This is a genomic window from Neolewinella persica DSM 23188 (assembly GCF_000373105.1).
Lineage (GTDB): Bacteria > Bacteroidota > Bacteroidia > Chitinophagales > Saprospiraceae > Neolewinella > Neolewinella persica.
In genome coordinates this window covers 1-57,671 of sequence record NZ_KB890421.1, presented here as the reverse complement: position 1 = coordinate 57,671, position 57,671 = coordinate 1, and the positions used below count along the sequence as shown (strand labels likewise).

Below are 57,671 nucleotides of genomic sequence, written 5' to 3'. Positions count from 1 at the left end.
CTTAACCCCTTCCTTAGACTCTTTCACGTAGCGATCATTTTGATAATAGTCTGGCGGGAAGGCGTTAAGTTGACGCCAAACCTCGTACCAAACGGAGACTTCGCCCAGTAGCGCGACGCCCTCTGCACCGGAACCCGGACGCAGTGCCTCGGGCCAGGGGCGACCATCTTTGGATGGACGAACAAGGACGCGGTAGCGGCCTTTGCTGTCGATAATGTTGTCAATGGCGACTACATCCCCACTAAAAGTGCCATAGGAAAGCCCTGGCCAACCGCTGAAAAAAACTGCTGGCCAGCCATCGAATAAGAACCTGATCTCCTGCCCTTGCTGCACCAGTGGCAGGTTGAACGGATCAACGAATAACTCGACGGCGGCCCGGAATCCCTTAGGCAGGATGGTTACGATGGCCTCTCCCTCCTTTACCGTTTCCCCGATACCCGGAGTTAGTATTTTACCGATGATACCGTCTTGTGGAGCGATGATGTGCGCGAAATCTCTACGAATCCGATAGTTAGTCTCCTCGCTGGCGAGCTTCGTTGCGTCCCCCACGCTACCGTAGTAGGAAGTAAGCGCACTTTGACGATCGCTCTCCGCTTTGGCAATCTTTCCCCGGTAAGTAGGTCCCACAGACTCAAGGGCAATTCGGGTTTGCTGTATCTCCGTTTTCGCCTGTTCCAGCTTGTTATCAATGGCTATTTTCTTAGCGAGAGCTTCCTGAGTTTTCAATCGTTTAGTTTCCAGGTCTGACAGTGATTTGAGGCCCCGGGCATTCAGCGTATCCGTCCGGCGCTCCTGATAGGCAGCAATATCGACTTGCACGATTTGCTGCACAAGGTCCGCTTCCAGTGTGGTTACGTATAGCAGGCTTTGCTCATATTTATTCTGGTACTCCCTAAGTTTCAGTTCCCGTTCCTGTTCCAACGATACTATCTGCCGGCTCAATGCTGCGGCCTTCGCCCGGTAGCCTTCGGCACTACTTGTTTTAGCATCGCGGATAGCCCCGGTACGTTCCACCAAGTCAGGGTCAAAGTAATCAGATTTGATCTCGCTGACCCGTGCAATAGTGTCTCCACGTCTTACGGTATCACCTTCAAAAACGTACCAGGCCTCTACCCGGCCAGGCAGCGTAGCGTGGATACTTTGAGGTCGGTCGGCCGCATCAAGTGCCGTCACCGTTCCTTTTGCCCGGAAGTTCTGCCGCCAGGGCATGAATATTATGATCAGAGACATGACAATGAAGACCAACATCCAGCGACGGTACATTCGCTGGCCATTAGGCAGGTCTACCTGTTCGAGGGCGGAAAGGCCCATCCCTTGTACATCGGACAGAACAGATTGAGGAGATAAATTCAGCATTGAAACAGTTATTTCGGGGAACGGGATTGAAAATTTACCGTAAAAGTCATTTGACAGGTTGGAGGGAGAGCCGACTATATATCAGGGCGGGATGCGACCCAGATGTCATTTGTAGCAGGATCGTTCAGAACAACGGAGGGCTTGTCGTCAAGCAAAATCTCTCCCTTCCTGAGCAACAGCACCCGGTCACATGCGTTTGCGACAAATGGATCGTTGCTGAGGATGGCTAGCGTCCACGGCTGTCGCCGGTCCGTAAGTTCCTGCATGATTCTTTTTCTGATGATTGGCTCCAGCTGATCCAGCAGGTTTCCAAGAACCAGCAAACGAGGCTTGCGTACAATAGCCCGGGCAAGCAGTAACCTTACCCGTACTGAGCGAGGCACGTTTAACCCTTCAGCGACTAATTCAAAATCGTATCCCTTGTCTTGTTCAGACACCCAGCCAGCAAGCTGCGCCACTCCTAAGGCCCACTGTATCCGGGCAAAATCTACATCAGGATGGCCCAGACAGATGTTGTCAATCAGGTTACCAGGAATAATACTTTCCTCCGGACTGTAATCCCCAATCACTCTGCGCAGCTCACTAAGTTTAAGATTACCCATTGGGGTTTCATTAAATGTCAGCAGCCCTTCATAGTCCGTATGCATGCCCGCCAAACACTGCACCAGCGTTGAGCGCCCAGATCTGTTGTACCCAGCAATACAGATTCGTTCGTTGGCCTCAAACCGGAAGTTCACGCCTCGAAGGGCTTTCATTCCTGTTTCAGGATAGGTGAATTGCAGGTCAGTGGCAGTAACCGTCATTCCTTTACCAGTATCGACGGCATCGAAAGAAAGGTCTCCACCCTCCTCCAACCTGAGATCGGTCACGTTACTGATTTTTTCCACCCCGGTAAGGGTGTCGTACACTACATCAAGAGAGAAAATGAGTTTTTCCGCGGAACTGAGGATGAGAAGAATAACGATTTCCGCAGCCACAAACTGACCGATGTTGATTTGATTGTCGATCACCAATTTACCGCCAAGCAAAAGGAAAAAGGCCGTAACCAGGGCCTGAAAAATAATCAACCCACCGTAGTGAAACAGCAAAATTCGAAAATGCGCTTTCCGTGCACCCAGATAGCCGGTTAGCAGGTCGTTCGTACGCCGCATGGTGAGTCGCTCACCGCCAGCGAGTTTAAAGGTGTTACTTGCCCGGCCAATATCTTCCAACCAACCAGCTACACGGTATTTGTACTTACTCTCTTTCAGGCTGGTATCCAGTCCAGCAGGAGCAATCAGATACATGATCAAAAAAAGCAAAATAGCTAACACTGCACCAAAAATGGCGAAAAAAGGATGATATAGGGAAACCAGCACCAGGCCAAAAATGATCTGCATAACTGCTCCGCTGAAATCCAATAAAATTTTTGGCAACCCCTTCTGGACCGTCACTATATCAAAGAACCTGTTCACCAATTCCGGGGGATAGTGCGCCTGAAATGCGGAGAGCTTTATTCTTGGCAGGCGATAAGCAAACTCAAAAGCAGTCCGGGTAAACAATCGCCGCTGTAGAGTTTCCGCGATCACGTATTGCATCACCTTTAGCGCACCGACCAAAACGGAGGCACCGGTGACTATTGCCACGAGGACCACCAAAGAAGCGTTAAACGTCCCTCCTGCAATCAAATTGATGATGGCCTGTACACCAAGCGGGCCAACCAAGGCAAGAACACCAATCAGTACGGCATACAAATACACATAGCCGATGTCTTTTCGATCCGGTTTCAGGAGAGCGAAAAACTTTCGTAGTGGTGGGGTATTAAAATTACTCATACATTTGAGAGATAAAGGTACTATTCTTGATAGTAATACTTTTAAACAAAAATAGTTTTACTTTCGTTCATACTTTATGGCCATTCAAGTCAGAATTCTTCCCGCACCACAATTATCCCTCAGAGATCCTCAGGATACTGAGTTGGGTCGCCGCATCCTCCAAACGTCCATCAAGCTACTTGATCAGTTGGGTCTGGAGGCATTCACCTTTAAAAAGCTCGCGGCCGAGTTAGGTTCAGCAGAAGCAAGCATTTATCGTTATTTCAGTAATAAGCACCAGCTATTACTGTATTTGGTAAGCTGGTACTGGGACTGGGTACATCACCTGGTCAATCGTGCAGTTGCTGGCAAGTCTACCGCAGCTGAGCGATTACGTGCCGCCATCAAGTCTTTGACCAAGCCTTTTGTAGCCAATCCTGAAGTCCCCTACATCGATGAACGGTTACTACATCAGGTCGTGATCAACGAAGGCTCAAAGGCCTATCACACGAAAGCCGTTGATCAGGAAAACAATAAGGGGCTTTTTCTTGGCTATAAGAGCCTGAGTAGCGAAATAAGTGTGCTCATCTTAGAAATCAAACCGGACTTCCCCTATCCACATGCTTTAGCGACTAATCTTTTCGAGATGGCGCACAACCACCCCTACTTTGCTGAGCACTTACCAAAATTAACGGATATCCACCACGGTGAAGACATCAGCAACAGCCTGGAGGAGATGTTATGGTTTTGGGTCGACAACCTGCTCCAGGCGAAATAACCATTCAGGATTTAAAAGATTTTTGAACCGAATGCCGAACAATCGGCCATGGTTGTTGTCTATTAAACTGATAGTTTTACTATCATTATGGCAAGTATAACGCCGCCAACAACTTGAAAAACATGTCAAAAAAATCTGATTCTCCATCATTGCTCGGCAATTGGAAGAATGACTTACCCGCTAGTATTGTAGTTTTCTTCGTCGCACTGCCTTTATGTCTTGGCATTGCCTTGGCAAGTGGGGCTCCTCTTTTTTCCGGCCTCATCGCTGGAATCATCGGCGGCATCTTAGTCGGTGCCCTAAGTGGATCCCATATTGGGGTTAGCGGCCCTGCTGCTGGTTTGGCAGCAATCGTTCTAACTGCCATTGGAAGCCTGGGGGGGTACGAAAACTTTCTGTTAGCCGTAGTTCTCGGGGGGGTCATCCAAATAGTTTTTGGTGTCCTCAAGGCTGGTGTCATTGGTTATTACTTCCCTTCATCAGTGATCAAAGGGATGCTTACAGGTATTGGCATTATCATCATCCTGAAGCAAATTCCCCATTTCTTTGGCTGGGATAAAGATCCCGAAGGTGACCTTGCCTTCTTTCAGTTTGACGGTGAGAACACCTTTTCTGAGATCATGAATGTCTTTGGAAACGTCAGCCCTGGTGCCACCATAATTGCTTTTCTGAGCCTGGGTATTCTGATTCTTTGGAGTGAGGTCCTGAGTAAAAAAGGAAAAATATTCACCCTTATTCAGGGTCCACTCGTTGCGGTTGCTCTGGGTATACTCTTCTACGTAACAACAAAAGGCCACGAAACGCTGGCCATCTCTAGCGAACATTTGGTACAGGTGCCTGTGCCAACAGATTTCTCCTCCTTTCTCGGCCAGTTTAGTCTACCCAATTTTGGTGCCATTACCAATCCAGCCATCTGGGTAACTGCCTTCACCATTGCTCTGGTTGCGAGCCTCGAAACCTTGCTTTGTGTTGAAGCCACAGACAAACTTGATCCGGATAAGAGAGTGACCCCAACTAACCGGGAGCTTCTCGCTCAGGGAGCGGGCAACGTGCTTTCCGGCATGATCGGTGGCTTACCAATTACCCAGGTAATCGTCCGCAGTTCTGCGAACATTCAGTCGGGCGGAAAAACCAAGGTCTCCGCTATTTTCCATGGTTTCCTGCTGTTGATTTCAGTTGTCCTCATTCCTGGGCTGCTGAACATGATCCCACTTTCTGTACTGGCTGCAGTACTCCTCATCGTAGGGTTCAAACTGGCAAAACCAAGCACTTTCAAAGCCATCTACCAAACAGGACCAAAGCAATTTATTCCCTTCATTGTCACCGTAGTTGGCATCATCTTCACGGATTTGCTCGTTGGCATCAGTCTTGGCATGATGGTAGGCATTGTGATTATCTTATACAAAAGCTACCAAAACTCCCACTTCCTGCACATGGAAGACAAGAGTAATGGTCGGCATCAGATCAAAATGACCCTGGCGGAAGAAGTAACCTTCTTCAATAAGGGGGCAATCCTCAAGCAGCTTGATAACCTGCCAGAAGACAGTATGCTCGAGCTGGATATTTCCAAAACCAGGTATCTGGATTACGACGTGATTGAAATTCTTGAAGATTTCGTTCAAAAGGCGCGGGACCGAAACATCGACATCAAATTGATTTCTGAAAAAGAGACAGTGATGAATCCTGACAGTTATCTCAGGTTCTTCAACTTACGTCCGGCAGTGCCAGCGCATTAGTAAACTATCAAGTATTAAGTAGGTGGCCCCGGAGTTCTTTTGAGCTTTTAGGGGCCGCTTCTTTTTTTAGCCATTTGGCGCGATCGCAGGATGCTGAGAAGGGTTTGGGGAGCCAAGCAGAGGGTGAAGGGTTTCTCCTCACAGGCAGGCCTTGCGGTAACCCCTACTCACTGTGTTGCCGTCCCTTTGGGCCACCGTATACACACATTTTTAAAATGTGGACCTTCGCCCCGCACTTTTACACATCCGGGAGCACGAAGTCCTGCGAAGCAAGTCTTTACCTTTTTATAACTTTCCCTCTTCCCGTCAGGATATTCCCATCGAAAAGTCGAATCAGGTAGCTACCGCGAGCGACATCGTGCATACTGATCTTACCGGAGCGGTCAAGCCGTCCCTTACGAATTAGTTTACCGGAAATATTCATTAGTTCGTAGGCATTGGCTGTTTCCATTACCTCACCCGTCAGGAAAATATAATCTTCGCCTACAGGATTGGGAAATACCAGGACTTCCTGCAAAACAGGGCCTACAGAAATGACGGAAGTAACCTGCTCGATCTGATTTTCCAAGACGTAAACATCGCCGTTGCTGGTAACTAAATCCAGGTCATTGTCTCTATTCATATCGGCGGCAAACAGGGTAAATACGGGGCGTATTGAACCCACTTCAGTAGCCTGAAAAGAGGGCGAAACCATGGCATCATTCAGGTATAAATTGATGCCAATGGAAGCGTTTCCCCCAATCACAAAATCATCGCTGCCGTCACGGTTGAAGTCGCCGACAACCACGCTACGAAGCAGATCAGTAGCAGCCAGCTGTTCCGTTCGGGTGAAGGTTAGGTTGTCCCCCTGCAGGTATGAGAAGCAACTGTTGGAAGCCACGATGACGAAGTCCTTTTTGCCGTCGCCGTTCAGGTCGCCGGAGGAGATGGCATTCACCAGACGGACGGTGCTGGAAGCGTCTTCAATAATCTGCGAGGTGAAGCTGCCGGTACCGTCATTAATTAGTAGCACAAGAGATTCTTCCGTATCGTCCTCCGTGCCGAACAGGACGTCGTTGTCGCCGTCGCCGTCAATGTCTACTACGTCGAAGCCTCTTGGCTCCACCCCTGAATTATAGAGCGTATCCCGGATGAATCCGGTGCCGGTATTGAAGTAAGCAACAAACAGGTCTTCGGAAGCACTGATGCCAACTATATCGGGAAACTCATCTCCGTTTAAATCGGCGGTGGCCATCCTGCTGGGCATAAGCAGGGTGCTTGCCGTTTCGGTAAGTTCTCCGTTCGCTGATCCTTGAAACAACAGTAAAGTTTGAGCACCTCCAGCGAAGATGATGTCTACGAATCCATCCTGATTAAAGTCAGCAACGACGGGTTTCCCCCTGAGTTCGTTAGAGGCAATGATGACACTTTCCGTAAATCCTGGTGTTTCCTCTCCGTTGTTGATTAGCCTGACGAGCTGGTCGGTTATCAGAGTGGGGCTCCTTCTCAGGAAAACGACGTCGGGAAAGCTATCTCCGTTAAGATCGGCCGTTGTTATCAGGTTATCCGCCACTGAGAGCGGGCCAACGGTGGTAAAATCCTGGCCATGAGCAACGAAGCTTATCCATAAGCAGAGTTGAAGAAGAACGATGAATCTCATGGGCAGTGGATTTATGTTTAAACGGTATTGTCTAACCCTGCTGAATCAATGAACGGAGGTTCGGGGTGAAGTCCTCCATCTCGATGATTTCGTTATTATAAACGGTAAATCAACTATTTTTTTCGCCACAGAAAAGCCGGTCCCTTTAACGGATCAAACTAAACTGCCCTTCCTGTTCCACCTCGGAACCGTTGATTCGGAACTTGGCGATGTAGAGGTAAGTATCGGTGTTTTGGGCCGTACCATTTTTCATCCCATCCCATCCTTCGTCAACGTCTGTGGAAGTAAATATCTTCTGCCCCCAACGGTTGAAAACCGTCATGGTAAAATCGGTGATCTGACCACCGTAGAAGACCCGGAAGATATCATTGGTTCCATCTCCATTCGGAGTGATCAATTCCGGAATACGGAACGTAGACTCTTCGATGGCAATTCGGATTTCGTCCGTAAAGACACAACTTCCATTCTCAGTAGTCACCGATAAAGTATAACGAAGCTCACTTGGCGCACTTTGCCCCGGAGGCGGAACGCTCACAACAATGCTTTCTCCTGTAGCTGTAGCAGGACTCAGGTTGCCCGACCAGGAATAAGAGATATTCAACCCAGCAGGAATATTTGTTGCCGTAAGGGTAACGTTATTGCCGCTGAAAACAGCACCGGTGATGGGGGTGCCGTCAATCGTGGCTACAATGACCGGATCCAGGTCTGCCTCAATGACCCGAACGGTTACCGCTGCCATCGCGGAACCACAACCGAAGTCATCAGTAAACGTAACCACATAAGTTGTCATATCTTCCGTAGGGTTCTGAGTGATCTGAACACCCTGGCCTACTTCTTCACCATCTACCGTCCAGACGAATCTACCTGAGCGGTCATTACTAAGTTGAGCAGTAAGCAGGGCCTCCTCGCCAGAACAAACGAACTCCGGTCCGGTCGCGGTCAGGGTGTAGTCGTCGGCAAATCGGAAGGTAATCTGGTCAGTAAGTTCGCCACACTCTCCAGTAGTTACTACTGTGTAGGTCGTGTTATTAGCCATTGGAGTTACTTCCACCTGGGGGTCCGCAGAGTCTATGCCACCACCGGTAATTCGGTAGGAGTAATCCGAACGAATACCTCCGGTGATCACCCGGGCGGCGTCACCCGAGCAGATCAGCGTTTCTGGATTGAGTTCGGGGCGTTGGTCCTCAATGATACCAATGGTATACTCACTGGGTTCCGTACAATTGGAGCCTTCCGCCGTAACGGTAATCATATAAGTAGTAGGCTCGGTAACGGTAGCGATGGGATCGAGACAATCCGTACAGCTAAGCGTACTGTTCGGGTCTTCCCATTCAAGTTCACCGCGCGGTCCACCGTCTCCGAAAGTAACGTTGATTTGTAATTCTTCGCCCGGGCAGACCATGGCCGGATCAGGGTCAAAAATGAGAATTGGTGGCTTTATCACGTTGATTTGTACCGTATCGGTCTGAGAACAACCACCGTTTTCCGTTACCCGGGTGACCAAAGCTGAATCGCTGGCAAAAAACACCGCATTGTACAATTCATTTGGGCTTGCGATACCCGGAGCCACGGTCCAGTCGTGGGTAATCAGTTGATAATCTCCAGCGTCATAAGTGGGGGATCTGATAAAAAAGGTATCTCCCTGGCAGTAAGGATCCTTCATTGGGTCCACGGTAAGCGTCATGTCGGGAAGAGAATCGATACGCACGTATACGGAGTCGATCTGGTAGCATCCGTTCAGGACATCTTCAACGTAGTAAGTGGTGTTTTCCATTGGATTGACCCGAAAGGTGAACCCGTCTGAATTCCCTACAGCGCCCGTAGTAGGGAACCAGGTTGGGCTGGCCCCCGCAGAGGGATCAGCCGAGACTTCAAGAACCTGTACTTCATCACCGAGACATCGGAAAATGGAGTCTTCGCCAAAGATGCTCAAATCGCTCCGGATAATCTCTACCCGGACCATTTGGGTATCTGCACAAGCACCGTTCGCCGCAGTGGAGACAAGCGTAAAAACGGTATCAATAGCTGATTGTGAAATGTAGACGGCGTTAACGTCCGTGGAATCATCGAGGAAACGGCCGGGGCTCCAGTCATAAAGGGTATTCCCCCTGTTATTTACAGAGTCGGTAATCAACAATAATGGATAGCCCTGGCAGACCAGGGTATCGTTAATCAGCTGAGGAACAACAAATACATCAACGTCGACATAGATAGAATCCAGGGTATTTCCGGCAGCTACGACGTAGTAGCGGGAGAAATCAGGGATTGCGCGAGGGTTAGGTGTTGTTGCCGCGTCCAAAAATCCATTGGTGGTCTGCCAGGTGATAACAGCACCGCTTCCATTATCCGTGGTAAGCAATTGCAGGGTATCTCCACGGCAAATGTTAACGGTATCAGGGTTCAGGATAGCAACGTCTGGGACTTGTGCAAACAAGGCAGAAGCACAACAGAAAAGGGAGGTAAGTAGTACGAATAAACGGTTCTTCATAGGTAAGCCGCCGCTGGTTTAGGTTACGGCGTAGGAAAGCTGCGCCGTTTGGTCCCGCCAAAGTACGAATTTTACCAACTCCCAAGGCTGCCTATCGGTACAGATTAACACCCAGTCGGGAAGCCGCTAAATAGAAAGAACCATTTTGATGTACCTACGTTAATTTATCATCGCCCTGCTTTCCGTTGAGGACAAGGGAATTATGCAATTCAAAGTACTCCGATTATGTCTGATCCTATCCTGGCTATTTCTCCCTTAGGCCCTACCTGGCAAACCCTCGATCCCTTTTTATTTAGTGTACACCACCACGATCTTTATCCGGAGGGCAATGAACAGCTCGGACCGTTGCCGGGAACAGCGGGTCGCCGCATGGGTCAGGATTTTGGAGGTAAGGATGGTTGGAGTATGTATCATGGGCAAACCGTCCCGGGATTTCCTCACCACCCGCATCGGGGTTTCGAAACCATCACCGTGGTGGAGCAAGGTTATGCAGACCATACGGATTCCCTCGGCGCTACCGGAAGATTTGGCAAAGGAGACGTTCAGTGGATGACCGCCGGAAAAGGCGTACTACACGCAGAAATGTTCCCGCTTATCAATGAGAAGGAGGGCAATACCCTGGAACTGTTCCAGATATGGCTCAACCTCCCACGGAAGAACAAAATGGTTTCTCCCAACTACAAGATGCTCTGGTCAGAAGACATTCCAGTCGTTAAGCTTCCGGATGCTGCGGGAAAAGTAACGACCGTAAAAATTATTGCCGGAGACTTAGGTGATACTCCTTCACTTGCCCCACCTCCGCACTCCTGGGCTGCTGATGCCAATAATCATCTTGCGGTATGGATCATCAACATGGAGCCAGGAGGGTCGTGGACCTTACCAGCAACCGCTGCGGGCATCAACCGTGCCCTCTACATGTATAACGGAGATCGATTGCAGGCCGCCGATCAATCAGTGGCTAATTACCACGCTATTCAGGTCGACAGCGGCGCTGAAATCCCGCTGGTCGCCGGAAAAGAGCCAGTGTCCATGCTATTATTACAGGCCCGGCCAATTAACGAGCCAGTTGTTCAGCATGGTCCATTTGTAATGAACACCCAAGAAGAAATTGCCCTGGCTTTTGCGGAATACCGGAAAACACAATTTGGTGGCTGGCCGTGGCCATCAGAAGAGCATGTCCACGATCGCGATCGTGGGCGGTTTGCTCGCTACCCTGATGGTACCACCGAAGAACGAAGTTGATCTTCAATGGGAGCCATCTGATTTATTCTGCTAACCATCGACGGGTGTCCTCTACCGATATTCTGCCGTAATCATTCCCCCAGGCCTGGTTGATATAATTTACAATATTTACGATCTGGAACTCTGAAAGTTCCTTGTTACCTGGCATAACCTCGTTATAAGTAATGCCGTTAACCTGGATGGGCCCAGCCAGGCCGTAACGAATTGATCGCACCACTTCTTTTTGTTGGTCGCGCAGGTAATCGGAGCCTGCGAGTGGCGGCATCAGCTGGCGTAAACCAGTTCCTTCTTCGAAATGACAGCTGGCGCAATGCTGGTCATACAAGCTGTGGCCCTGAACGTTTTCAGTTTTCCCGCAGGCAATTGCGAGCAATAAAATGGCCGCACAAATCAGGAAACCGAAAAATGAACGCATAGTGGAAAAGATTTTCAATGAAACTTATGGGTTCATAACGGTTGGGACGAAAGAGGGTTTAGGAATTTTGGCCGCGGCCGCAGGTGCAAGGCATATTGTTGAAAGCAAACGAAGTAAAAACCATCCCCCCGATTAAAGATCAAACCAAGAGCCCCTCCGTCACGTTACAGCACCGTACTTTTGCGGCCCATCCCGGTTGAGCCTCCTTAACATTTGTCTGCCGGGCAAAATCAAGTCGCTACCTCATTTACCATACAGCCCCTTTATGCGTTACGAAGTTAAAATCGGAATCCTCGCCATTGTGGCCATTGCCCTTGCGTTCTGGGGTTATAAGTTCATTCAGGGCAGCAATCTTTTGTCTAGTTCAACTTACTACTACTCTATTTATGACAGCGTTGATGGGCTAACGGTGGGCACGCCAGTGACCATTAGTGGAGTTTCCGTCGGCTCCGTCAATGGCATAGAGTTGAACCAACAGGATAGTAAAGCCAAGGTCACATTCGACATTAAGAAAGGTATCAACATTCCAAAAAACACCAAAGCCCTGATTGCCACTGTTAGTGTGATGGGGCAGAAAGCGGTAATTCTTTCTTATGACCAACCTTGTTTCGGTGATGGCGACTGCGCAGAAGAAGGAACTGAATTGGAGGGACGGGTGCTAAGCCTCTTAGCCTCCTTTACTGGTGGTACTGGCGACAATGATGAGGTCAGCCCCGTTGACGCCGCAAAAGAAACACTCAAGAGTACCATGGATAGCCTTATGCATGAACTCTTCAGTCCCGAAAGCGACAATCCCATTGCACGGTCTACTAACGACCTGGCAATAACAATGGAAAATCTGAAGGCCAGTACCGCACGCCTCCAGCGTATTCTTGATGCTAATGCCGGAGAGATCAATACCACCATGGAAAACCTCGCTGCATTGACCAATACTCTGGCCGCTAAGCAGGAATCTATTGCCGGGATGATCGACAATGCAGAAGGATTCTCCGAGGGCCTGAGTAAAATTGATCTGGAGGAGACCATGACTGAAGTTAATACTACCATTAAAAGCCTTCAGGGAACCTTAAGTCGGGCCGATAAAGCTGTAGGTGGGGTGAATACCCTTATGCAGGACGTTAACTCCGGAAAGGGCACATTGGGCAAGCTGCTTAGTGACGATAAAATGTACATCCAACTCAACGAAGCCACTCGCTCGATTGATTCCCTTGCCACCGACTTCCAGGACAAGCCTTACCGCTACGTCCCCTTCAAAAGCCGTAAGCGAGTACTTAAGCACGATAAACGTGACGCCAAACTGGAAGCCGATGCCGCTGCTGCCGGGATGACAGTGGAAGAATACCTCCTTAAAAAGGGTTAATGGCGTTAAAAAAAACCTTAGACTAAAAACATGCAGCAAATCGAAGTTATTGAACAACAACCCGCTGAACAGAGCGCTCACCGTTAGTAACTGACTCCAGCAGGTATACGCCTGCAGTAAGGCGAGGCAACAGCAGTTCAGTTGTTGGTCCATCCATTGTCGTATTGATAATTACGCGACCCGTTAAAGATAAAAGTCGCAGCTGCGAGTTTTGTGAACCTAGAGGTAAACGAACCGAAAGGTTATCGCCAACCACTGGATTAGGAAATACAGTAAGTTGAGTAATTTCCTGGCGGAACGACGGTAGAACGCGGCCTAAGCCAGGGCGTGTTCGGATTTGCTCATCCCGCTCAGCTACATCCGGTTCATAAATGCTTTCCAGTCCGGCACCCGTAAATCCATTGGGATTTAATTCTCCACTACAACCACAATCAAAGGTGATTACGTCACCTTCCGTTTCCGGGATACCGTCATCACAGGGAGCTCCTACCTGTTCAGTAGCGAATCCGCTGGAGCAAAAGGTCGCAAAATCACCGGACCAGGACAGCGATGAATTTCCACCAAAACGCATTCTGGCGTTACCGCAGAGGTTCTCCAGGTCTTGAGGGAAACAACCGGACAGGTTGTTTTGGCTTACGTCCAGGTTAAAGAGAAAGGCAAGGTCACCTAAGCCTGCAGGCACCGACCCCGTGAAGCCATTGTTATTCAGCGTCAGGATTTTCATCTGGGAGAAGGTAGAAAGTGCTTCCGGCAATGTTCCCGCCAGCTGGTTATTATTCAGGCGGAGGTTCTCCAGGAGTGGCTGCTCGCCAATGGTAGCAGGCAGGGTTCCGGAAAACCGGTTGCCACTAAAATTGATGTCACGGAGGGACGCAATAGTAAACAAGGAGGCTGGCAATTCACCGGCCACTTCGTTATAAGCCAGGTTGATTACACGTAGTTGATCGAAATCACCAATATCGACAGGTAGCGCCCCCGTCAGGCCATTGCCACGAAGTATGATACTGGTGACACGGTTATTTTCGTCACAGCCGATACCAGCCCAGGTACATGGCTCGCAGCTGGTGAGCCAACCATTATTGTTGGCCCAATCGTCTCCTCCGGTAGCGTTGTAAAGCTCTTCCAGGGAGGAGTAATCCGGATGAGCACAATTTTGAGCAAATAGGCTTGCGGTAGAAAACAGGGTGAAAAACAGGGCCACAAAAATGGCCCGAGTAGGGTTAATGGTGTACATGATGTTGGGTATTTATAGGTATAAGAATTCGCTTTCAAACAAGTGACACCTAAAAGCACCCAAAACCGCAGGGGATACCCCTCTTTTAACAAAACAATTTGAATAAAGCCTGCTGGCTTACATTTTCCTTAATACTACCGGGTCAACACAATCCTTTGCGCACCTAGTTTGTCGCCGTCCTCGTACCGCAACAAATAAGTTCCGCTGGCCAGCCCTCCGAGATCAATGGTCTGCTTACGCGCGTTGATCGGAATTCTCCGGAGCAACTTCCCCAGCATATCCAATACAAATACCTCTCCACTGCTCTCGGGAAGTTTGACCGTGACCGGTCCACTGGTGGGGTTTGGATAGGCACGAAATTTGATTTCCACTTTAGTCTGGTCGGCCTTTACCAAGCTATTTTCGTTTATCTCAGCTCCACATTCCTGCGTCTCACTAAACTGGCGGATCACCCGCACCATCAGATCGTTCAACTTCTCCACGTCGTAGCTGTCGGTAGTGGGTTTGAGGTGGGTGCCGCCAATTCCGCTATCGTCAGTGAGGAAAACATAGGTTCCGTTTGTTCCCAGGGCAATAGAGCGAAGCAAGTACTCTCCATCTTTGGTCATCCCTGAACACACGATCGGTATAATCCGAACACCCTGTTTCGCGGCCAGCGCCGTCATTTCCTGCAGTCGATTGACATTATCGGCGTCTTGGTGGGGCGGCGCATCAAGCACCAAAAACAACAACCTGGAGGCAGCGGTCTCCCGCCATTCCAATTGAATAAGGGCGGTTTCAAGAGCTGCGTCAACTGCTTCGGGATGATCGCCGCCACCGCCATGGGTTTGTTTATTGACGTAAGCTACTGTCTCCGCATAATCACTGGCAAACTGCTGGTGCTGGGTCACATAGGCATCTGTACTGTCCCGATAAAAAACAGCTGCCGTTCGGAGGTCAGCATCTTTTAAGTTGGCTTGCGTCCTCAATATCACATCGGAGAGCTCACTACTCAGGTAGCTGATCTCATCTCCCATGCTTCCCGTTGCGTCTACGACGAAGGCAATATCAACTTCCGTGCGCCGCTCACAAGGAACTGGCAGCTCGAGCGTATTTAGTCCCATTTTAAAGTGATGGCTAGTGGGCAATGCGTATTCCTTTCCAAAAACAGAGGCCACCAATTGCAGTTGTGCCTGCTCGTTCGCTTTGGGGTTCATCATGCCCCGCCAGAGCTCTGACCGCCCCTGATTATCTGTTCTGGCTGCCCAGACGATTCCCCCTTGCCCATCTCGCAATTCTACCTCAACATCAACAGCAGGGCTGCCACCAGGATAGGTTAATTGAACGGCGTACCGATTGTCGGGGTACAGCTGCCAGATGTCCCGAAACTCGGCCAGGTCTTCTTTACTGATGTCTTCCCAAAGGTCCCATTTTCCGAAATCGTTAGATTCGCCGGCGGTGAGTTGGCCAGCTGCTTGGGCGGCTGAGGCACCAGGAGCTTCATCAGCAAAAGCTGATTCACTTCTGCCAGGAGAGGCACTTGCATGTTCTCTTTTTCTGCTTGTGCTGTATGCCGGCAATGGCCCGGGTACTTCATCTGTAACCGTATAACCAGTGGTCGTACGGTCCATTTCAACAAGTGGAACACGATACTCGGTCACCACCACTTCCTCCAGAAGTTCAGTCTTATTCACCATCTGGATAGTCAGCGATTTACCTGCATAAACCATCACCTTTTGCTCGACGTATCCCGTGTAGGACAACTTTAGCAATACCGAGTCACCGCTTGCTTCCAGGGAAAAACAGCCATCAACATCCGTAACCGTTCCTGCGGCACCATGACTAATGGCAGCACCGATCAACGGCTCATCCAACTCGTCGGTGACACAGCCACTAAAGGTAGATTGGGCGAAAAGAGATAGACTTAGGGCGGTATAAAACAGGATCAACAGAGGGCGCATAACTTCTTTTGGAAGGTTGATGCACTAAAGGGAAGGAATACATAAAGTAGAAGGGAATCAGCCCTTAGCTGACCTTGCTCCTTAAACCTTCTCATTGCACCTGCGGCCGCGCCCTTATTTCGTAACCAGAAGCTAGAGAACTGGTAACTACTTCCCTGGTTTCTGGATTTTAGCTGCTTATACCTTGATAAATATCTTCCGCTTCCAAAGGAAGAGCCCAAGCAATACATAAAACCCGGCAACGGATAAGCCGTAGAGCAAGCTACTCAGCTTCGCCGGTATAAAATCGTGGACATATAGGTGCTCGTATAACCATTCATGGAGGCCCGTCATGCCAAATATCTTAGCGATGAAGCTGGACAGGAAATACAGGATAAGTGCATTGGCGCCCACCCGCTTGAAAATGTCTCCAAACCTGGCATTACGAAAGTCCTTGAAGTAACTGATTACCCACAGCGAAATGCAGGCCCATCCGGCGGTCACCAATACAAAGCTACTGGTCCAAAGGGCTTTATTGATGGGAAAAGTTAACCCCCAAAGGTGACCTGCAATAAGGAGGACGATTCCTCCAATACCCAATATTATCAATTTGTCGGCGCGGCTGGAGATAAGCAACCTTCCGGCCAATACCCCCAATAATGCCGTGGCAATACTTGGCAGGGTACTTAGCAAACCTTCAGGATCGTAGTCTGGTTTCCAGGTATGGCTGCCGAGGATGGCTTTATCGAAATACATTGCCCAGTTGTTCGCAGCCCGCTCGTAAGTCGGAGCACTACCATCAGGGAGCGGTAGAAAGCCCATAATGCCCCAATAGCCTAGTAATAAAGCTGCCGTGACCCCGATGATGACTTTCCAATTAGCGTTCAACGCAATGATGGCAGCAAAGAAAAACGCCAGGCCGATCCGTTGCAACACGCCGGGTAACCGAATGCTTTCCCATTCCTTAAAAAAGGGAAAAGTTAGGGTAAATGCGCCCAAAAAGATACCCAGGCCAATCAGTTTCAGTGCCCTGATGCTGATCTTTTGATAGGTCTTTCCCGTAGCTTTTTTACCACGGTAAGCAAAGGCAATCGAACAGCCCACAATAAAGAGAAAGAAAGGGAACACCAGGTCCGTTGGTGTATAACCATGCCAATCTGCATGTAATAAGGGGTCATAGACACTACCCCAGCTACCTGGGTTATTGACCAACATCATGGCGGCAATCGTAATGCCCCGCAAGATGTCAACGGATTCTATTCGTTGATTCAGCATAACAATGGGTTGTTTCTCTGGCTGAATGTAGTCAATGTTTGATTGGGAAAAGGGCTAAGTGAGCCACCGCATTTGTCGTAGTGAAGCTGCGCTTGCCCATCTTGAAAAAAACAGAGGAAGAAATCAGCCAAAGTGGCTATTCCTCAAATTCACTTCCAGTCACCAATAAAATCAAGAACCATATCTGTGTATTCCTGCCTGCGCCAAATGATGTTGTGTGCATGCCACGCCCCCCAATCCAGTTTACGGGCGGTAAGAATTGCCGGATTGAACGCTGCTACAAGTTGATCGAATTGTACGGGGTAAGTGAGGGTGTCTGCGGCAGAGTGAAGGAGCAATACGGGAACTTTAATTTTTGGTGCCGCGAGTAAAGGACTAACTTGATCAAAAACTACTCCGGCCCGGAATTCAGCCCACGTAAAGGCACCGGGCGTGAGCGCATTAAGCCCATTTCCGTAGTCTTTTATGCCACGTTCCATTATTGCGCTTTCCCAATTAGCAAAGGAGCTCTCAGAAATAACCCAGGCTGGTTGCGCGGCACCTTCCCGGCCGGCGGCCAGCAGGACGGTGGCTCCTCCCCAGCTCTCCCCAAGCCAGCCGATCTGGTCTTGTGAAAGACCCGATTGTTCCAGTAGAAAATCGTTAGCGGCCAGAAAGTCACTAGCTTCATGAAATCCTCCGGTGCCAAAAGATTCCGGGCTGGAAGTGCCGTGCCCCCGATGATCGTACAGCAGCAGCGCACAGCGGCAGCTATCGAAGATGGGCGCATACTTTAGCATATTGGCGCGGTTAACACTGTATCCGTGGGCCATAACCACACCACACTGAGCACTGTCTGGTCGGTACAACCAACCATTTAGCGTGATTCCATCAACGGGGCTTTCGAAGCTTATCTCCTCTTTGGAAGGTAAGGTTGCCTGTAAGCTATCCAGGTCCAGCCCCCATCGGTCCTTATTCATTTGTAAGACGGTGGCGTAGTCACGGTCAGGCGTATGAAGAATTAACCCACTAAAAAACCAGGTTACGCCAAGGTAAATAATGATGAGTATGGCCAGGGTCCAAAGCAATTTTCGCATAGCAGAGTTTGAACCCGAAAGGTAAGACGACTACCTGATAAACCGGCCGGTATAATGTTTACCGGGTACTGAAAAATGAAACATGTAATGACCGGCGGGTAGCTTTGCTACGGGCATTTGCAACGTCCCTCCCGGAGAAAGCCGGTAAGGCTGTCGGCCAAACTCTCTTCCGTCAGAGCCGACGATCCTTACCTCGTAAGTGCCCGTGGTGATATCTGACGGTAGTTGAACCGAAACTTCCGTAGTGACTGGGTTAGGGCTAACTTTTAATCGTTCTACGGCAAGATCAGTTACTGATACCGGCGGATTGATGTATTCAGAAACCGGACGACTAAGACGCAGGGCACTAGGGGAACTTACGTCGGAGTGATAAAGTACGACACGATCGATTGCATGATGTTTGGAACGACCGGCGATTTGCACACGATAATCTCCCACTGTATCGTACCGGACATAGATAAGGTAGGGATCGTTGTCATTTGTCTTGGCGTCCCAGGTCCAGTCGTTCCGTACATTTTGATAAACTTTAAACCAGCCATCGCGGCCAGCGCCCTCGGGGTAGTCTTTGACGGTAGATTTCAGGCACTCCTACTTGAGATATAGCCATCACGAAGTAGTTCGGGAAATTACGTGGCGCTAAGTGCCGGCAAACGCTGTTGAACTCAGGTCAACTGTACCCCAAAACATCACGGTTTGGGGATCTTATACCATCCATTATTTCGAAGACTGCCCCCAACTTCACCACATTACTTACCTTGCCGCCAATACCGAACTACTCTACCCTATGCGCATCACCATCTTCTCCAGAGGGCCCTTCCTCTACAGCACACAACGACTCGTTGCAGCTGGCAAGGAACGCGGACATTTTATCGAAGTCACGGACCATGGCCTGTGCAGCCCCTCACTGCATGGTAGTAAGACAGCCCTTCTTCTAAATGGGCAGCCTTGGGAGCCACCACGGGTGGCCATTCCACGGATTGGCGCGAATATTACCAGTCGGGGAGTAGCTATCATCCGACAACTGGACGTACTGGGCGTACCTCACACCATGAATGCGGAGGGCTTAATGCTGGCGCGGGATAAGATGTCCTCGTTACAGGTATTGGCTAGTCACGGCGTTGCCGTGCCCCGAACTGTCCTTTGTTTCACCCTGGGGGAGGTACGTATGGCCGGCCGGGCCATGGCCAACTACCCTATCGTCGTGAAACTGCTGGAAAGCACCCATGGCGTTGGGGTTGCGCTCGCTAATACCCCCTACCAGCTTGAACGGATTGCGGAGGGCTTCCTTCGGATTCAGGATCGGGTCATCTTACAAGAATTTGTGGAGGAGAGCGACGGACGTGATGTCCGTGCGCTGGTAGTAGGAGGAAAAGTAGTGGCGGCTATGGAGCGTAAAGCAGGGGAAGGCGAGTTTCGGGCCAACATGCACCGGGGCGCAACGGCTCGTGCGGTCACCCTTAGCCCCGAAGACGAAGCACTTGCGCTTCGTGCTGCCGCCATTGTCGGTGTAGAAGTGGCCGGGGTTGATCTGCTGCCTAGTGACCGCGGGCCATTGCTAATGGAGGTTAACGCCAGCCCCGGGCTGGAAGGTATTGAAAAGGCGACCAGAGTAGACATTGCCGGTGCCATTATTGATTATGCCGTAGCTAAAGCACACAAGAAAAAACAGCTGATTTCATGAACGATATCCAACCAATGACCATTGCCAATGGCGAGTTTTATCCCGGCCAAAGTGGTTCTGTTGAAGTAGTCGCTGGCCAACTACCCAGTGGCAACCAGGTCTCCATAAGTGCCAGGGTTTTCCGTGCTTATCAGCCAGGGCCGGTTGTATTGTTCCTTGCCGGAGTGCATGGCGATGAAATAAACGGGGTGGAGATTGTCCGGAGATGCATTGAGCAAAAGATCTTCGAAAAAATAGAAACGGGTACGGTTATTGCCATTCCGTTGCTGAATGTGTACGGATTCAACAACTTCAGTCGGGACGTTCCCGACGGTAAGGACGTCAACCGCAGTTTTCCGGGCACCAGCACGGGTTCACTGGCCAGCCGGATCGCCAATGGTTTAAGCCGGAACATTCTGCCACACGTTGACCTTGCGGTAGATTTCCACACCGGTGGCCGGGGCACCTATAATTTCCCACAAATACGTTACAATACGGAGGATGAAAAAGCAGCCATTGCCGCAAAGGCCTTTGCTCCCCCTCTAATATTTGCCAACCGGGCACCAGCTAAATCGCTGCGCAGAACAACTTACAAAAATCACCAATTACCGGTACTCACCTTCGAAGGCGGTGAAAATCTACGGTATGATGCCCACAGTATCGACGTCGGCGTCGCCGGAATTAAACGCTTACTTTTTGATCAGAAAATGCTGACCCAAAGACCGGAAGAAAATAATAAGCCGGCCATAATTGTGAATCACAGCGCATGGATTCGGGCCGGCAGGGCCGGCCTCTTTCAGTGGACCAAAAAATCCGGATTCTTCGTAAGAAAAGGAGAGCCCATCGGTTTCATTGCCGACCCAAAGTCTCGCAAAGCAAACAAGCGACTACTTTCTCCCCGGGACGGCTTCATCATCGGGCACACCAATAGTGCGGTGGTCAGCCAGGGGGATGCTTTGTTTCATATCGGATGGTAGACTGCGCTTTATTAGTCAGTTGCGGATTAGTTGACAGGCCAGCTTGGAGCTCACGATCATCGTTCATCAACTCCTGCACAGTCGACCATTAATGGTTGACAAAAACCGCCGCTTCCTTACTACACCACCACGTTTCCAGGTGTCTCCTCCCTCACTGCTCCCTGGTCCAGATTTCCTGCACCTGCGGTCCCGCCCTGCTGCTTATAAAACCCGTAGTATTTCTCCTTATCGAGCGTAAGTCCGGGACCGTGAAACAGAATCCGCCACCAGGCCTTTGGGTGGCGATATTTCAGCATATCCCGCACCAGGTCGATGTGTTCATGAAAGACAAGGTAGACCGGATTATAGCTGTTTACCGGCTTCAGAATACCGTAGTGCGGGCGTTCCTCCTCGGCGCAAAAGGTTCCGAACATTCGGTCCCAGATAACGAGCGAAGAACCATAGTTTTTGTCCAGGTACTTCTCTTCAGAACCGTGATGGACGCGATGGTGGCTTGGCGTGATAAAGAAGTACTCGATCGGCGCCCATAACTTGCCGATCAGCTCAGTGTGTACCCAGTATTGGTACAAAACACCAATCTGCATGCAAATAAAAAACACGAAGGGATCGAAGCCAAGCAGCGCTGCAGGAATAAAGAAAATGACCTTGATGTGTTGCGTCCACGAGAGGCGAAAAGTGACGGTCAGGTTGTATTGCTCTGAGCTGTGATGCGTTACGTGGGTAGCCCACCAAAAACGCTGCTCATGCGCAATCCGGTGGGCCCAATAGCGGCAAAAGTCGACGACGATATAGCAGGCTATAAAGCTCCACCAGGCCGTCGGGACGTATAATGGCGTCAGGTTATAGAAGTACAGGATGACGCCGAAAGTGAGGGCTTTAACCATGGCCGTACTAATCAGGTACCCTAAGCCAACACCGGCCCCCGCCAGACCATCTTTCACGTCGTACTTATACTTTTCGGCCAGCGCTGAAGACACACCGCCCCGAGCCTCTTCCAGATGGTGGTGGTATTCCCTCCGCCGCAAATACCACTCCAGTACGGCAAAAAATATCAACAACGGCGCAGCATAGACGATAACCGGAGGAAAATCAAGTGCAAGAATGTCTTCGTAGGAATAATTGGGTTTCATGGGGATGATGGCGACTTTTAAACGCTGAACTATCGGCTAGCTGAGTGTCTGACTCATTGACTAATCAGGCGGGGTCGCAGATGCAAAGTAAAGGTTTAAAGCACAAAGGGAAAAGAACGGAATAATTGGCTTGCTTTTGGCAATTTTCACTTTGCACCTGCGACCCCGCACGAAAAAGTATTCCCCATAAATAAAACGGGCCGGTAATCGAACCATAAAGCTCAATTACCGGCCCGGCAAAGCGTACTTAGCATGGGTTATTTTTCACCCGCGCCTTTAGCCTCTGTCTCATCCTCCATTGCCATCGGCTTCCGTGGCAGCATCTCATCCCGCATGGCGGTATGGAATACGAAAGAAGCAATAACGGTTGCCGCCTGGGCAAGGTCTGCTTCCACCAGGTGGTCCAGGTTATCCATATTGGAATGGTGGGTCCGGGCGAAATAGGCCATCGGCTCCTGAATGAACTGGAAACCGGGAATATTAACGGCGTCGAAAGTAAGGTGGTCAGTACCTCCGGTATTTGCCAGGCTGACGGTGCTCGCATCCAGGTCTTTGAACGGTTGCAACCAGGCGCGGAAAATCGGCGCTACGGCATTATTACCCTGCAAATAAATTCCGCGGACTTTACCCGTGCCATTGTCCAGGTTATAGTATGCGGAAATCTTCTCCTGCTCCGGCTTAAAGCTCTGTGGTGTATAGCTGTCGGGTGGAAAAACGGCGAAGTGTTCCTTTGCGTAGCCACGTGAGCCGAGGAGACCTTGCTCTTCGCCGGTCCAAAGGGCCAGGCGCAGGGTACGGCGAGGCTTAACGCCGCTTTCTTTGATCGTTTCCAAAAGGATCCGGGCTGCTTCCATCATTACGGTGGAACCTGCGCCGTTGTCCGTTGCGCCGGTGGCGGTATGCCAGGAATCAAAGTGGGCACCGAACATAACGACTTCGTCCTTCAGGTCAGTTCCCGGAATCTCGGCAATGATGTTGTGCTCCATACCGTCCGGATTAGAGTAGCTAGCCGCCAGGTCAACACTCAGCTGCATCTTGAGGCCGCGCTGCAGGTTACGGAGGATGCGGTTGTAATGTTCTACAGATACAGTGAACTGGGGTACGACGTTCTGGTCTTTGTCGCGCGCACTTCCATCGGAAGTCCGGGCACCCGAAACGAATACGGTACCCAGGTCACCCTTATAGCTGCGGTCCAGAATGGCTAATGGCTTTTCATTTTCCATCAGTTCCCACAGGGCGGTGCGGAAACCTCTGGCCCCCAGGTTATAATTACGGCGTGGGCGTGGGGTTGGCTCCGGTGCATTAGCCAGATTCAACAGGCTTTCGGCATCGTGACGTTTCGCGTCAGGCTCCCAAAGTTCGTTTACTTCCCGGATGGTATCCAGCAGGATGAATTTTCCCTTAAGCTTACCTCGGTAAGCCTCCAGGTCTTCCATTGTTTCCGCAGCAAGGTAGACAACATCGCCCGTACCTTTTACTGACGGTGACCAAGCCTTGGGATAAGCAATAATTGGCCAGTAACTAGGACTTGTGGCGTGCATCTCGAAGTGGCTCATCTCCCAACCCCGGCCAAATGGGCCCCAGCTTTCGAGGTGAACGTTCTTCATACCCCATTCTTTCAGGGTACTCTGGGCCCAGTCAGTGGCTTTGTCGAGCATCGGTGATCCCGTCAGACGCGGGCCGTAGACGTCGGTCATCCAACCAGCCACATCTATGGCTTGGCTTTTATCCAGACCATGCTTGCGGATAATGGTGTTGATGTCCTCGTTGACTTGCTCCTGAGCGGAGGCGACCGACAAGGTGCCGACCATCAGAAAAAGAAGGAGGAATAAATGGTTTCTCATTATTTGGTTTTTTGGTTTTGATCGAATGGGTTAGTACGGGCAACTTGGTAATGACGGAATAAATCTTCCTTTGCCTATCACAATATAGCAAATTTCACCGGAGGGTTGAGCGTCTGTGACGCGATCGTGTATATAACGAGATACACTAGCTGATGGTGGTTGCGTTCGGACGCCCTCCTGCAACCAACCCTTCCGCTTCGCTTCGGAGTTTAGCCGACGCTAAGGAGACCTTAGCGAGTCGCGCGCGCCAATAACACCTCGTTCCCTGAAGGTGCCCCGTGGGAGTTCGGGCCGAAATGCTTCAATTTGTGTAAAAATACGACGTTAACGGCGCGACTTTTACTCCCCCGGATCGCGCCAAAGGCGCTCAATTCAATCAGTCGGTTAGTCAAACAGTTACTACCTTCCCCCCTCAACGAAATATCCATAAATGCGTCTCCTTCTACTCTGCCTCACGGCCAGCCTTTTTCTGACTGGTTGTCGCCAGGAAATAAAAATTGATTACGTAGCCGAAAAGACCGGATCGTTTTCGAAGGCGGCTATCTCGGGGCCTCACCCGAAAGCGACGGAAGTTGGACTAGAGGTACTCAAAAACGGTGGAAATGCCATAGATGCAGCGGTAGCCATGCAGTTCGCCATGGCAGTCGTTTACCCCCGCGCGGGTAACATCGGTGGCGGCGGCTTTCTGGTATATCGCGATAAAGACGGCAATACCGACGCGCTCGACTACCGTGAGCGGGCACCGGCGGCCGCTAGCCGAGACATGTATCTTGATGAAGAAGGCGATGTAATTCCCGGCCTAAGCACCCGTGGCCACCTTGCCGTTGGCGTACCCGGAACAGTGGCTGGTATTGAAGCGATGCACAAAAAGTATGGTAGCAAACCTTGGGCAGAACTGGTTGCTCCGGCCATTAAGCTTGCTCAAACCGGATACCGGATCAGCCAGGCCGAGGTCAACCGCCTTAAGCGATACCACACTGATTTCAAAGCGTTTAATACTACTACTCCGTTTTCTGACTCAACGATGGTGGAAGGCCAGTTGCTAAAGCAACTTAACCTGGCGGGAACATTAACCCGTATCAAGGAAAAGGGCAAAGCCGGGTTTTACCAGGGAAAGACTGCCGAACTATTCGTGGAAGAAATGAAATCTGGTGGCGGGTTGATCACTAAAAAAGACCTGGCCGATTATGAGGTTTCCTGGCGCACGCCCATTCGAAAAGAATATAAAGAATATTCCATCCTCTCGATGCCGCCCAGCAGCAGTGGTGGCGTGGCGCTGGCGCAGATGGTGGAGATGCTGGAACCTTTCCCACTTTCGGATCTCGGTTTTCAGTCCACTGCAAGCGCCCAACTGACCGTGGAAGTGATGCGCCGGGCCTACGCCGATCGGGCGGAATACCTGGGCGACAGCGATTACTACCACGTACCCATCGACTCCCTGCTCAATGACGACTACCTCGCTGGGCGGATGGCAGACTACCGCCCCGACTCTGCCGGTTCCTCTGACTTTATCGGGGCCGGACTGGCCACCATCCGCGAAAGCTATGAAACAACCCATATCAGCATCATCGACGCTGAAGGCAACGCCGTATCCATTACCACCACCCTGAACGGTAATTTTGGCAGCAAAGTCATGGTTGACGGTGCAGGTTTCTTCCTGAACAACGAAATGGATGACTTCAGTGCGAAGCCTGGCGTACCGAATATGTTCGGCCTGGTGGGCAAAGAAGCCAACGCTATTCATCCAGGTAAACGAATGTTATCGAGTATGACGCCCACGATCGTGGAGAAAGATGGAGAAATATTCATGGTTTTGGGTGCCCCCGGTGGCTCCACCATTATCACGGCCGTCCTGCAAACCTTCCTGAACGTGGTAGAATACGGAATGCCCCTGGCCGATGCCGTCAATGCACCCCGCTTTCATCACCAATGGCTACCAGACGTGATCGTTCACGAAAAAGCTGCGCTGGGTAACGGTGTAAAGGAAGAGCTGATCGAGATGGGCTATACCTTACGGGAAGTAAATTCTATGGCCGTAATAAAAGCGCTCCAGCGCTTACCAGACGGCACTTTAGTGGCCGCAGCAGATGAGCGCAATGCGGATGACGACGTGGCGGGGTATTAGGGGGCAGGTTTCAGGTTTCAGGTTCCAGGACTCAGGGGTCAGGTTTCAGGTTCCAGGGGTCAGGGGTCAGGTTCCAGGTTTCAGGGGTCAGGTTCCAGGTTTCAGGACTCAGGTTTCAGGGAGCATTCCTCAGAGTTCAGCGATCAGGAAGCGGGCTACAAAACCCTTGTCATGAGTTAATTCAGACCGGTTCAACCGTAAGGGCGAAGCGAACATCCTTCTTGCGGTAGCCGAATCAAATATCAAGTATCGCCAATCACACATCACATATCTCACCCGCCAAACCCGCAAATAAATTCATCCTACCGGCAATGAAATTTCTCCCCTTACTTGCTGGCCTGTGGCTGGCCCTTGCGTCTGGCTGCGGTAACCCCGGCCAACTAACCGTCACCGCCAGCCCTACCGGCCAACTTCAACCCTGGGAGGAAGACCCTAATTACTGGACCTGGGATGGTAAAACCCCGGAATTATTGCTCGGCGGCAGCAGCAGTGAAGCGCTGTTCTTAGAAGACAATTTCAGGGGAGAAATTGCCGTATTACAAAAAACCGGGGGGAACTACCTCCGCTGCACCCTTCGTACGCTGGACGATGGGGAAATGACGCCTTTTGTCTGGACCGACAGTACCGCATTTTTCAACTTACTTGAATACAGGGAAGAATACTGGGACCAACTGTCGGATATGATCAGTTATGCGGAAAACCTCGGCGTGGCGGTTGAGATCGTCGTCTGGGACTTTCCTAACGCCACTAAAGCTAATTGGAACATGAATGCCTGGACCCGTCCTGGTTCAGAAATCAACTATGACGGAAACCCTTTAAGTAAGGACTTTCTCCCTGGAGAAAATCCTTTCTTCCAAACAGTTCCCGGAGCGATGCTTTACCTAAACGATTATCGTTTTATTCGTCCATTTCAGGAAGCCTTTGTTGACCAATTGCTGGCCAGGACTGCTCATTTCAACAACGTTATTTACAACTATGTCGTCCCTTCTAACCTCCACATCCCCTGGATGGTCTACTGGGGAAAATATACTGAAGCTAAGGCCGAAGAAATGGGCAAGCGGGTTAACATCAACGTCGGTATTGCCGAGCCACAACGAATGGACATTGCCACCTTCAACCAAACAGTCCTGAGCGGCCAGCCGGTTGTGGCCCACCCCGCTCCACCGAATGGTAATGGGATTAACGGTCTTGCCCTGGCGAGTATCCGGGGAATCAGGGTAGTGGAGCGATTCTTTACTTTCAAGGACCTTAGTCCTGCCCCCGATCTATTCGGTGGTGTCGAAACCCAGGCCTCCGGCGCTACCGACGGTGAAGGAAACTACCTGATCTACATGCCGAGGGCTGGCTCCGTCGAAATTTACCCGGATGTGGAGCAGCACGCATCCGTCCGGGTTACGGTAGTCGGGTATTTGGGTACCCAACGTTCTGAAGTATTGGAGCGACCCTATGGGGATAGTTTTCGCTTGTTTACTGAGGAGGAAAGAGGGGGATGGATGATTTTGAAGGGGGCGGAGTGATTTGCACCTAGTGAGCGGCTAAATAAACCTTGGCGATCTCCTCAATTATTTCTTCGGGCGAAGCGCCCGAAAGATTGGTCAGCAAAACAATCGCCAGTTTATCCTCTGGATAAATAATGAATGCGGCCCGCCCGCCGCCAATGGGGGCTACCCCGGGATGCTCCTCCCGCCTGATGACCGGCCAGCCTAGAGCGTAAGCATTCAGTAGGCCGCCAAACCCATCGTAAGTACCGTTATTCAACGGTACCGGTTCCCACAGTTGAGCAATACTCTCTTTGCTTTTCAGGAGCTTACCTGTTTGCAACGCGATGATCCATTTGGCGAGGTCTTCGGCGGTGCTGAATGCACCTGCGTCGGCACGAAGGCTGGTCGGAAATTTTTCGCTTACTTCCAGTAGCTGTTTGCCTTCTACGTAGTTGCCTACCGCCGCATCAAAGTAATAGTAACAATAGGTTGGGCTTTTGTTAGCAGCTACTTCGAAAGAGTTTCCGAAGGAGGTATATGCCATGCCCGCCACCTTGAATTGGTGCTCCCGGACGAACGCCTCAAAGGATACTTCACCGTACCGCTCAATTATCTTTTGCAGCAAACCATAATTGGTAGCGTTGTAGCTAAAACTTTCACCCGCCTGAAACTGCAGGGGCATTTGTCGTACCAGTATCCAGGCAGAATCCTGCCCCTGGCCACCGACGAGCTCGTCTCGTTCCGGGTCTTCGACGTCAGGCAGGCCGGAGGTGTGACTGAGTAGTTGGATCAGAGTCACGCTTTGCCAGTTAAGGGGCAGATCATCCAGATAATTCCTGATCGGCTTATCAAGATCAAGATCACCTCGTTCAACCAACTGCAGAATGGCTACCGAGGCGAATACCTTAGCAATGGAGTTGATAGAAAAGATGTTGTTATTGTCTGCTTTTACAGCGAAGGGGACATTGGCCTTGCCTAATGCTTTAGACAAAATTTGCTTGTTCTCTTTAATGACAGTTAGTTGAAGGCCAGGGATTTTATGTTCCCGCATTTCGCTTTTCAGGTGATCTAGAACAATCCTATTCCTAGACTGGGCCTGGAAAAGCAGCGGAAACATCAGGAGGGGAAATAAAATAAACGGACACGTGTGTTTCATCTTGAATTGGTCGTTGGAGTGATTTCTAAAGGATACTCAAATAAGCCACGCGTACACTGCTTAAAAAGTTACATTTACGTTGATAAAGTGCAACGGAATGAATTCAAACCAAGTCTCTACTGGCGTTGCCTATCCATCCTTTGATGCTGGCTGGTAATAAGTATCTATTTTGCATTATGATCACCCAAAGTTCATCTGTATGAAGCGCTATGCTTTTCCGCTCTTCCTTCTTTCAGTCCTCTTTACTGCTTGCAATTCAAATGAAAACAAGAATGAAATCACTGTTGTAGCTTCTGATGTCCAAAACTTCTGGAAAGCCTACGACCTGGTAACGTCAACTCCCGATAGTGCTTCACAAGCCGAAATACTTGAAAGGGAGTTCTTCGCGCCTGGCACTCCTGGCCTGGCCGCCATTATGGGTGCCCGCCGTTACACGAAAGAGGAGTACCGACAGAGCATCAACGCCTATCCGAAATTCTGGCGCTCGATGCGGGAGAATATGTTGAAAGCCCCTGATCTGGCAGGTCAGATAAAGGAGGGGGGCGAAAAATTCTTCTCCATATACCCGCAGCAACTACCCGCAGAAGTCTACTTTACCGTAGGTTGTTTTCGGACTAATGGGACCATTGTCGACAGCCTACTACTTATAGGCACTGAACTGGCACTCGCCGGGCCAGGAGTTGACCTGAGTGAGTGGCCTGAACGTATGGATGGCCTCCGACCTTACATGGAAAGTAGCCCGATGGAGAACCTGGTATTCCTCAACACCCATGAATTTGTGCATACTCAACAACCTAGTCGCCAGGGCTACAACCTACTTGGCCAATCCATTTTTGAAGGTGTCCCGGAGTTCATGGCTACGCTGGCGTTGGAACAGGCATCCACCACCCCTGCCATCGCATATGGAAAAGCAAACGAGGCTAAAGTCAAAGCAGCCTTTGCCAGGGATATGGGCGCCGAATACTTCGACAAATGGACCTGGGATGCAGATAACCAATTCGGCATCCGTGATCTTGTGTATTATATCGGTTTCGATATGGTGGAGCAGTACTATAAGGCAGCCCAGGACAAACAGGCGGCGATCAAAAATCTGGTCGAAATGGATTACAACAACCCAGCCACCGTCAATCAATTCGTAGACCAGCTTGGATACTTTGACCGACCAGTAAACGAGTACCTAACTCAATACGAAGCAAGGCGGCCAAGCGTGACGCACCTATCCCAATTTGAGAACAACGCAACAAACGTTGACCCCAACCTGAAGGAGATCACGTTCCATTTTTCAAAACCCCTCAACACCTACTTCAAAAACACTGATTTTGGACCGTTGGGAGAAGACTACGTGCCCAAAATAGAGGGAGCGACCACCGCAGAAGATGGCCTGTCGATAACCTATCAGGTTAATCTGGACCCCGGAAAGAAATACCAGTTCACGCTTGGAAGCGGTTACCGGATGGAGAATGGAATCAGATTGGTTCCTTACACCCTGACTTTTGTGACGCACTAAAGGATAAGCCCTACCTTTCCCGAATGTCCATTAAAAAAGCTGCACCATCGATTTTCGGTCTACTGGCCCTTTACCTCATTCTGGCCCCCTCTCCAATTGATCCAGTGGCGTTAAATTTCCCGAAGCTGGAACTGGCGGATAATGAAAAACTGGGAAAAATAGAAGTGCTCTTCCCCGTGGTTTGCCAGGGTTGCGAAGACATCTCCTTTGACGGTCTGGGGCACCTTTATGCCGGTCACCGGGATGGCACGTTGAAGAAATTCCCGCTTAATGGCGGATCTCGATTGACGGAAGTGCTAAAGTTCAAAGGCAGGCCGCTCGGCCTGGAAGTCATGGGAGATAGTATGGCCTGGGTAGCCGTAGAGCATGAAGGACTTGCGAAAGTAGATTTACGCCAAGGAACCTACGAAATAGTCGTTAACTCCTTCAACGACACCACCTTTATGCTGATTGATTATCTCGATGTGGCGGGTAGTGGAAATGTGTACTTCACCGATGCTTCTGATGCCTATGGGGATGATGATTTGCAGTACGATATCCTGCAAGGGAGGCCCAATGGCGCACTGTACCGTTACCTGCCAGCGACCGGAGAAACAGAACGGCTGGTGGACCATTTACACTTCGCCAACGGTGTCGTCGTCGATGCCAACGAAGCTTACGTACTTGTAGCTGAAACTGGTGCTTTTCGTATTAAGAAACACTGGATGGCCGGGCCGAAGGCCGGAAGTACGGAAATATTCATTGAAGGTCTTCCCGGCTGGCCCGACGGCATCAGCCGGGGAAGTGACGGGCTGGTTTACGTCACGCTCATCAGCCCACGGACTTCCATGCACGACTTCATCCTGCCCCGGCCCTGGACCCGAAGACTGGTCACTAAACTACCCAAGTCTTTCCTGCCGAAACCGGTAAAGGAGAATCGAATTTTGGCGCTGGACGAAACCGGCACAATTGTCCATGACTGGATGAATAAAACGCCGGATTTCTCTAGCATCAGTTCGATTGAACGGGTTGGAGATTACCTCTATTTTGGCACTTTGGACGAGGCGGGTATTGGTCGTATTCAAGTACCGGAATAGGGGGCGCGGACGCAGGTGCAAAACGGGTTGAGGGCTTGTAGCCCGATCCATTCAAGGGAGCGCAGCGATTTTGGATGGTACCACGGTGCCAACCCTACGGAGTTACCTGCTCCAAGAGCCTGCGGCCCAGTTCGCGTTCGGGGTGCAAGGTAGGGGCGGCATTTGTGATCAGCCGGGGACACAGCCTAAGGGTTTTGCTACTTTTCCCATGAAAAGTAGGCCGCCGGCAGGCAGGTATGACGGGATGCCACGTAGACGGAGTATTCTCATCGTTTAGAAGCATTGCGAGACTAAAAAACGTAGGGGAGGATTGCTATCAGACTGGACACCCTGGGGTGCAAGCCCTCAACCATCCCCTGCACCTGCGCCCCCGCCCCCAAAAACTTAATGCCTGAATAACCTTAATGGCTACTGGAATTCCAGTCAATCATCGCGTAAATGCAAACACTAATCGAAGAAAAGAAACAAGTTGCTTGATTAACCATTATATTGGCAACACAAAACATTACAACTCCATGGAATTACCAATTCTGGGCATAGTAGCCTTATTTTTCTTTCTTGTCTTTAACGGTGCCTTCTACACCGTCAAGCAGCAGTCGATGGCCGTACTCGAACGGCTTGGAAGATTCACCAGTATAAAAGGGCCGGGCCTACACTTCAAAGTCCCCTTTATTGATAAGGTGGCGGGTAAAATGAGCCTGAAGGTTCGCCAGCTCGACGTAAATGTTGAAACCAAAACCAAAGACAATGTATTCGTTAAACTTAAAGTTGGCGTACAGTACGTTGTCGATGAAGAAAGCGTTTATGATGCTTTCTACAAACTCGCAAACGCAGACGAGCAGATCAACTCCTACATCTTTGACGTCGTCCGGGCCGAAGTGCCTAAGATGAAGCTGGATGATGTTTTCGAACGCAAAGACGACATCGCCAACGCCATCAAATCCGAATTGCAGGAAGCCATGGATAACTATGGCTACAGAATTGTCCGTGCCCTGGTAACTGACATCGACCCCGATGCAACGGTAAAATCGGCCATGAACCGGATCAACGCCGCCGAACGGGAGAAGCTAGCCGCCGAATACGAAGGCGAAGCCGACCGCATCCGCATCGTAGCCAAGGCCAAGGCCGAAGCTGAATCTAAGCGCCTTCAGGGCCAGGGTATTGCCGATCAGCGTCGTGAGATCGCTAAGGGTCTGGAAGAGTCTGTAGACATCCTCAACTCTGTAGGTATCAACAGCCAGGAAGCTTCCGCGCTGATCGTTGTTACGCAGCACTACGACACACTGCAGAGCATGGGCGAAAACGTCAACTCTAACCTGATCATGCTACCGAACGCACCAACAGCGGGCTCCGACATGCTATCTCAGATGACGGCCAGCTTCATCGCCAGCCAGCAAATGGGAGAAGAGATGAAGGCTTCTACCGATGCCCTCAAGGCAAAGAAGGCCAAAGAGAAAATTGCCTTAAAGCGGTAAGGTCTCTTCAACCTGAATGCGAAAAGCCCGTCGGATGTATTTCCGACGGGCTTTTCTGTTTTTCAATACAGTGTACTTTTGCGCAATGCTTTCTCCTTTCACTATCCTTGTAACCGGCCCCGAATCAAGTGGTAAAACCACCCTGGCCCGTCAATTAGCCTGGACATTGGACGGATGGTTCGTTGCCGAAGCGGCCAGAGACTACCTGGAACAACTTGACGGAGAATACGCTGAAGCGGACCTGCCACTTATCTGGCAACAACAGGCAAAAGCCGAAGACACCGCCCGGGCCTCTTCGGCTTCTTTCGTAGTTTGTGATACCGGTCCCGAAGTTATCCGGATATGGGCGGAGGTAAAGTACGGCCAGTGCCCACCGGAGGTATTACACGCCTGTACAGAACGAGCGTACGACCTCATCCTCCTCTGTACCCCCGACCTTCCCTGGACCCCCGATCCGCTTCGGGAAGCCCCCGACCGCAAACGTCGTGAAGCGCTCTTTACACGATACCAGGAGTTGTTACCCGATGCAGTAGTGATCAGCGGAGCAGGCAGGGTCCAGAAAGCGATCAGGGCTTTATCCTCAATGGATCTCATTAAGCTTTAATCTCACTTAGGAAAAAACTTCGTCTTTACATTGAAGCCATTCGCAAACTATACACGACCTGAAAGATTTGGGATACAACTGACTTGAAATCGCCAGCGCCTGCAGGTGCTCAGCGCCGCGTAGTTTTTCAAACCATTTCGTGGTGGATATATAAACTGAACCGGGAGACGAATACTGTTATTCGTCTCCCGGCAGGATGGGTTCCACTGAAAGAGGACTCCCTCCTTTCAATCCGTCATATCATCTTCTGGCAGCCTAATCGATCCGAATCATTGTGCCCCGGTAAAGGCCGGATGTAGTAGTTCCGGCATTGGTTTCCGCAGAAAAGGCAACGACGATTTCTCCGTCTTCGTCTTTGATCGTCAGCTGACCTTTGGGCACCGGAACGTCCTCATCTGCCGTGTTCCTGGTAAAATCCATGTTCTTACAGTAGTAGCCGGTATCTACCTGCTTGCGGAATTTGCTTAAATAATCGTATTCACTCGTCGCCAGGGTAAACTGCCCGCCTTCGCTGATTGCTCCCTCACTCACGTAGAAGAAAATAAGGTCGCTACGACCGGTGAGCGTGGCCGCATCAGGAGCAATTTCGTTCTCCGAGAGGTACAGCCGATATTGACGTGGGCCAGAAGAAATGTTAGTACGCTGGACCAGGTAAGCATGGTTCAGTTCCACTTCACTTTCACCATATTTCAGGTTATTGGGTCCTTGCAAAAGCGTTTCATCGACTGGCTCAGATTCGGTCAGGTCAATTTCTGGCAGTATACCCTGGAAGGTACCCTTCAACTCTGTACCACCAAATGAAGTGGATAGGAATAAGGAAATAATATACTCTTCTCCCTGGCGACTGATCAATACGGAGCCCTCATTAAAGTACCCCTGCTCATAATTTGTCGTCTGGTTAAAGCGAAGACGCTGATAATAACGGCCTGCCGAAGCGACGCTTTCATCATCAGCAGACCCTTCCAAGACGTACTCGCCGCTGAGATCTCCAGTATCCTCCGTCGCAATCGTGATCGTGATAGCTTCACTTGATCCGGAAAAGGCACCGTCCTCCCGGACGTCACGGTTAGCCAGGACAAGATGATGCTGTCTACGCCCCACTACATCTTCGGATAACGTAAACAGGTAGCCATGGTCGATTTGTAACGAATTTCCATTTACCTGAAAGTTGGTCTCAACGGTGGGAGTTTCGACGATTTCGGGTATTTCGGGGGCGAGCGTAAGCGATGCCTCTGGAAGGCAGGACGAAAGCCCGACAAAAAGAGCTAGTAGGGTTAATAAGGAAAAGGTTTTCACAAAAACTGGGTTTAAAAGGTCAGGAAAACTCCACCTGCTAAATCAAGGCGGATTGTCAGGTAAATTAAGGGTTGAGGATGAAACCTCCAAAAAACTGCAGAACCCAGATGCCTGGCAATGCTTAGAGCGTGTCCAATTTCAGGCTTGAACAAGCCAAAGTTTCCTGATAAGTGTACCCTATCTATGCACCTGCGGCCCCGCCAAAAAAGGTTACGATTTGCGCCTTAGCACCATAACCCATGCGAGCAACAGTATCCAGACCACCACGGCTGCCACCGGTATCACATAGGGCAGAGACCGCAAGGCCCAGTGTCCTACAGACAACATACCTCCCAGGAAGCTGATCAACAAGAAAGGACCAAAATTCGAGAATTTGGAGTCGTCCTTAGCTCTTGAGAAAGGATGGCCTTTGTCCACCAGATTGTACAGAAAAGAAAATAGCAATGTGCCTCCACTCGCCAACGCAATATCTGGCAAAAAGTCAAGACCTTGAAGAGCAAAAACAGAGGTGTACACCAGCACTGCCATTGGAAGGTAGAACATACCGATGACCGCGAGTACCTGACCGTATACGATTCGGAAAGGGTACGCATTTGGTGTCGCATCGAATATCCAGGCAGCCCGATAGTTTTCGCTTATTTTCGTTTGTCCAAGCGGGATAATTACGATCCACATCAGGAAGTATAAGATCATCAGCATAGTACCGGACCCAACGGAAAAGTCTTCTTCCCCCGTAATAACATCCCGGAAAACGGTAATGGCCAGAATAACCGGCAGGTAAACCAGCGTTGGGTACGTCCGCTGTTTAAAGCTCATGTCGCGCATCATCACATTCCAGTGAAAGTTGAAGGAAACGCGTTCCTGATTGGGCCGGGTAAACCATCTTGCCAGACGGTCCCGAACCGGCGATCTGCCCCCAGGTTTACGGGTTGCGGTTATCTCTTCATGAGCATCAACGGAACCTGCATGCTTAAGTGATAGCAGGCGCTCGGAATAGCCAGCACTTTGCTTTAGGTAAAACCAGCTACCGAAGCCTGCCGCCAACAAGGCCAGCGCGGCCTGAGCGTAGGCCATCCAACCTAACGAAGTGGTCGTTACCGCCTTAAAAAGTCCTCCCAGCCACAGACCGGGAAATGAAAAGCCTACGGCGGTATCCACTAAGATAAAGCCTTCAATTGCGTCAAGGTCTCCCAGTAAGCTTGGTAGTTGATAGGCTGTAAAAAAGACAAAAGCAGCAATAATCTGAAAATAACCGACGATTTTCTTTAGCCGGTTGGCCGGTACTTTCCGCAGTAGGACAAGGTAGAAAACCAAGGTGCCAGTCATAATTATTACGATCGCCACCACACTGACCAGAAAATAAGCAATGGCCGACCATGGCCCTTCCGTAACCCCCAGATAAACGAAAGATGGCAAGCCCAGACAAAGACCAAACTTGCTGGCAAAAACGGTGATGTGGAGAATGCGGGAAATACTCAGGGTATAATCGTTGATCGGCCGACTCAACAATACGTAGAGATCCCGCTGATCGAAAAGGTTTTCGCTCATTTCAGTGATCAGCATCAGTCCGATGTAGCACACCCAAATGCAGAAACCAAGTCCTACAGCGCTCGCGGTATCCTCAACTACGCTGAACAGGAATACAAGAAACAAGCCAAAGAGCCCCACGAAGAAATAGGTGAGGTACTCCATCCCTTTCTTTTTCTGCTGTCGTTGGCCACCCATAGCTAAGCCGGAACGGTCGTCCATTTTAAGCTTGGCCGCAAGGATTAGCTTGATGGCTTTAGGGTCGGCACCAAACTTGCGCCAGAATGGGTTAAGGAGGCCCACCAGCCAAAGGAAGAGCTTATTCATCGGCGGTGAAGTCAAAGTCCAAGGCAGCAGTACCACCACCGGTCAGTTCAGAGAATAAGTTTTCGAGGCTACCGCTGTGGGCCTGGGCGTTGATCTCCGCAAAAGTACCGTTTGCGGCAATAGTGCCGTTGTTTAGCAAAATGATCCGATCGCTGATTTTCTCCACAACTTCCATGATGTGGGAGCTGTAGAAAATGGTCTTCCCGCGTTCGGTCAGCTGTTGAAGTAATTCCTTCACCCGGATAACGGAGTTGGCGTCCAGGCCGGCCAGTGGTTCGTCCAAAAAGATCAACTCCGGGTCATGCAACAAGCCGGAGATCAGTAAAACCTTTTGCTTCATACCTTTACTAAAAGTATCGATGCGCTGATCATCGGTATATTTGAGTTGGAGGTAATCTTCCAGGCGGCGGGCCCGCTTTAAGGTTATTTCCCACGGCAAATCCTGCAAGCCACCGACCAACTCGTAAAACTCCGTAGGGGTAAGGACCTCATAGATTTCAGCCGCCTCCGGTATGTAGCCAATACGGCGTTTCACCTCCAGCGGATTGTCTTTTACGTTGTAGCCCAAAACTTCTACGTCTCCTTCAAATTGGCTGTCCAGCCCCGCCAAAATTCTTATGGTGGTGGATTTCCCCGCTCCATTAGGACCGATGTATCCGATGATCTGGCCGGCGGCAACTTCCAAATCGATTCCCTTCAATACGGCGTTATTTCCGTAGGATTTTCTCAGGTTCTTAATGCGTATTATCGACATAGGGTGTAGGGTGATTTATGGCTGCTAATCTAGGAATTCAGATTAACATTTCGGGCTCTGGCAGACGAACAAGGACAAAATCTCGACGAGCAGGCACTCTGCCTACCTGCCAACCATCAGGCTCACCACGTTTCCTCCGAAACCAGTCGCGTTTATCAGGATACGTTCGATGGTCCGGGTAGGAAAGCAATCAGAAGCATAAGGGATAGGAGGACAAGCACGATGCTCAAGAATACCAAGAGCAGCGCTGATCGCCAGTGGCCCACTTGCGCCAAACGTATGTCCCGTTGCCCATTTGAAGGAAGTAATAAACGGCGTTTTTCCAGCATCCGAGCAGAGAGCTTGAATCGCTGTTAATTCGGCCGCATCCCCCCTTTTAGTACCGGGGGCGTGGGCGATGATCAGGTCTGGCCAACAGGCTTGAGCAATGGCGGCGCGCATGGTCTTCTGTAGCCCTTCTCCGGTTGGGCTGATGCCCGTTGGAGAAGTGTGCTTTTCGCGGGCGTGTGCCAGAGCGGTGAGGTGAGGCTTACCGGCGTCCCTTGCCGGATCAGCCAGAGAAAGGGCCAGAAAGGCTGCTCCTTCGCCTATGACCATACCGCTTGCGGGTTGGTCCATTGGCCGGCAGGCGTGTGCGGACACTTCGGGTACCGGCGCGACGATCCTGAGAGCCTCTAATTGCCGGAGGGTAAAGGTCGTCAGTGGCGCTTCTGCCCCACCCACCAGCACGCGTTCGGCCATCCCGGACTGCAGCAAGGCGATGCCGTGGAGGATGGCGTGCATCCCCGAGCTACAGGTTACACTCAGGCTGGAAGCCAGTGCTTCGGTGCTGAAATAGTCGGCAAGGGCAAAGCCGATACTGCCCAACGTAGTTTTTGGGGAGGTACGCACTTCGGAAGCCCCCGTCTCGGAAAAGTGGCTAAAGCCTTCCTCCCAGCTTTGCGTTGGTCCACGGGAACACCCCACCAGAATGGCGAAGTCTTTCCCTTCCCAACCGGCTTGTTTTACGGCCTCATCCGCGGCGTACAAAGCCAGAAGTGCTGAACGATCTGGTTGATTCTTTGCGCTAAAAGCGTTCACTTGCGGGTTCACGGGGAGCGCATCTATGCGGTAAACGGGGTGTCCGGTTTCAGTATTTTGCTCCCAACATGGTTCACCCAAAACGTAGCGCTGCCAGGCTGCGGCAGCTGTGCTGCCAGCGGCGGAAATAGCGCCCTGTCCTTGGATGGTTATGTTCATGGGGGCGCAAAGGTAGGATTCTTACAGATATAGGTTCCTGACCTCCATATCCATTTATCACGATCCAGAACAGTAGGCCCATAACCTAATCCTGTCTTTGCAGCAGCACTTGTTTCAACGTTGTCACCAACCGCTCTACCTCCACCTCCGTATTAAACGCATGCAAGCAAATCCGTAACCGCTCGCTGCCAGCAGCAACGGTAGGGGAACGAATGCCCTTTACCAGTAAGCCTGCCTCCCGGCAGGCCGTCTCCGCAGCCATAACGGCCTGGTTTCCGGGGACGCTGATGACCTGAATCGGTCCTTCAACGCCGGTGAGCAGGCCGCTTAATCCGGCGGCCTCCATTTCAGAATTGAATTGTTGGATACGCTTACCAAGCAAGGCTGACAGGGCTTCATGGTCTGCCTGTAGCCTGGCGTAAGCCCCTGAAATCGCCAGCCATTGCGCCGGGGCCGGGCCAGTCGTATAAATGAAAGGACGACAGGTATTGGCCAGGTATTCCTTCAGAGCTTTATCACCCAACACCGCAGCGCCATGTGCGCCAAAAGCTTTGCCGTAGGTGATTATTGAGGCAAATACACGATCCTGCAAACCAAATCGAGCGACCAATCCTGCACCATACGGACCATCAACTCCTCCGGAGTGAGCTTCGTCGACGATCAGGTGAGCACCATGTATTTCGCAAAGGCCCGCTATCTCAATTAATGGCGCCAGGTCACCGTCCATGCTGAACCTGCCTTCGGTAAGCACAAATAGTTGGCCTTCACCCGAAACTTTGCCCAGATTACTTAATAAACTATTTTCCAGATTGTTATGCGAAAAACGAAAAGCTTTAGCTAAACCTAAGCGAATACCATCCCGACAGCTGGCGTGAATCAATTCGTCATACAATATGACGTCGTTGCGCTTCAACAAGGAAGAAAGCAGGCCGAGGTTGGCGGTGTAGCCGGAGTTGAAGACCAGGGCTGAACTAAAACCGTGGTAATCGGCGATCTTCTGCTCAATCGCATGGTAGTCATCCGCATCACCAGAAATAGACCGCGAACCGGTGGGTCCCGGGCTGGCCATTTCTCCTTGCCCCTTGACCACCTTACTTTGTACCTGCGGCCGCGCCAAGCCTAAATAATCATTTGACCAAAAATCTATCCCTTCCACCGTGCCAGCAAGTTTACGGTAGTTCCCGGTTTCCCGGATTTTGTCTAGTCGATTATTTATAAAATCAGCCATTTTGGATCACTTCGTTCCTATTGCTGGTGGTTGCAACTTGCAACTTGCAACCTGCAACCTGCAACCTGTCTACCTGCAACCTGTCTACCAATCCGTCATCTCAGCAAACAGTTGCCAGAGCTGGTCGATTTCGGGAATTGGTGCTTCGATCTTTACGGGTTCCTTTTTTACGGGGTGCAGGAACTCAAGGGTCCGGCTGTGCAAATTGATGTTTCCGTCCTCGTTACGCAGGCGGGAGCCGTATTTGAGATCGCCTCGAATTGGCGTTTTCAGCTGGTCTGCCAGTTGGACCCGAATTTGGTGCGGACGGCCAGTTTCCGGTTTCACCTCGAGCAAAACGTTGGTCCCTACCCTACCCAACAGGCGGTAATCGAGCTTTGCCAACTTAGCGCCCTGGTATCGGTTTGAGTCAGCCTTAGGTAAGACTTTACTACGGTTTTTGTCCTTATCCTTATAGATGAAACCTTTCAAGGATCCTTCAATCGGGTCGGGCTGATCCGTAACGATGGCCCAATAAGTCTTGCTAACTTTTCGGTCCCGAAAAAGGTCATTCATCCTAGTGAGTGCCTTACTGGTCCGGGCAAAAAGGATGACACCAGACACCGGACGATCGAGGCGATGGATGGCACCGAGATACACATCACCGGGTTTATTATAACGTAGTTTGATGTAGTTTTTCGTCCAATCCATCACCGTAGTATCACCGGTGCTGTCTCCCTGACTAAGGAGGCCAGCTGGCTTGTTGACGGCGATGAGGTGGTTGTCTTCGAAAAGGACCTGTAGGTGCATGGCTTAGTTATTTGGTCTGTTGGCCTTTGGACTATTGGTCCGTTTATCCAACCCGTATTTTACCGCAAAGGTCGGTTATTTTCCGGTAGCTTAAACCAGAAACATGCTGGCATAGTTTTACACTAAACGGGCTCAGGCCCTCCTCAGCTATGCGTCTTACCCTTGGTTACTCCCCCTGCCCCAACGACACCTTTATTTTCGACGCCATGGTCCATGGCCGGATCGATACGGAAGGACTTGAATTTAACGTCCGCTTAGGGGACGTGGAGGAACTCAACCGACTGGCCTTTGCCGGCGAATTGGATGCGACTAAGCTGAGCTACCATGCTTTCGGTCATCTGACCGGGACCTACGCCTTGCTGAATGCCGGCAGCGCGCTGGGGCGCGGTGTGGGGCCTTTGCTGGTGACGGCTGACCGGGCGTTGGCGGAAGGTTATCTGGCGGGGACGCAGGTGCAAGGGGAGGCGGTGAAGGAGCAAGGGGCGGTGGACGCTCAAAGGTCCCTGCGGGACGCTTCGAGGTCCGGGTCGGGGATTAATTCAGTTGCCATTCCAGGAAAGTTCACCACGGCCAATTACCTGCTGGGGCTTGCCTTTCCGGAACTGGCTAATAAGCAGGAAGTACTTTTCTCCGACATCGAAGCCCGGGTGCTTTCTGGCGAGTTCACGGCCGGGCTGCTGATTCATGAAAATCGGTTCACCTACCACGAGCGCGGGCTGCATAAGCTCATGGATCTCGGAGAATTCTGGGAGGGCAACACCGGATTCGCCATCCCCCTTGGTGGCATCGTCATCAAACGATCACTTCCGCCGGAGGTGCAACGAACCTTTGACCGTGTCCTGGCCCGATCAGTGCAGTACGCCTTCGATAACCCCGAAGCTTCGGCCGACTACGTGGCCACGCACGCCCAGGAGATGGACCCGGAAGTACGCCGCAAACACATCGACCTTTACGTCAACGACTACTCACTGGACCTCGGCCCGGAGGGCCGCGCGGCGGTCAACGGTTTTCTGGCCCAGGGGCGGGAGCGGGGGGTGATTCCTGCAGGGATGGAGGATATTTTTGTAGCGTAAGTACATCTTTTCTCTTGCAAATAAGCATCCTACTTCCATGCGCTTATTCTCATTCACCGTTCTGGTTATCACTTTAGTCGGCTGTGAATCCAAGAACAGCTTGACGGGGCACTGGCACTATCACCCTGTGGACAAAGGCCATTCATACGTACAGAACGTAGATTTCATATCGGATACAACATTCACCTACAATGATCAAAGCCCAAGATGGGAAGGACACTTAGGTTCTCTCGACCAAAAGGGCCAGACGATGTATTGGGGCGGAGAGTGTATAATGGGAGACTGGATGTACCGGATCATCTCCAGAAACAAGATTGAAGTTTTTGATCGCCGAGAGAAGGTGCTACTGGGCGTACTTACAAGAAAGCCTTCTTGCTCCCCACCCGATGACCTTTTCCTGGAATCCAGGTTTGCCATAGAATTACCTGTGTTTAAGGATGGGCTTCCCGACATCGGCCCTTTGGCCTTAGTACACGATATAACAGTTGGCCCGCTCAAAGAAGAGTTCTCATCAGTTTACCCTGGTGGCATCCAGGTCGCCTTGGGAGACATCATCGTCAATCCAGAAAACACCTCCCGGTTTTTTCTTTTTGATCTCCAACGTGAAGTCAAAGTCCGTGAAGCTGATCGGCCTAAACTTAGGGTACTTGTTTACCTTGACCAGAACACCCCGCTGGAAGTGCTTGAACCCGTGCTCAAACATTATGCAGGAAGAAAAGAACACCTCTATTTTGCGGGGATAACAAGTAGCGCGACCGGTGCTCAAATGTCATACCGGAAAGAAAATGTTTGTGAGTTGCTTGAGAAATTAATCGGAGATAAACGGTAAGAATTCTCTCGTCTCACCAATATGGAACTAAACAGTAAGCGGCTGGCTGTAAATTTGCCAAAGACCTTGCCACAAGACACCCCCATGAAAATCCGTTCCCAGTCCGACGTAGAAGCCCTGAACCTAAAGATAAAAACCGAGCTAGGCGTAGACATTGGTAAATACCGCAATGAAGAAGTCGTAGAGCAGATCTCGAGCCTGCTAGTCTTTCCAATTTACGTAATTTCCTGGACCGTCCGACCAGTCCTCCTTGCCTTTGTGCTATACATCGCCGGCTATTTCATCATAGACTTAGTGCACGTGCAATACCTGCTTTACGCAGTTTTAGGCTTAGTTTTTTTCCTGATCACTGGTCTTTTTGCGGGGCTCTTCTACCTGACCGTTCGCTTCAGAAATGACATCAGGTCCATCATGACCTATTCGATGGACATCCTTAAGGGGATCGTCCAAGACGTAGATGCACTAAACACTACCACCGACGCGGCGAACCGCAAGGAAGTACTTCAATTGCTGTTCCTGGGCACCATGCACATCATTACCATACCGGTTACCGGAGACGTGATCGGTAACAGAGTGCCTTTCATCGGCGGACTGGTATCGCGTTTGGTGCAACGTGTATTACGGACGCTCACCAACTTATTCAGGTTCGACCAAACCAACCTTGCAAACGCCGCCACAGATGCCGGAGGCGAAGGTAAGATCCTACCCATGTATCTGGCCGGCGTCACTGGCTTTCAAGGCATCGTTGACAAAATACTGGGAATAGCCATCCGGGTAGTTCAGCTCCCCATCGGATTACTATTTGCTTTCTTTGCGTGCCTGACATTATTCTTCGTTTGGTTGATCAATTGAGAACAATTAGATAACCCGACAACCTGAAAACGCGATGATCACCACTCCCCGCCTCCTCCTGCGCCCCTGGCGCAAAACCGACCTGGCTGCCATGGCCGCCGTGAGCGGTGACGAACGCGTCATGCAGTACTTTCCAGGAACGCAAGATGAAGCACACGTCGAGGCCTTTATTGGTCGCCAGCAGTTGCAGCAGCAGGAACGTGGGTATTGTTTCTTTGCCGCAGAGCTTAGGGCTACGGGCGAAGTTATTGGCTTTATCGGTCTGTCTTACCTCGACAAAGACGTAAACTTTGCTCCGTGTGTAGAGATCGGTTGGCGGTTGCATCCTGACACCTGGGGAAAAGGGCTTGCGCCGGAAGGTGCCAAGGCTTGCCTTGAATTCGGATTCAAGAAGCTTGGCCTCACTGAAATCTATGCTGAAACACCGCTGGTCAATCTTGCGTCCCAACGCGTCATGGAGAAGATCGGTATGGAACGGTTCTGCACCTTTATGCATCCTGAGTTGGGGGAGTATCCGGAGATTGAGGCTTGTGTTGTTTATCGGGTTGAGCGGGGGTAGGTTGGTTGGGGAAGTGTGTACAGTAAATTCAGTTGATCGACGAAGGAGGCATTGACGTCCTAGGTATTGTTGTACGCTTTTGGATTATTTATGTATAAATGCTCACGCCTACAAAATCCAATTTGAAAATTAACAATCTACTTCACAAAATTTCCCAACTCTATTAGTTTTTTATAATTGGATAGTCGGTTTTCTACTATTTGATCGAACTGTAATTACCATGAAAAACAGTAAAAACCCTATAGACAGGTAAACAAAACTATCTTGTATAATGGAGTAAAGTGTAGTAACACCTTTAGCAGACATTTGTGCATACATGATTTTGTCATTTTCATCAAAACTGCTCATTTGTGAAACCATTTCACCGTATGGTGTGATTGCTGCGGAAAGCCCGAAACGCGTTGAACGCAGTACAGAGTGACCCTGCTCAACTGCTCTAAACGCAGCCATTTCCGTATGCAGAGGGTCAATGCCTCTCCAATCACTTGAGGGAACTATAACCATATCTGCTCCTAATTTTCCATACCCTTTTGCCAGATATGGAAAATCATAATCATAACAAATTGCAGCCCCTATACTTGTTCCTGCTATATCCACCACTTTTAAAGGCAATTTTCCCTGTACGGCCGGTTCGCCTGGTACGGGTTGATGCTTGAGGTATGAATGCGTAATGTTTCCTGACGAATCGACAAATTGGTACTTGTTCTCATACCTAAAGGGAGTTTGGGAAAACGGTGTCACATAAGCTGCCACCAAAGTGATATTAAGTTCAATGGCTAGTTCCTTGATGGAGTTAATCCATTCATTCTCATCTTCAGGCATTATGAATATGGCAGCTTCGTTCCATGCTATAATTTTAGCACCACCGTCTGCTGCAGTTCTTGTTCGATTAAATAATGCTGTTTTAGTCTGTTCATTACTTTCCTTGGATGGCAATGGTAAACCACTTACCTCTGAGTCTGTTCCAACAGCAGCAACAGTTACCGTTTCGATTCCGGTAGCTTTGCTCATGTCATAACGGATGGAGCCAAAAACAATTAAAAGGAACAACAAAATTAACGGGAAATGAAATGTTGAAATGGAGATTTTTCTTTTGATTATGATATTTGCAATTGAGACATTAACCCAATAAATCAGAAAGCTTAGTCCAGCCATTCCAAATAAGGATACTGTTTGAATTAGTGATACATTATCATGCATGGTATATGCAGCTACTCCCCAACTGGCCAGAGGTGTAAAGGTGTATTGAATCCACTCCATAATGATCATGATAACAGGAAACAGAAATAGTGCGTATTTTTGATTCTTAAATTTACTCCAGAACAAGTAAGCAGGTAAGTGAAATAAACTAATTGGAATCGAGTAAAGGAAGACCAGCATTAGTGGAATTGGATCGCTAATTATCTTTGCTACCACCAAAGTCCAAGCCAAAACCAAAGCAAGAAAAAAGGTTAATCTTGACTTCCAGCCTTGTGTGAGACTTAGGTATATTAAAAATGGAACGCTTGAAACCCAAGCCATGACTTCAATACTAAAGGTCATGTGAGTTAGAGTCATGGTAATTACTCCAATTGCGAGATACCATAGTGGACTAATTTTATTTACACTAAATCCTTGTGTGAGGGTGCTTGACAAATTTTTCATCTCTCTTTGTTTTTAATTTCACTACAAAGATTGATGATACTGATTCCAAATCCATTAACATTTGTTAAAGGATCGCATTTATTCCATGAGTCCTTTACGAAGTCTGCTTAGGGTAACATTTGTAATTCCCAGATACGAGGCAATGTCAACATGTGAGATTATATTTTCCAAAAAGTGGTATTTTTCTCTAAAAAGAATGAGCCTTTCTTTAGCATTCAAGGAAGCAAGGCCTATCTCTTTTTCAACTTTTGCAAGGAGCTCATTTTGTAAAACCATGTTCCCAAACTCGCGTATATCAATGTGATTTATCATTAATTGCTCAAACTTGTCAGCGTTCAAACTGGCAACTGTTAGCTTTGTAAGCGCTTGAAAGTTGAGATGAGATATTTGATTAGCCGTTCTTGTTTTATTCGGAGAGAGAACACTGCCTTCAAGAAAATAAGATATGGTTATTTCTTCACCTTCCGGGCTTAGCAAAAAGCTTCGGCAAATACCTTCGTAAACGAAGTATTCCTTGTTATTTCTTTTTCCTCTATCGATAAAAACATCTCCTTTTTCATAAACTTCGATTACAATCAAGTCATTCACCAGATCTAACGACCCCTCAGAGACAGGTGATACCTTGTTAATTATGAGCCTTAAGGTTTCTTTAATCTGTTCGAAATTCATGATTATCCTTTATTGCGTGCAACTTCGTTGGAGTGGAAGTCGGAGCGCAGCAAAGACTTTCACTCCAACACAGTCAAAACCGCATTGCGTAATTACCACTTACCTACGCACCAAATCTACGCAAAAGACAATAAAACCGAGCCGTTGGATAGAGAAAGACTTGCGTAATTGTAAATATCACTAAGGTACAATCCTAAAGAAGTTGCGTGATATTGAAAATATTGGGCAATCACGCAACTCATTCCAGGTAATCAAGTGGCAAATCATCGGCTGTCTCTCAGCTTCCGTAGAAGTACAGGTTGCTATAAAATTCAAAGTATTTCACCTCCCCTACTCCACCTGCAACACCCCCCGCATAGACATATAATGCCCCGGCACCGTACATACGAACTCGTACAATCCAGGCTTAGACGGCGTCGTAAAATAGATCACATCAGATTCCTCCGGTTCAATGAGGCCGGTGTGAACCAAAACTTCGTCGATCTCCGGAATATATCCCGATGCCAGCCCCTTCAGGCCGAGCCCATCGGCAGCTTTTCCGACGACGTCGCCTTTTTTGCCGGAAGTCAAAACGAAATTGTGCTGCATATCATCCGGATTACGGAAGGTAAGCCGGACGTTCTGCCCGGCCTTTACTGTAATAAAGGTTTGCTTAAACTTCATCCCGTGTTCGGTCTCCAGCAGGAGCTCCTCGTCGACCTTTCCGTTCCAGGAAGGAGGCATGGTCGTTGGCCGCTTTGCGGCCGTTTTTTCGGCGGCGACTGCACCTCCGGCTTCCACTGCACCTGCGGCCGCGCCCCCCGGAATCGCATTCAGGGTGTAGTAGCCAAAATCGTGCAGTAAGTTCGTTCCATCAGCTGCACGGGGTCCCTTCAACTTCACCTCATAGATGTATCCCGGACGCAACTTATCCAGTACCAACCGTACCGTCTTACCGTCGGGCAATACCGTGGCGGAGGTGATCTTATTGTCTTCGATGTCCACCACCGGACTCCCGTAGTTGTGGTGATAGATATAAGTGAAGTTTTGAATCGTAAAAGCAGAAGCCTTTACCGACACCGGATTGACCGGCAGGGTGAATTCCACGTCGAACCCTTCCTCAGTTGCTTTAATCCGGTTCATCTCAAACGGTACGTCACCCGTCCATTCCAACCCTTCCAGCGCAAACTGTTCACCACCGGTTGCAGACCAGCCCCGGGCAGTTTGCCCGGCATACATTACGTTGTTCTTGTCGAAATTCAGCCGCAGAAGTCCAGAGGAGAAACCTTCGCGAAAAGGAAAGACCGCGCCCTGGTACTCGCCATCTACCTTCTCCATCGCTACGCGCATAATCTTGCTTTGCCCCTGATCGGAGACGAACAACTGTCCGGCAAACGGACCGAAACCTCCCTCTGTACGATCAGCGATAATCGCCGCCGTAGAGATCCCCAGAATACCGTGCGGGAACCAAACGGCCGGTAATTTAACTCCAGGTACTTTGGCCCTGGCAGCGTACATGGTTTTGTAATCATCGTTGATGTCATCAGGCCGTACCGTCACTTTGGAGCCCGGTTGATCGGCCCAGTTCAGGCTGGCTTTGTGCCCGGCGAAGTCTCCTTCCTCCAGGTGAGTGATTCGCCCCGAACCGATCCAGTCCCCCTGGTTTTCGGCGACGAAAACGTCTCCTTCGATGTTCGTACCGAAACCTGCCGGGGAACGAAGGCCAGCGGCATAAGGCACCAACTTATTTTCTTCATTATCGTACCGCATCATCCAACCGCGCCAGGGCACCCGGCTGACGCCACCACCTTCCCAACCTACGTTAAGGGTAGAAAGCATGGAACCATCGGGGCGAAAAAGTGGACCGTAGTGGTATTCGTGGTAATTGCCGGTAAGGGGAAGCTCATACACGGTTACGAAGACATCTGCCCGGTCATCATTATTCGTGTCTTCAAGTTTGGTAACCTCTCCACGCTGGGAAACGTAGATCGCACCGTCCTTTACCGCTAAGCCAAGCGGCTCATGAAGTCCCCGGGCAAAGAGTTGGTAGGTTGGCTCATTCTCCGCCATATCACCGATCAGCCAGACTTCCCCCCGGCGGGTACAAACGGCCAGTCGACCGTCGGGCATAAAGTCCATCCCGCCAACTTCTAGCTTTATCGCCTCGGGGATGTTGACTTTCGTAAGGACATAGTAATCGGATTCCTGCTGAGCAAAGAGGCTGCAACAGACACAAAAGAAGACGAATAAGGGCAAAAATCTCATGATTCTATTTTTTTGTGGGCCGCCATGAAGACAACCTGATAACTCAATAACCTGGTAACTCGACAACCTGACAACTTGATAACCTGACACCTCGACTACCACTCCATCAGATAAGTAAGGTGCCCTTTGGCCGGCAGCTCGGCCAGAAGGCGGTCATTGCCGTTAGCGTGCTGCAGCACCAGCCGATTCCCATCGTAGCTCTGGATGGTAAGTTTCAGGCCAGGGCCACGAAGTTGATACTCCCCTGGGGCCGTCTCTTCGATCTGGCGCGCTGAGGCGACCTTAGTAAAAATAGTCCCGTTACCGCCAACATTATGGGTCAATTCACGAATCAGCCCCGTTTCAGTAGGTGTGAGTTTATCCCCTAACGAATGCTGCCCCATCGTATAGATGAAAGTCGGTCGTCCGGCTTCGTCCAGGCTATGCTGAGAATGACTAAAATCATCCGACGCTGCCAATTCCATTGGCCATGGGTCGTCGTCTCCCTTAATATCTGCCCATTGCGGCGTTCCGTCGAATGGGATGATCGGGCCCAGCGGGCGCATCACCTGCGGCTCCCCGCGGCCAACCCACATCTCGTAGGTATCGGCAAAGCCACCGCGCCAGGCCTGGAGCAGGGCACCGTTTTGCAAGTCAAGTGAATAATGAGGCCCATCTGCTTCTCCAACGCTGATCACGTGAGTACGTTTGGTGGCGATGTCGTAAACTTTGGGCGAAGGAAAGTAAAGGAAACTGCGAAGCAGGTAGGGATAATCGTCGGTCTCCAATACCTGAGGATTAGTAGCGCCGGCGGTGGCGATGGTTTTTTTCTCTTCCATGGTGTTCAGAAATCCAGAGTTGCCGTCAGGTGTTTTATAGGCCAAATCGAATTTATGCCAGCCACCGTTTTGGAAATAATCAACGCGAACCTCGTGCGGACCTTTGCTTAATTCGATGAATCCTTCCGTATGAATAAATGGATGTCTGCCTGATTGATCGATGATCTTTTGTCCGTCGACATACACCTGGGTAGAAGCCGGGCTGGAAGAAGTAAAACTGTATTCTCCGGCTTGAGGAATATCCAATGTGCCGAAAAAGCGAATGGCATACATGGAGCCGGTCTCCCGAATGGCATGTAGATCAAAACGATTAATATAGCCTGTTTTCTTGGGTGTCAGCTGGCCCCAGTTGGTCACCTCGACGGTGCCTGTGGGTAATTCGTATAACTCATATTCCATCAGTGGCATATTGAGTTCGACCTTTCCATCAGCATTTATTACTGACCCTTTTCCGCCCTGATCGGACTGCCGCAGGTCGGTCAACTCTACATTACCACTTTTGACGTTCAGGGTAAGAGGACCAGTGGAAGCTCCTGCTACGGCCTCCAACGGCGTTTGATAATAGACGAGGGTGCCGTTGAGGTAAACTGCCGGAAAAATGGCTGGCTTATCGTCTTTAGCGCTGATGAAGACAATCTCCAGATCCTGCCAGACGCCGGGGCTGGTGGCCGGGGCAATTCTGGGTTCTGCGCCGGCAACGGCCAGGGAGGGTAATTCTATGGTGTACTTACCCTGCACCATCAGGTCTGCTTTTGCACCTGCGTCCGCGCGAAAAGAAAGCTTCAAATTGAGGTCTTCATGAGCGGGGAGAAGCTCTTTGACGCCCTTAATTGGTCCGTCATTTTCGAAAATGACCTCCGATAATCCATCGGACACCACCGCCTGAGAAACAGTAACCTCGTGCAAGGCAAGCGGGTCCGAAGAACAGGCGACAAATAGAAGTAGGAGTGGTAGGTAGCGATGCATGAAATATGGGTCTAATGGTCTGCTAAGTGGCGCGCAAGATAGTTCCCACCGGGATTGCAGCTCGAATTAGGGGTAAACTGGTTCTACCACCAGTGTTTTAATGTGTGCCATAAAGTCTTTTTAGCTTCGCTGCTTCCTTCGGAGGTGGCGGGGCCGCAGGTGCAGAATAAGTTAGCTATTCCGCCTGGTGGGTTGATTCAAAAGTTTCGTAAATAAAGGTAAACCTGCGGGGCGGGGCTTGCCCCCGCCCCTGTGGAAAAGTGCCATTCTCTTCGTTCGCTAAGCGAACCAATAAAGCGTTTTCAGGATGCCGGTGCGGACGGGGGCAAGCCATGTCCGTACGGAATAAATCGCAAAATTTCTTAATCAACCTACTAGTGGAAGGATTCGAGGCAATCTCAAAACTCTTTATCCCCAAATTCGCTCTTTGGCACCTTCACGTCCTTCTTCAACTTCGTAAATTGGTAACCTACGCCAAGGCGAAGAATGTCCGTTTCATAAATGTAATTAGTGGTCGTATAGAAGTCCCTCTTCGAGGTCGTAATTCTCTGCTGGTTATTGTCCCATATTCCAAGGCTTATGTTTTGCCACTGAAAAGTGATGGTCAGTCGTTGCTGCGGAAACTCCCGGCGCAAACTCAAATAAGGGTTAAAAAAACGCCCGTCGCTGCCCTGCACCGTAACGCGCTCGGAGAGGTAGTTGACGCCTATCTGCAGGTCCGCAAAACTAAAAAGGTTAAGGTCCGTAGCCGTGTTGATACTGTACACCCAATTACTTGTGGTGACTTCGTCACCAAATAAACTTCCGTTAAGCTGGTAGTTGAAAATGTTACCGCCCAGATAGATCCGCCAATCGTCAACGGGAAAAACCGTCAGCCCCAGCTCTAATCCCAGCGCATTTGCGTTGCCCACGTTAGTATAGATCCGGTTAAGGATGGTATCGTTGTAGATAGTATTAACGCGGTTAATTACGTCCCGGGTATGGCGGTAGTAAGCGGTTGCGAAGGCGGAATTATCGCCAAAGTTGGAGACAAGGCCAACTTCAAACAGGTCCGTTAGTTCCGGAAGCAATTCGGCATCACCCTGCTCCAGGGTTTCATTGTGCTCCCGCTCGGGGAAAGGAGTCATCTTGAAGGTCGTCGTCCGGTCAATCCGGCGGCTGTAGCCAGCTTTGGCGCTCAGGCCTTCACTTAGTTGGTACTTCAGGTTGGCCGAAGGGTACAGCCCCAGGCGGTCGAGCCGGTAAGTGGTGTCGGGTTGATTCAGCCGGACGGTACGGTCAAAATATTCCAGCCGCAGGCCGGCGGAATACTGCAATTTCTTCGAAGCCCCGCTCACTTGGCTGTAGACTGCGTGTACATCCCGTCGCAGGAGTATGCCGTTGGTAAATTCCGGATTGGTAACGAACCTGTTGTTGGCAAAATCACGGTCGAGGTAAAGAAATTCTCCAGGGTGCTTCAGGTAGCGGAACTGATAGCCATTCTCCCAGGTCGCTTCGCCGATTTTGGCCGAGTAGTCCGCATTGAAACGGTAACCGTCCAGGGGATTGTCATTCGTGTTGAACTGGTACTGTAGCGTGTCTGCCAGCGACGGAAAATCAAGTACCGTATTGTCCGTTGGACCGCCAAGGACGGTGCGCTCGTAGAGTCCGGAGACGGATATTTTCCGGTCTCTGCTTAGCTTTCTTTCGTAATCCAGCGTTGCGATGAAGAAGTCCCCCCGGCGTACGCGGAGGTTTTCGTTGAAAAAGGTGCGTTGGTTCTCAATTACGCCTTCATTGGGTTCGTTGCCGCGCTCCTGATAAGCCATGAAGTAGCTTTCGGGAATAGGTTCGCCACCACCGACGACGCCCCCAAAAGGCAAAAAGGAGCGCGTTTGGTCGCGGTACAGAATGTCCGCCGTCCGGTGCACTGTTCGTTTCCCGGCAAACAAGCCGGCGCGCAGGGCAGTATTGCTACTTGGTGCGTAGTTAACCGACAGGCGGCCGGAGTAGTTCTCCCGGTCGTGGCTACGCTCGCCAAAGCTGGGAAATTCGGTAAGTGTTGCACCTTCCAATCTTAAGTCAGTAATGGTGTTGACGTAGCCGTCCCGTTGGCCGCCGGTATCATCACTGCGATAATCGGCCCCCAGGCCGATGTCTAATTTTCCGGTACGGTAATTTGCACTAAAATCGGCGGCGTAGCGGCGTTGGGGTTCAGCAGCGTCGAAATCACGAATGGCAGGCAAGCCAAGATTTAAATTGGCGGCAGCACTCCAACCTTGCAGACTACCGCTTTTGGTGGTAATGTTGAGGATACCAGCCTTGCCGTCTGGGTCATATTTCGCTCCGGGAGTCGTGATGATCTCCACCTTTTCAATGGCGTTGGCGGGTAATTGGGCGAGCATGGCAGCTGGATCGGTTTGTACCGGCCGACCGTCGATCAGGAGCAGAAAACCTGTGGCTCCCCGCACCGTTATTTCCCCTTGCCCATTAACGCTGACGGCGGGCAGGTTCCCGATGAGTTGGACAGCGGAAGCACCAGCGGCGTTAGTGAACTGGTCTGCGTCGAACTCCTGGCGATCCAGTCTATGGATGTCAGTAAGCTTCTTACCCGTCACTTCGATTTCCCGCAGGATTTGGGCGCCGGAGCGCAGGTGCAAAGTAAGGTTGGAGGCATTGCGGTCCACCAGTATGGCATCGGAATACACCGACTCGTAGCCAATAAAACTGGCCTGCAGCAATACCAACTTCCCCTTAGAAATTTTGCTGATTTCAAAAGCACCGTTTGTACCTGCAACCGTGCCCGTAATTAAATTTGAATCGATTGCATTTAACAAACTCACCGTGGCAAATTCGACCCCAACTCCAGAATCGTGATCGATGACCGTCCCGCTAATGTTAAAGGTAGCCTGGCAGAAACAACTGAACGAAAGAAGCTGCAACAATAGCGCAAAGAGTAAGTGCTCATGATTCATGGGAGAAATTCTGTTGGCGAATGTAGGGCTAAACCTTTCGTGAAATCTAACCGATTATTCACAGGCCATTATTTCCAAAGAGTTCCTCTTAATGCGATACAACCGTCTGGCAGGCAAGGACAAAGTAATCGTCGTAAGTTCAGCCTTGCCCCTACCTCTTCAATCAACCAAATGGACTTGCCAAAGAGCAGCGACCAAGCACATTGATAGTAGTTTTGAGGCCTGATAGAGGCCGTCAAACGATTTCCTTACGCCAAAGAGCCATGTTTTATATGCGCCTTGTCCCCCTCAAAACCTGAAGCGTCAAGCGCGATCATCAGGTAACTATTGCGCATAGCTAATTGAAGCCTGAAATTTCAAGTCCCCCAAATAACGGAGGTAATCACCCAAAGAATCAACCATGCCTCAGCGGGGGCCTAATTAGCCGTTGGTCTATAGCTAACATCAACCCCGGCATGAAACCCTGAACCGATAAGCCTGGCGTCTGAATCCCCTCTCAACTAACTGAAGGTCAGACAAGGTTTTCTCTTCTAAAATTTGTTGCATTAACAAGTTCCGCCGTATCTTGTGGGTGAATTAACGAGACTTTTTTATTACTAACACTATTGAATCAGACGGACATTATAATCTCCACCTATTGTTTTTATTGAATACCGTCGTTCCAAATTAACAACACGAATTCCTACTTCACATAGTTTTGGTAGCATTAATCCTGCTACAAAGACGATTGCCCACTAAGCCTGGCGGTCGCAAACATTTCAACGTAAACCGTTGAGGTAAAGCCTCAATGTCCATTGCGTTCATGTTTGCTCCGTGAGCTTTACAAGGTGGTCCCTTATCACCCCCTTTATGGGAAGTGATATGGCCCCTGAATACCTGCCCTTTACCGGGCAGTTAGGGCATGTTTGATATTCGTGCGAACACACAATACAGAGGCAACAAATCAAATAGTTTAATATACTAATTAATCGAATACAACTTCGGTTAAGGGTACACACTATTGAAAAAAACTCAATTTATTTCCTACTCCTGTCCTGTAGGCAGGCAAGTACACCTAGTCCTTTTTTGCATTTCACACTATATACACATGAACAACAACAACAACAACATCTCTCATTCACGGGTATCCGCTCGACAAACTGCAAGACAGTTCATCACACTGATTTGCTTTTTATTAATTGCTTCTTCGCCTTTAGCGGCTCAGCTTGCATGCCCCAATGACGTGGGCAGCAGTTGCAACAATTGCCCTAATTACAGCACCTCAAGCAACCCCGATCTGATAGCAAACTGTCAGACATCTCTTACTATTGCGATCGTTATCGATGAGTCTAATTCCATTGAAGGATTCGAGGCGGAAGTAAAAGCAGGCGTATTGGCCTTCTTGAATGAGTTAACTTGTACAAATGCGCAGGCAGCCGTTATAGAATTCGGTTCCATTTCAAGGTACGTAGTCGACAGCTATACCCCAGTTAGCGACCTGGTTGGTGGCATGCAAAATTACTTCGACGGTACTGGGACAAATGCAGGACCTTTTAACAACCAAATCTACACTATCCCACCTGATGGAAATAGTAATCGCGGAGGAACAAACTGGCAAGCAGCATTGACAAATGTTGACAACTTACCCGCACCAGACTTGGTTCTTTTCTTCACCGATGGCAATCCAACAACCTATCTTGAAGACCCTGCCGATGGTCCTTCTGACCCAGGCAACTACGATTTTTGCGGATTTGGGGGTTCAACCCAGGAAGCAGAGATCTATAATGCGGTTCAACTCGCAAATAAGATCAAAGGGGAAGGTTCTCACATGTTTATCCTCGGAGTAGGCAATGTTGCGGCTTCTAACATTCATGATATATCTGAGACCCTCGGTAATGGAGGAGCCGCCTACGATCCTAACGGGACTGGCGATGAAACACAAATAGCAACGGCAGATTTTGCTCTTGAGCCTGATTTCGACGCATTACAGGAATGTTTGGCAAACTTCGCGAATAACCTTTGTCCATTGATTGTTGAATGTGCCTCCACCAACCCTTGTCTAGGGGAAAGTGAGGGAACTCTCACTATCGGCATTGCCAGCGATGCCAATGCTCCTTATACGATTGTGATAAATAACGGTACGCCCATTATAACAAACGATAATCCTTACATAGTAACTGGATTACCTGATGGGACATATACTATCAATGTAGAGTCCGTAAGCCCTTGCTTCCGTGATGGTGAGTGTACAGTAACCATCGAAGGAAGCAGTCCGGTTTGTCAAATTGAAAACGTTAATGACGAAGCATGTGACGTACTGGGCAATATGACCTTTTCGATCAATGACGGAAATCCGGATTATAGTTACGAGATCAAAAATGATGGAGACAATTCCACTTTAGCTTCCGGCAATTATTCTGCTGGAGCACCCAATCCATTCATCAATAATATACCCGCTGGCAGTTATACGATAACGGTAACGGATGACAAGGACTGCACCAGCACTTGTGACTTCACAGTGGATCCGCCTACAGGTTGTTGTGAGGTATCGATTTCCTGTCCGATCGATCCGATTAACTACAGTTGTATCAACGAAATTCCTGCTGCGGCCACTACCATTGCAGAATTCGAGGCACTAGGCGGCTTGGTAAATGATGATGGTTGTGGCACTGCAGTGTTGTTGTCAGCCACCCCTGCCGTCGACTATTGCCAAACTGGCACCGCTACCCGTCAATATACCGTATTCATCGACGAAAACTCCAATGGCACCTTTGATACTGGTGAGGATTCGGAGACTTGTACACAAACCTTGAACATCGTCTATACACCGATTACCGTTACCAGTCCTGATCCGGTGTCTTTGGGGTCATGCCTCGTTCAAGCAGACATTAATGACGCTTTTCAGGACTTCCTGGATGAATTCTCCGTCACCGGCGGTTGTAACACCATGGATGCGTTCGTGGCTGCTTATACCGCCCCGGACAGATGTGGTGGCACCACTACCGTACAGTACACCTATTCTGACGACTGTACTACCCCCGTCACTACTGCGGTTGAGTTTAGCGTTGCTGTTGATGCCGAATTACCCATTATTAGCACTACGGACATAGGCGGCGATCTGGGATGTAACCCGACAACGATTCCCACCCCCACCTTTACGGCCAGCGATAACTGCCTGGCCGTGGATGTAGCGGTACAGCCAATGACCACAGGCCCATCTGGCCTACCCTGCGCCCGCACCCAAACCTGGACGGCCAACTACACCGACGCGTGTCTTAATGATGCTCAGCCGGTAAGTATAACCTACACCTGGACGGAGGAGACGGGATCACTCGATGTAACCTGCCCACCTGATGATAATAGTCTGGCCTGTGGGGAAAACCCTCCGGCGCCATATACTACGGCTGCAGCCTTTCAGGCCGCCGGTGGTAGTGTTATGGGAAATTGCAACCCCAATGCAGCAGTTACGATAAGTAGCATGGACGAATTAAACGGTAACCTTTGCGATGGTTACACGATTACGCGAACCTATAGTGTTGAGGGAGACTGCATGTTAGAAGGCAGCTGTGAGCAAGTCTTTACGACCGCTCCGGCAGCTCCCCCTGTATTTACGGAAAATCCTGGCGATGAAACACTGGCCTGCAACGACGACGCTCCCTTACCAACCCCCTGCTACTTCACGAATGGTGGCTTTAATATGGGAACTGTAGCGTACCGGGTAAATGCGGGTGGCTCGGGCGTTGCTGGCTGGGACAACGACACTAATGGATCGCCTTCTCCTTACCGAACTTCGGGTAGCCAATACGGTGTTGCTGGAGGCACTTACAGTACCGGTCATCCTTCTTTACCTCCTGGAACTCCGGTAGATATATTCAAGACCGAGCGCTACGGTGACATGTCTTGGGACTTCCCCGTTACTGCGGGCAATAAGTACGAAGTACGCCTCTACTTTGCGGAAATCTTCAACGGAGCAGCCGCAAATGGTAGCCGCCTACTTGAAGTTGCCATCGAAGGCGCTGTTCCCGCCAGCTATGCGGATGTTGATCAATTTGCAATTGTTGGTTTTAAAACGGGCCTGATGTTGGCTTACACCTATGATGCTGGTGATGCCAATCTGGATATTGATTTCCAAACAATTATTGAGAACCCAGCCATTAAGGCCATTGAAATCCTGGATATAACTGATCAGCAGGAATGTGCGATCGCTGGATTTGTTAACTCGACGGTCACTTTCGACCCCAACGCTGGTTGTTTAGGTAGCTACATCGAGAATTGGACCTACACGGGACCCTGTGGAAGAAAGATTATGAAATCGCGGGACTTTGAGGTTACCCCCCCGGCGCTGACGGTCAGCTGTCCGGATGATGTAAACATAGCCGCGTGCATGACCCAAGGCGTAGTTAATACGGCCTTTACCGATTTCCTGAATGGCTTTAGCACTTCAGATGGTTGTACCGGATCTGGTGCTTTCGCTGCCAGTTATACCGCACCAGATGTATGTGTAGGAGGCACGGTAACGGTCGTCTACAATGCGACCGATGCTTGTAACCAGTCCGCTACTTGTACGAAAACCTTTAC

General features: G+C 50.1%; 41 protein-coding genes (1 of these 41 running past the window's edge). 17 read left to right on the top strand and 24 right to left on the bottom strand.

The window, feature by feature from the left end:
- Nucleotides 1–1,356 carry the 5' portion of an HlyD family secretion protein gene (locus tag B036_RS0106955; RefSeq protein ID WP_026231761.1) on the bottom strand. 33 nt of this gene lie to the left of the window's left edge, so the window shows 1,356 of its 1,389 coding nt (coding positions 1–1,356); its start codon is at nucleotides 1,354–1,356; the stop codon falls past the left edge of the window.
- 74 nt (nucleotides 1,357–1,430) lie between these two features.
- Nucleotides 1,431–3,170, bottom strand: a complete 1,740-nt coding sequence (locus B036_RS0106950; protein WP_020567975.1) for a peptidase domain-containing ABC transporter — start codon at nucleotides 3,168–3,170, stop codon at nucleotides 1,431–1,433.
- 76 nt (nucleotides 3,171–3,246) lie between these two features.
- Here B036_RS0106950 and B036_RS0106945 point away from each other — a divergent pair, with 76 nt between their 5' ends.
- The gene (locus B036_RS0106945) at nucleotides 3,247–3,927 is read left to right on the top strand and encodes a TetR/AcrR family transcriptional regulator (RefSeq protein ID WP_020567974.1); all 681 of its coding nucleotides are present in this window, start codon (nucleotides 3,247–3,249) and stop codon (nucleotides 3,925–3,927) included.
- Between the two features lie 122 nt (nucleotides 3,928–4,049).
- Nucleotides 4,050–5,663, top strand: coding sequence for a SulP family inorganic anion transporter (locus B036_RS0106940; protein WP_044102042.1), 1,614 nt, complete (start codon nucleotides 4,050–4,052; stop codon nucleotides 5,661–5,663).
- Nucleotides 5,664–5,940: 277 nt separating this feature from the next.
- On the opposite strand, the gene B036_RS0106935 is transcribed toward B036_RS0106940, so the two are convergent.
- Nucleotides 5,941–7,302 carry a T9SS type A sorting domain-containing protein gene (locus tag B036_RS0106935; protein ID WP_020567972.1) on the bottom strand — a complete coding sequence of 454 codons (1,362 nt, stop codon included), beginning with the start codon at nucleotides 7,300–7,302 and terminating at the stop codon, nucleotides 5,941–5,943.
- A 145-nt stretch (nucleotides 7,303–7,447) separates the two neighbouring features.
- A complete protein-coding gene (locus B036_RS0106930) occupies nucleotides 7,448–9,790 on the bottom strand; it encodes a gliding motility-associated C-terminal domain-containing protein (protein WP_020567971.1) in 2,343 nt (780 codons plus the stop codon).
- A 225-nt stretch (nucleotides 9,791–10,015) separates the two neighbouring features.
- On the opposite strand from B036_RS0106930, the gene B036_RS0106925 reads away from it, so the two are divergent.
- Nucleotides 10,016–11,032: a pirin family protein gene (locus B036_RS0106925; protein WP_020567970.1), complete on the top strand. Its 1,017-nt coding sequence runs from the start codon at nucleotides 10,016–10,018 to the stop codon at nucleotides 11,030–11,032.
- A gap of 22 nt (nucleotides 11,033–11,054) precedes the next feature.
- Here the strand turns inward: B036_RS0106925 and B036_RS28395 are convergent, their stop codons facing one another.
- The gene (locus B036_RS28395; RefSeq protein ID WP_020567969.1) at nucleotides 11,055–11,447 is read right to left on the bottom strand and encodes a c-type cytochrome; all 393 of its coding nucleotides are present in this window, start codon (nucleotides 11,445–11,447) and stop codon (nucleotides 11,055–11,057) included.
- A gap of 265 nt (nucleotides 11,448–11,712) precedes the next feature.
- Between B036_RS28395 and B036_RS0106915 the strand changes: the two genes are divergently transcribed.
- The gene (locus tag B036_RS0106915; RefSeq protein ID WP_020567968.1) at nucleotides 11,713–12,807 is read left to right on the top strand and encodes an MlaD family protein; all 1,095 of its coding nucleotides are present in this window, start codon (nucleotides 11,713–11,715) and stop codon (nucleotides 12,805–12,807) included.
- Between the two features lie 46 nt (nucleotides 12,808–12,853).
- Here B036_RS0106915 and B036_RS0106910 read toward each other — a convergent pair whose 3' ends face one another.
- The 5 genes from B036_RS0106910 to B036_RS33465 form a co-directional block, all read right to left on the bottom strand.
- On the bottom strand, nucleotides 12,854–14,041 hold the full coding sequence (locus tag B036_RS0106910; protein ID WP_020567967.1) for a T9SS type A sorting domain-containing protein: 1,188 nt from the start codon (nucleotides 14,039–14,041) through the stop codon (nucleotides 12,854–12,856).
- Nucleotides 14,042–14,175: 134 nt separating this feature from the next.
- Nucleotides 14,176–15,981 (bottom strand): carboxypeptidase-like regulatory domain-containing protein, encoded by a 1,806-nt coding sequence (locus tag B036_RS31755; RefSeq protein WP_020567966.1) that lies wholly within the window; start codon nucleotides 15,979–15,981, stop codon nucleotides 14,176–14,178.
- Nucleotides 15,982–16,158: 177 nt separating this feature from the next.
- Nucleotides 16,159–17,235 carry an acyltransferase family protein gene (locus tag B036_RS0106900; protein WP_020567965.1) on the bottom strand — a complete coding sequence of 359 codons (1,077 nt, stop codon included), beginning with the start codon at nucleotides 17,233–17,235 and terminating at the stop codon, nucleotides 16,159–16,161.
- A 149-nt stretch (nucleotides 17,236–17,384) separates the two neighbouring features.
- Nucleotides 17,385–18,311: an alpha/beta hydrolase gene (locus tag B036_RS0106895; RefSeq protein ID WP_020567964.1), complete on the bottom strand. Its 927-nt coding sequence runs from the start codon at nucleotides 18,309–18,311 to the stop codon at nucleotides 17,385–17,387.
- Nucleotides 18,312–18,341: 30 nt separating this feature from the next.
- Entirely contained in the window at nucleotides 18,342–18,734 is a 393-nt protein-coding gene (locus B036_RS33465; RefSeq protein ID WP_157472067.1) for a T9SS type A sorting domain-containing protein, read from the bottom strand.
- A gap of 217 nt (nucleotides 18,735–18,951) precedes the next feature.
- On the opposite strand from B036_RS33465, the gene B036_RS0106885 reads away from it, so the two are divergent.
- Nucleotides 18,952–19,992 carry an ATP-grasp domain-containing protein gene (locus tag B036_RS0106885; protein ID WP_020567962.1) on the top strand — a complete coding sequence of 347 codons (1,041 nt, stop codon included), beginning with the start codon at nucleotides 18,952–18,954 and terminating at the stop codon, nucleotides 19,990–19,992.
- Nucleotides 19,989–20,948 carry a succinylglutamate desuccinylase/aspartoacylase family protein gene (locus B036_RS0106880; RefSeq protein ID WP_245557450.1) on the top strand — a complete coding sequence of 320 codons (960 nt, stop codon included), beginning with the start codon at nucleotides 19,989–19,991 and terminating at the stop codon, nucleotides 20,946–20,948. Before B036_RS0106885 ends, B036_RS0106880 begins: the two co-directional genes overlap by 4 nt.
- A gap of 119 nt (nucleotides 20,949–21,067) precedes the next feature.
- Here the strand turns inward: B036_RS0106880 and B036_RS28380 are convergent, their stop codons facing one another.
- Nucleotides 21,068–22,078: a sterol desaturase family protein gene (locus B036_RS28380; RefSeq protein WP_020567960.1), complete on the bottom strand. Its 1,011-nt coding sequence runs from the start codon at nucleotides 22,076–22,078 to the stop codon at nucleotides 21,068–21,070.
- A gap of 257 nt (nucleotides 22,079–22,335) precedes the next feature.
- Nucleotides 22,336–23,922: a M28 family peptidase gene (locus B036_RS28375; protein WP_044102035.1), complete on the bottom strand. Its 1,587-nt coding sequence runs from the start codon at nucleotides 23,920–23,922 to the stop codon at nucleotides 22,336–22,338.
- A 430-nt stretch (nucleotides 23,923–24,352) separates the two neighbouring features.
- On the opposite strand from B036_RS28375, the gene ggt reads away from it, so the two are divergent.
- Both ggt and B036_RS0106860 read left to right on the top strand, forming a co-directional pair.
- A complete protein-coding gene (ggt, locus tag B036_RS0106865) occupies nucleotides 24,353–26,047 on the top strand; it encodes a gamma-glutamyltransferase (RefSeq protein ID WP_020567958.1) in 1,695 nt (564 codons plus the stop codon).
- A gap of 311 nt (nucleotides 26,048–26,358) precedes the next feature.
- Complete coding sequence (locus B036_RS0106860) at nucleotides 26,359–27,564, top strand: hypothetical protein (protein ID WP_020567957.1); 1,206 nt, start codon at nucleotides 26,359–26,361, stop codon at nucleotides 27,562–27,564.
- Nucleotides 27,565–27,571: 7 nt separating this feature from the next.
- Here the strand turns inward: B036_RS0106860 and B036_RS0106855 are convergent, their stop codons facing one another.
- On the bottom strand, nucleotides 27,572–28,645 hold the full coding sequence (locus B036_RS0106855; protein WP_020567956.1) for a serine hydrolase domain-containing protein: 1,074 nt from the start codon (nucleotides 28,643–28,645) through the stop codon (nucleotides 27,572–27,574).
- A gap of 238 nt (nucleotides 28,646–28,883) precedes the next feature.
- Between B036_RS0106855 and B036_RS0106850 the strand changes: the two genes are divergently transcribed.
- The 4 genes from B036_RS0106850 to B036_RS0106835 all read left to right on the top strand — a co-directional run bounded on the left by B036_RS0106850 (nucleotide 28,884) and on the right by B036_RS0106835 (nucleotide 33,346).
- Nucleotides 28,884–30,191, top strand: a complete 1,308-nt coding sequence (locus B036_RS0106850; protein WP_020567955.1) for an Ig-like domain-containing protein — start codon at nucleotides 28,884–28,886, stop codon at nucleotides 30,189–30,191.
- 23 nt (nucleotides 30,192–30,214) lie between these two features.
- The gene (locus B036_RS0106845; protein WP_020567954.1) at nucleotides 30,215–31,267 is read left to right on the top strand and encodes an SMP-30/gluconolactonase/LRE family protein; all 1,053 of its coding nucleotides are present in this window, start codon (nucleotides 30,215–30,217) and stop codon (nucleotides 31,265–31,267) included.
- A 515-nt stretch (nucleotides 31,268–31,782) separates the two neighbouring features.
- A complete protein-coding gene (locus tag B036_RS0106840) occupies nucleotides 31,783–32,742 on the top strand; it encodes an SPFH domain-containing protein (RefSeq protein WP_020567953.1) in 960 nt (319 codons plus the stop codon).
- 85 nt (nucleotides 32,743–32,827) lie between these two features.
- A complete protein-coding gene (locus tag B036_RS0106835) occupies nucleotides 32,828–33,346 on the top strand; it encodes an AAA family ATPase (RefSeq protein ID WP_020567952.1) in 519 nt (172 codons plus the stop codon).
- A gap of 255 nt (nucleotides 33,347–33,601) precedes the next feature.
- Here B036_RS0106835 and B036_RS0106830 read toward each other — a convergent pair whose 3' ends face one another.
- The 6 genes from B036_RS0106830 to B036_RS0106805 all read right to left on the bottom strand — a co-directional run bounded on the left by B036_RS0106830 (nucleotide 33,602) and on the right by B036_RS0106805 (nucleotide 40,506).
- Complete coding sequence (locus tag B036_RS0106830) at nucleotides 33,602–34,642, bottom strand: hypothetical protein (RefSeq protein ID WP_020567951.1); 1,041 nt, start codon at nucleotides 34,640–34,642, stop codon at nucleotides 33,602–33,604.
- 210 nt (nucleotides 34,643–34,852) lie between these two features.
- Nucleotides 34,853–36,496: a hypothetical protein gene (locus B036_RS0106825; RefSeq protein ID WP_020567950.1), complete on the bottom strand. Its 1,644-nt coding sequence runs from the start codon at nucleotides 36,494–36,496 to the stop codon at nucleotides 34,853–34,855.
- On the bottom strand, nucleotides 36,489–37,250 hold the full coding sequence (locus B036_RS0106820; RefSeq protein WP_020567949.1) for an ABC transporter ATP-binding protein: 762 nt from the start codon (nucleotides 37,248–37,250) through the stop codon (nucleotides 36,489–36,491). Before B036_RS0106820 ends, B036_RS0106825 begins: the two co-directional genes overlap by 8 nt.
- A gap of 102 nt (nucleotides 37,251–37,352) precedes the next feature.
- Entirely contained in the window at nucleotides 37,353–38,489 is a 1,137-nt protein-coding gene (locus tag B036_RS28370; RefSeq protein WP_020567948.1) for a beta-ketoacyl synthase N-terminal-like domain-containing protein, read from the bottom strand.
- An 85-nt stretch (nucleotides 38,490–38,574) separates the two neighbouring features.
- A complete protein-coding gene (locus B036_RS0106810) occupies nucleotides 38,575–39,717 on the bottom strand; it encodes an aminotransferase class I/II-fold pyridoxal phosphate-dependent enzyme (protein ID WP_020567947.1) in 1,143 nt (380 codons plus the stop codon).
- An 84-nt stretch (nucleotides 39,718–39,801) separates the two neighbouring features.
- A complete protein-coding gene (locus tag B036_RS0106805) occupies nucleotides 39,802–40,506 on the bottom strand; it encodes an RluA family pseudouridine synthase (protein ID WP_020567946.1) in 705 nt (234 codons plus the stop codon).
- Nucleotides 40,507–40,655: 149 nt separating this feature from the next.
- On the opposite strand from B036_RS0106805, the gene B036_RS0106800 reads away from it, so the two are divergent.
- The 4 genes from B036_RS0106800 (at nucleotide 40,656) to B036_RS0106785 (ending at nucleotide 43,819) form a co-directional block, all read left to right on the top strand.
- Nucleotides 40,656–41,579, top strand: a complete 924-nt coding sequence (locus B036_RS0106800; protein WP_020567945.1) for a menaquinone biosynthesis family protein — start codon at nucleotides 40,656–40,658, stop codon at nucleotides 41,577–41,579.
- Between the two features lie 37 nt (nucleotides 41,580–41,616).
- Nucleotides 41,617–42,408 (top strand): hypothetical protein, encoded by a 792-nt coding sequence (locus B036_RS28365; protein WP_020567944.1) that lies wholly within the window; start codon nucleotides 41,617–41,619, stop codon nucleotides 42,406–42,408.
- An 84-nt stretch (nucleotides 42,409–42,492) separates the two neighbouring features.
- Complete coding sequence (locus tag B036_RS0106790) at nucleotides 42,493–43,260, top strand: hypothetical protein (RefSeq protein ID WP_020567943.1); 768 nt, start codon at nucleotides 42,493–42,495, stop codon at nucleotides 43,258–43,260.
- Between the two features lie 34 nt (nucleotides 43,261–43,294).
- Complete coding sequence (locus tag B036_RS0106785; RefSeq protein ID WP_020567942.1) at nucleotides 43,295–43,819, top strand: GNAT family N-acetyltransferase; 525 nt, start codon at nucleotides 43,295–43,297, stop codon at nucleotides 43,817–43,819.
- 171 nt (nucleotides 43,820–43,990) lie between these two features.
- On the opposite strand, the gene B036_RS0106780 is transcribed toward B036_RS0106785, so the two are convergent.
- The 5 genes from B036_RS0106780 to B036_RS0106760 form a co-directional block, all read right to left on the bottom strand.
- The gene (locus tag B036_RS0106780; protein ID WP_026231756.1) at nucleotides 43,991–45,463 is read right to left on the bottom strand and encodes a nitrilase-related carbon-nitrogen hydrolase; all 1,473 of its coding nucleotides are present in this window, start codon (nucleotides 45,461–45,463) and stop codon (nucleotides 43,991–43,993) included.
- 78 nt (nucleotides 45,464–45,541) lie between these two features.
- Complete coding sequence (locus tag B036_RS0106775) at nucleotides 45,542–46,132, bottom strand: Crp/Fnr family transcriptional regulator (protein WP_020567940.1); 591 nt, start codon at nucleotides 46,130–46,132, stop codon at nucleotides 45,542–45,544.
- Nucleotides 46,133–46,462: 330 nt separating this feature from the next.
- Complete coding sequence (locus B036_RS0106770) at nucleotides 46,463–48,376, bottom strand: plastocyanin/azurin family copper-binding protein (protein ID WP_020567939.1); 1,914 nt, start codon at nucleotides 48,374–48,376, stop codon at nucleotides 46,463–46,465.
- A 95-nt stretch (nucleotides 48,377–48,471) separates the two neighbouring features.
- Nucleotides 48,472–50,160 (bottom strand): PA14 domain-containing protein, encoded by a 1,689-nt coding sequence (locus B036_RS0106765; protein WP_026231755.1) that lies wholly within the window; start codon nucleotides 50,158–50,160, stop codon nucleotides 48,472–48,474.
- A 398-nt stretch (nucleotides 50,161–50,558) separates the two neighbouring features.
- The gene (locus B036_RS0106760) at nucleotides 50,559–53,114 is read right to left on the bottom strand and encodes a TonB-dependent receptor domain-containing protein (protein WP_020567936.1); all 2,556 of its coding nucleotides are present in this window, start codon (nucleotides 53,112–53,114) and stop codon (nucleotides 50,559–50,561) included.
- A 1,087-nt stretch (nucleotides 53,115–54,201) separates the two neighbouring features.
- Here B036_RS0106760 and B036_RS28360 point away from each other — a divergent pair.
- Nucleotides 54,202–57,671 (top strand): malectin domain-containing carbohydrate-binding protein (locus B036_RS28360; RefSeq protein ID WP_211217375.1); only part of this gene is annotated, 3,470 nt, incomplete at its 3' end.

What these genes read in the sequence shown, in the direction of transcription:
- B036_RS0106835 (WP_020567952.1), top strand. Translation starts at nt 32,828, where the DNA reads ATGCTTTCTCCTTTCACTATCCTTGTAACCGGCCCCGAATCAAGTGGT.
- B036_RS0106940 (WP_044102042.1), top strand. Translation starts at nt 4,050, where the DNA reads ATGTCAAAAAAATCTGATTCTCCATCATTGCTCGGCAATTGGAAGAAT.
- B036_RS0106850 (WP_020567955.1), top strand. Translation starts at nt 28,884, where the DNA reads ATGAAGCGCTATGCTTTTCCGCTCTTCCTTCTTTCAGTCCTCTTTACT.
- B036_RS0106820 (WP_020567949.1), bottom strand. Translation starts at nt 37,250, where the DNA reads ATGTCGATAATACGCATTAAGAACCTGAGAAAATCCTACGGAAATAAC.
- B036_RS0106880 (WP_245557450.1), top strand. Translation starts at nt 19,989, where the DNA reads ATGAACGATATCCAACCAATGACCATTGCCAATGGCGAGTTTTATCCC.
- B036_RS0106900 (WP_020567965.1), bottom strand. Translation starts at nt 17,235, where the DNA reads ATGCTGAATCAACGAATAGAATCCGTTGACATCTTGCGGGGCATTACG.
- B036_RS0106915 (WP_020567968.1), top strand. Translation starts at nt 11,713, where the DNA reads ATGCGTTACGAAGTTAAAATCGGAATCCTCGCCATTGTGGCCATTGCC.
- B036_RS0106895 (WP_020567964.1), bottom strand. Translation starts at nt 18,311, where the DNA reads ATGCGAAAATTGCTTTGGACCCTGGCCATACTCATCATTATTTACCTT.
- B036_RS0106780 (WP_026231756.1), bottom strand. Translation starts at nt 45,463, where the DNA reads ATGAAAAATTTGTCAAGCACCCTCACACAAGGATTTAGTGTAAATAAA.
- B036_RS0106800 (WP_020567945.1), top strand. Translation starts at nt 40,656, where the DNA reads ATGCGTCTTACCCTTGGTTACTCCCCCTGCCCCAACGACACCTTTATT.
- B036_RS0106950 (WP_020567975.1), bottom strand. Translation starts at nt 3,170, where the DNA reads ATGAGTAATTTTAATACCCCACCACTACGAAAGTTTTTCGCTCTCCTG.
- B036_RS0106810 (WP_020567947.1), bottom strand. Translation starts at nt 39,717, where the DNA reads ATGGCTGATTTTATAAATAATCGACTAGACAAAATCCGGGAAACCGGG.
- B036_RS0106765 (WP_026231755.1), bottom strand. Translation starts at nt 50,160, where the DNA reads ATGCATCGCTACCTACCACTCCTACTTCTATTTGTCGCCTGTTCTTCG.
- B036_RS0106845 (WP_020567954.1), top strand. Translation starts at nt 30,215, where the DNA reads ATGTCCATTAAAAAAGCTGCACCATCGATTTTCGGTCTACTGGCCCTT.
- B036_RS0106805 (WP_020567946.1), bottom strand. Translation starts at nt 40,506, where the DNA reads ATGCACCTACAGGTCCTTTTCGAAGACAACCACCTCATCGCCGTCAAC.
- B036_RS0106825 (WP_020567950.1), bottom strand. Translation starts at nt 36,496, where the DNA reads ATGAATAAGCTCTTCCTTTGGCTGGTGGGCCTCCTTAACCCATTCTGG.
- B036_RS0106860 (WP_020567957.1), top strand. Translation starts at nt 26,359, where the DNA reads ATGAAATTTCTCCCCTTACTTGCTGGCCTGTGGCTGGCCCTTGCGTCT.
- B036_RS0106930 (WP_020567971.1), bottom strand. Translation starts at nt 9,790, where the DNA reads ATGAAGAACCGTTTATTCGTACTACTTACCTCCCTTTTCTGTTGTGCT.
- ggt (WP_020567958.1), top strand. Translation starts at nt 24,353, where the DNA reads ATGCGTCTCCTTCTACTCTGCCTCACGGCCAGCCTTTTTCTGACTGGT.
- B036_RS0106925 (WP_020567970.1), top strand. Translation starts at nt 10,016, where the DNA reads ATGTCTGATCCTATCCTGGCTATTTCTCCCTTAGGCCCTACCTGGCAA.
- B036_RS0106855 (WP_020567956.1), bottom strand. Translation starts at nt 28,645, where the DNA reads ATGTTTCCGCTGCTTTTCCAGGCCCAGTCTAGGAATAGGATTGTTCTA.
- B036_RS0106910 (WP_020567967.1), bottom strand. Translation starts at nt 14,041, where the DNA reads ATGTACACCATTAACCCTACTCGGGCCATTTTTGTGGCCCTGTTTTTC.
- B036_RS31755 (WP_020567966.1), bottom strand. Translation starts at nt 15,981, where the DNA reads ATGCGCCCTCTGTTGATCCTGTTTTATACCGCCCTAAGTCTATCTCTT.
- B036_RS0106790 (WP_020567943.1), top strand. Translation starts at nt 42,493, where the DNA reads ATGAAAATCCGTTCCCAGTCCGACGTAGAAGCCCTGAACCTAAAGATA.
- B036_RS28365 (WP_020567944.1), top strand. Translation starts at nt 41,617, where the DNA reads ATGCGCTTATTCTCATTCACCGTTCTGGTTATCACTTTAGTCGGCTGT.
- B036_RS0106770 (WP_020567939.1), bottom strand. Translation starts at nt 48,376, where the DNA reads ATGAGATTTTTGCCCTTATTCGTCTTCTTTTGTGTCTGTTGCAGCCTC.
- B036_RS28395 (WP_020567969.1), bottom strand. Translation starts at nt 11,447, where the DNA reads ATGCGTTCATTTTTCGGTTTCCTGATTTGTGCGGCCATTTTATTGCTC.
- B036_RS28380 (WP_020567960.1), bottom strand. Translation starts at nt 22,078, where the DNA reads ATGAAACCCAATTATTCCTACGAAGACATTCTTGCACTTGATTTTCCT.
- B036_RS28370 (WP_020567948.1), bottom strand. Translation starts at nt 38,489, where the DNA reads ATGAACATAACCATCCAAGGACAGGGCGCTATTTCCGCCGCTGGCAGC.
- B036_RS28375 (WP_044102035.1), bottom strand. Translation starts at nt 23,922, where the DNA reads ATGAGAAACCATTTATTCCTCCTTCTTTTTCTGATGGTCGGCACCTTG.
- B036_RS0106945 (WP_020567974.1), top strand. Translation starts at nt 3,247, where the DNA reads ATGGCCATTCAAGTCAGAATTCTTCCCGCACCACAATTATCCCTCAGA.
- B036_RS0106935 (WP_020567972.1), bottom strand. Translation starts at nt 7,302, where the DNA reads ATGAGATTCATCGTTCTTCTTCAACTCTGCTTATGGATAAGCTTCGTT.
- B036_RS0106775 (WP_020567940.1), bottom strand. Translation starts at nt 46,132, where the DNA reads ATGAATTTCGAACAGATTAAAGAAACCTTAAGGCTCATAATTAACAAG.
- B036_RS0106840 (WP_020567953.1), top strand. Translation starts at nt 31,783, where the DNA reads ATGGAATTACCAATTCTGGGCATAGTAGCCTTATTTTTCTTTCTTGTC.
- B036_RS0106760 (WP_020567936.1), bottom strand. Translation starts at nt 53,114, where the DNA reads ATGAATCATGAGCACTTACTCTTTGCGCTATTGTTGCAGCTTCTTTCG.
- B036_RS0106785 (WP_020567942.1), top strand. Translation starts at nt 43,295, where the DNA reads ATGATCACCACTCCCCGCCTCCTCCTGCGCCCCTGGCGCAAAACCGAC.